Annotated in this window: 48 protein-coding genes and 1 pseudogene; 14 read left to right on the forward strand and 35 right to left on the reverse strand. The window is 69.3% G+C overall.

Annotated features, from left to right (window positions below; all coding sequences use genetic code 11):
• Positions 1-130 precede the first annotated feature (130 nt).
• Positions 131-430 (forward strand): catalase-related domain-containing protein, encoded by a 300-nt coding sequence (locus V5F48_RS01585; protein WP_394039402.1) that lies wholly within the window; start codon positions 131-133, stop codon positions 428-430.
• 221 nt (positions 431-651) lie between these two features.
• On the opposite strand, the gene V5F48_RS01590 is transcribed toward V5F48_RS01585, so the two are convergent.
• Together V5F48_RS01590 and V5F48_RS01595 are read right to left on the reverse strand one after the other, a co-directional pair.
• On the reverse strand, positions 652-1,206 hold the full coding sequence (locus V5F48_RS01590) for a GNAT family N-acetyltransferase (protein ID WP_394039404.1): 555 nt from the start codon (positions 1,204-1,206) through the stop codon (positions 652-654).
• Positions 1,207-1,482: 276 nt separating this feature from the next.
• Positions 1,483-2,613: a type III PLP-dependent enzyme gene (locus V5F48_RS01595; RefSeq protein WP_394039406.1), complete on the reverse strand. Its 1,131-nt coding sequence runs from the start codon at positions 2,611-2,613 to the stop codon at positions 1,483-1,485.
• 816 nt (positions 2,614-3,429) lie between these two features.
• Here V5F48_RS01595 and rplU point away from each other — a divergent pair.
• From rplU to V5F48_RS01620, 5 genes are all read left to right on the forward strand, one after another.
• Positions 3,430-3,804, forward strand: a complete 375-nt coding sequence (rplU, locus tag V5F48_RS01600; protein ID WP_394039408.1) for a 50S ribosomal protein L21 — start codon at positions 3,430-3,432, stop codon at positions 3,802-3,804.
• A gap of 21 nt (positions 3,805-3,825) precedes the next feature.
• Positions 3,826-4,098, forward strand: a complete 273-nt coding sequence (gene rpmA / locus V5F48_RS01605) for a 50S ribosomal protein L27 (RefSeq protein ID WP_394039410.1) — start codon at positions 3,826-3,828, stop codon at positions 4,096-4,098.
• A gap of 147 nt (positions 4,099-4,245) precedes the next feature.
• A complete protein-coding gene (locus V5F48_RS01610) occupies positions 4,246-4,875 on the forward strand; it encodes a GNAT family N-acetyltransferase (RefSeq protein WP_394039412.1) in 630 nt (209 codons plus the stop codon).
• Positions 4,876-5,080: 205 nt separating this feature from the next.
• Positions 5,081-5,599 (forward strand): RNA pyrophosphohydrolase, encoded by a 519-nt coding sequence (locus tag V5F48_RS01615; RefSeq protein WP_394039414.1) that lies wholly within the window; start codon positions 5,081-5,083, stop codon positions 5,597-5,599.
• Between the two features lie 493 nt (positions 5,600-6,092).
• Entirely contained in the window at positions 6,093-6,881 is a 789-nt protein-coding gene (locus tag V5F48_RS01620) for an outer membrane beta-barrel protein (protein WP_394039416.1), read from the forward strand.
• Between the two features lie 125 nt (positions 6,882-7,006).
• Here the strand turns inward: V5F48_RS01620 and V5F48_RS01625 are convergent, their stop codons facing one another.
• From V5F48_RS01625 to V5F48_RS01645, 5 genes are all read right to left on the reverse strand, one after another.
• Positions 7,007-7,270 (reverse strand): hypothetical protein, encoded by a 264-nt coding sequence (locus V5F48_RS01625; RefSeq protein WP_394039418.1) that lies wholly within the window; start codon positions 7,268-7,270, stop codon positions 7,007-7,009.
• 325 nt (positions 7,271-7,595) lie between these two features.
• Positions 7,596-8,210 carry a HupE/UreJ family protein gene (locus V5F48_RS01630; RefSeq protein WP_394039420.1) on the reverse strand — a complete coding sequence of 205 codons (615 nt, stop codon included), beginning with the start codon at positions 8,208-8,210 and terminating at the stop codon, positions 7,596-7,598.
• Positions 8,207-8,818 (reverse strand): HupE/UreJ family protein, encoded by a 612-nt coding sequence (locus tag V5F48_RS01635; RefSeq protein ID WP_394039422.1) that lies wholly within the window; start codon positions 8,816-8,818, stop codon positions 8,207-8,209. The genes V5F48_RS01630 and V5F48_RS01635 overlap by 4 nt, the downstream gene beginning before the upstream one ends.
• Positions 8,819-8,861: 43 nt before the next feature.
• A complete protein-coding gene (locus tag V5F48_RS01640; protein WP_394039497.1) occupies positions 8,862-9,764 on the reverse strand; it encodes a HupE/UreJ family protein in 903 nt (300 codons plus the stop codon).
• Between the two features lie 167 nt (positions 9,765-9,931).
• Positions 9,932-10,744, reverse strand: a complete 813-nt coding sequence (locus tag V5F48_RS01645) for a peptidyl-prolyl cis-trans isomerase (protein WP_394039424.1) — start codon at positions 10,742-10,744, stop codon at positions 9,932-9,934.
• A gap of 446 nt (positions 10,745-11,190) precedes the next feature.
• Here V5F48_RS01645 and V5F48_RS01650 point away from each other — a divergent pair, with 446 nt between their 5' ends.
• Complete coding sequence (locus V5F48_RS01650; protein ID WP_394039426.1) at positions 11,191-13,098, forward strand: hypothetical protein; 1,908 nt, start codon at positions 11,191-11,193, stop codon at positions 13,096-13,098.
• A 30-nt stretch (positions 13,099-13,128) separates the two neighbouring features.
• Here V5F48_RS01650 and V5F48_RS01655 read toward each other — a convergent pair whose 3' ends face one another.
• Entirely contained in the window at positions 13,129-13,440 is a 312-nt protein-coding gene (locus tag V5F48_RS01655) for a hypothetical protein (RefSeq protein ID WP_394039506.1), read from the reverse strand.
• A 31-nt stretch (positions 13,441-13,471) separates the two neighbouring features.
• Here V5F48_RS01655 and V5F48_RS01660 point away from each other — a divergent pair.
• Positions 13,472-15,256, forward strand: a pseudogene (locus V5F48_RS01660) (fused MFS/spermidine synthase); the annotation flags it as partial.
• 649 nt (positions 15,257-15,905) lie between these two features.
• Here V5F48_RS01660 and V5F48_RS01665 read toward each other — a convergent pair.
• The 12 genes from V5F48_RS01665 to V5F48_RS01720 all read right to left on the reverse strand — a co-directional run bounded on the left by V5F48_RS01665 (position 15,906) and on the right by V5F48_RS01720 (position 25,571).
• A complete protein-coding gene (locus V5F48_RS01665) occupies positions 15,906-16,391 on the reverse strand; it encodes a copper resistance CopC family protein (RefSeq protein ID WP_394039428.1) in 486 nt (161 codons plus the stop codon).
• Positions 16,392-16,425: 34 nt separating this feature from the next.
• Positions 16,426-17,046 (reverse strand): TIGR02466 family protein, encoded by a 621-nt coding sequence (locus V5F48_RS01670; RefSeq protein WP_394039430.1) that lies wholly within the window; start codon positions 17,044-17,046, stop codon positions 16,426-16,428.
• A 114-nt stretch (positions 17,047-17,160) separates the two neighbouring features.
• On the reverse strand, positions 17,161-17,880 hold the full coding sequence (locus V5F48_RS01675; RefSeq protein WP_394039432.1) for a hypothetical protein: 720 nt from the start codon (positions 17,878-17,880) through the stop codon (positions 17,161-17,163).
• 125 nt (positions 17,881-18,005) lie between these two features.
• A complete protein-coding gene (gene gspM / locus V5F48_RS01680) occupies positions 18,006-18,581 on the reverse strand; it encodes a type II secretion system protein GspM (RefSeq protein WP_394039434.1) in 576 nt (191 codons plus the stop codon).
• Positions 18,578-19,660, reverse strand: coding sequence for a PilN domain-containing protein (locus tag V5F48_RS01685; RefSeq protein ID WP_394039436.1), 1,083 nt, complete (start codon positions 19,658-19,660; stop codon positions 18,578-18,580). The genes gspM and V5F48_RS01685 overlap by 4 nt, the downstream gene beginning before the upstream one ends.
• Positions 19,657-20,601 carry a type II secretion system minor pseudopilin gene (locus V5F48_RS01690; RefSeq protein ID WP_394039438.1) on the reverse strand — a complete coding sequence of 315 codons (945 nt, stop codon included), beginning with the start codon at positions 20,599-20,601 and terminating at the stop codon, positions 19,657-19,659. The genes V5F48_RS01685 and V5F48_RS01690 overlap by 4 nt, the downstream gene beginning before the upstream one ends.
• Positions 20,598-21,302 carry a PulJ/GspJ family protein gene (locus tag V5F48_RS01695; RefSeq protein ID WP_394039440.1) on the reverse strand — a complete coding sequence of 235 codons (705 nt, stop codon included), beginning with the start codon at positions 21,300-21,302 and terminating at the stop codon, positions 20,598-20,600. Before V5F48_RS01695 ends, V5F48_RS01690 begins: the two co-directional genes overlap by 4 nt.
• Entirely contained in the window at positions 21,299-21,712 is a 414-nt protein-coding gene (locus tag V5F48_RS01700; protein WP_394039442.1) for a prepilin-type N-terminal cleavage/methylation domain-containing protein, read from the reverse strand. The genes V5F48_RS01695 and V5F48_RS01700 overlap by 4 nt, the downstream gene beginning before the upstream one ends.
• Positions 21,690-22,181 (reverse strand): prepilin-type N-terminal cleavage/methylation domain-containing protein, encoded by a 492-nt coding sequence (locus V5F48_RS01705; protein ID WP_394039444.1) that lies wholly within the window; start codon positions 22,179-22,181, stop codon positions 21,690-21,692. Before V5F48_RS01705 ends, V5F48_RS01700 begins: the two co-directional genes overlap by 23 nt.
• Positions 22,178-22,648 carry a type II secretion system major pseudopilin GspG gene (gene gspG, locus V5F48_RS01710; protein WP_394039446.1) on the reverse strand — a complete coding sequence of 157 codons (471 nt, stop codon included), beginning with the start codon at positions 22,646-22,648 and terminating at the stop codon, positions 22,178-22,180. Before gspG ends, V5F48_RS01705 begins: the two co-directional genes overlap by 4 nt.
• Positions 22,645-23,856, reverse strand: a complete 1,212-nt coding sequence (locus V5F48_RS01715) for a type II secretion system F family protein (protein ID WP_394039448.1) — start codon at positions 23,854-23,856, stop codon at positions 22,645-22,647. The genes gspG and V5F48_RS01715 overlap by 4 nt, the downstream gene beginning before the upstream one ends.
• Entirely contained in the window at positions 23,856-25,571 is a 1,716-nt protein-coding gene (locus tag V5F48_RS01720) for a GspE/PulE family protein (protein ID WP_394039499.1), read from the reverse strand. Before V5F48_RS01720 ends, V5F48_RS01715 begins: the two co-directional genes overlap by 1 nt.
• A gap of 550 nt (positions 25,572-26,121) precedes the next feature.
• On the opposite strand from V5F48_RS01720, the gene gspD reads away from it, so the two are divergent.
• From gspD to V5F48_RS01735, 3 genes are read left to right on the forward strand one after another with little or no spacing between them, the layout of a single operon-like run.
• A complete protein-coding gene (gene gspD, locus V5F48_RS01725; RefSeq protein WP_394039450.1) occupies positions 26,122-28,359 on the forward strand; it encodes a type II secretion system secretin GspD in 2,238 nt (745 codons plus the stop codon).
• A gap of 8 nt (positions 28,360-28,367) precedes the next feature.
• The gene (locus tag V5F48_RS01730) at positions 28,368-28,976 is read left to right on the forward strand and encodes a prepilin peptidase (protein ID WP_394039452.1); all 609 of its coding nucleotides are present in this window, start codon (positions 28,368-28,370) and stop codon (positions 28,974-28,976) included.
• Positions 28,977-28,996: 20 nt separating this feature from the next.
• The gene (locus V5F48_RS01735; RefSeq protein WP_394039454.1) at positions 28,997-29,530 is read left to right on the forward strand and encodes a tetratricopeptide repeat protein; all 534 of its coding nucleotides are present in this window, start codon (positions 28,997-28,999) and stop codon (positions 29,528-29,530) included.
• Between the two features lie 9 nt (positions 29,531-29,539).
• Here the strand turns inward: V5F48_RS01735 and V5F48_RS01740 are convergent, their stop codons facing one another.
• The 10 genes from V5F48_RS01740 to V5F48_RS01785 all read right to left on the reverse strand — a co-directional run bounded on the left by V5F48_RS01740 (position 29,540) and on the right by V5F48_RS01785 (position 41,553).
• The gene (locus V5F48_RS01740) at positions 29,540-30,421 is read right to left on the reverse strand and encodes an alpha/beta fold hydrolase (RefSeq protein ID WP_394039456.1); all 882 of its coding nucleotides are present in this window, start codon (positions 30,419-30,421) and stop codon (positions 29,540-29,542) included.
• An 8-nt stretch (positions 30,422-30,429) separates the two neighbouring features.
• On the reverse strand, positions 30,430-32,946 hold the full coding sequence (locus V5F48_RS01745; protein WP_394039458.1) for an alpha/beta hydrolase: 2,517 nt from the start codon (positions 32,944-32,946) through the stop codon (positions 30,430-30,432).
• Positions 32,947-33,229: 283 nt separating this feature from the next.
• Positions 33,230-33,742: an NADH-quinone oxidoreductase subunit B family protein gene (locus tag V5F48_RS01750; RefSeq protein ID WP_394039460.1), complete on the reverse strand. Its 513-nt coding sequence runs from the start codon at positions 33,740-33,742 to the stop codon at positions 33,230-33,232.
• A gap of 9 nt (positions 33,743-33,751) precedes the next feature.
• Positions 33,752-35,272, reverse strand: a complete 1,521-nt coding sequence (locus V5F48_RS01755; RefSeq protein ID WP_394039462.1) for a hydrogenase large subunit — start codon at positions 35,270-35,272, stop codon at positions 33,752-33,754.
• Positions 35,273-35,281: 9 nt separating this feature from the next.
• Entirely contained in the window at positions 35,282-36,739 is a 1,458-nt protein-coding gene (locus V5F48_RS01760; RefSeq protein WP_394039464.1) for a hydrogenase 4 subunit F, read from the reverse strand.
• Positions 36,736-37,416 (reverse strand): hydrogenase-4 component E, encoded by a 681-nt coding sequence (locus V5F48_RS01765; protein ID WP_394039466.1) that lies wholly within the window; start codon positions 37,414-37,416, stop codon positions 36,736-36,738. Before V5F48_RS01765 ends, V5F48_RS01760 begins: the two co-directional genes overlap by 4 nt.
• Positions 37,416-38,369: a respiratory chain complex I subunit 1 family protein gene (locus tag V5F48_RS01770; protein ID WP_394039468.1), complete on the reverse strand. Its 954-nt coding sequence runs from the start codon at positions 38,367-38,369 to the stop codon at positions 37,416-37,418. Before V5F48_RS01770 ends, V5F48_RS01765 begins: the two co-directional genes overlap by 1 nt.
• Positions 38,360-40,405: a hydrogenase 4 subunit B gene (gene hyfB, locus V5F48_RS01775; RefSeq protein WP_394039470.1), complete on the reverse strand. Its 2,046-nt coding sequence runs from the start codon at positions 40,403-40,405 to the stop codon at positions 38,360-38,362. Before hyfB ends, V5F48_RS01770 begins: the two co-directional genes overlap by 10 nt.
• Before the next feature lie 4 nt (positions 40,406-40,409).
• Positions 40,410-40,751, reverse strand: a complete 342-nt coding sequence (locus V5F48_RS01780; RefSeq protein ID WP_394039472.1) for a helix-turn-helix domain-containing protein — start codon at positions 40,749-40,751, stop codon at positions 40,410-40,412.
• 211 nt (positions 40,752-40,962) lie between these two features.
• A complete protein-coding gene (locus V5F48_RS01785; RefSeq protein WP_394039500.1) occupies positions 40,963-41,553 on the reverse strand; it encodes a PadR family transcriptional regulator in 591 nt (196 codons plus the stop codon).
• A gap of 223 nt (positions 41,554-41,776) precedes the next feature.
• Between V5F48_RS01785 and V5F48_RS01790 the strand changes: the two genes are divergently transcribed.
• The 3 genes from V5F48_RS01790 to V5F48_RS01800 all read left to right on the forward strand — a co-directional run bounded on the left by V5F48_RS01790 (position 41,777) and on the right by V5F48_RS01800 (position 43,613).
• On the forward strand, positions 41,777-42,763 hold the full coding sequence (locus tag V5F48_RS01790; protein WP_394039502.1) for a tyrosine recombinase XerC: 987 nt from the start codon (positions 41,777-41,779) through the stop codon (positions 42,761-42,763).
• 31 nt (positions 42,764-42,794) lie between these two features.
• Positions 42,795-43,229 carry a VOC family protein gene (locus V5F48_RS01795; protein WP_394039474.1) on the forward strand — a complete coding sequence of 145 codons (435 nt, stop codon included), beginning with the start codon at positions 42,795-42,797 and terminating at the stop codon, positions 43,227-43,229.
• 222 nt (positions 43,230-43,451) lie between these two features.
• Complete coding sequence (locus V5F48_RS01800; RefSeq protein WP_394039476.1) at positions 43,452-43,613, forward strand: hypothetical protein; 162 nt, start codon at positions 43,452-43,454, stop codon at positions 43,611-43,613.
• A gap of 77 nt (positions 43,614-43,690) precedes the next feature.
• Here the strand turns inward: V5F48_RS01800 and lpdA are convergent, their stop codons facing one another.
• From lpdA to V5F48_RS01825, 5 genes are all read right to left on the reverse strand, one after another.
• Positions 43,691-45,094 (reverse strand): dihydrolipoyl dehydrogenase, encoded by a 1,404-nt coding sequence (gene lpdA, locus V5F48_RS01805; RefSeq protein WP_394039478.1) that lies wholly within the window; start codon positions 45,092-45,094, stop codon positions 43,691-43,693.
• A 21-nt stretch (positions 45,095-45,115) separates the two neighbouring features.
• Positions 45,116-45,406, reverse strand: a complete 291-nt coding sequence (locus V5F48_RS01810; RefSeq protein WP_394039479.1) for a DUF2442 domain-containing protein — start codon at positions 45,404-45,406, stop codon at positions 45,116-45,118.
• A 217-nt stretch (positions 45,407-45,623) separates the two neighbouring features.
• Positions 45,624-46,841, reverse strand: coding sequence for a 2-oxoglutarate dehydrogenase complex dihydrolipoyllysine-residue succinyltransferase (gene odhB, locus V5F48_RS01815; protein ID WP_394039481.1), 1,218 nt, complete (start codon positions 46,839-46,841; stop codon positions 45,624-45,626).
• A gap of 27 nt (positions 46,842-46,868) precedes the next feature.
• A complete protein-coding gene (locus tag V5F48_RS01820) occupies positions 46,869-47,210 on the reverse strand; it encodes a YciI family protein (protein ID WP_394039483.1) in 342 nt (113 codons plus the stop codon).
• A gap of 9 nt (positions 47,211-47,219) precedes the next feature.
• Positions 47,220-50,174, reverse strand: a complete 2,955-nt coding sequence (locus V5F48_RS01825) for a 2-oxoglutarate dehydrogenase E1 component (protein ID WP_394039485.1) — start codon at positions 50,172-50,174, stop codon at positions 47,220-47,222.
• Between the last annotated feature and the right edge of the window lie 335 nt (positions 50,175-50,509).

Here is a 50,509-nt window from a genome sequence, read left to right on the forward strand (position 1 = left end):
GAATGCGGGGCAAAGCAAGGCAGGGCGCGCAACGGGGCCATGCGCTGCCCGGTCACGCCCTGATTGACGCCGCGTTTTGGCGCCGTGTTTCACGTCGTCAACTCACGCTCCCGGCCGGCAGGCCTTCACCATGTCCGCCAGCGATGCGGAGCGCTACAACCACCGCATCGGCAATGACGACTTCTCCCAGCCGCGGGCGCTGTTCGAGCTGTTCGACGCCGGCCAGCGCGCGCGCCTTTACGCCAACCTCGCGGCGGGCATGTACGGCATTCCGCAGGAGATCGCGGACCGGCAGATCGCGCTGTTTACGCAGGTGCACCCGGAATACGGGGCGGGCGTGCGCGCCGCGCTGGAGCATGAAACCCGCCAGAAGGCGGCGGAGACGGCGCAGCAGCAGAAGATGCCCGGAGGCCCCGTCGCCGCCGAGTGAGGCGGATGGCACCTGCCGACGCGGGCACCTGAACGAAATGGCCCGCGCGCCGGCCGAAGACCCGGGGTTTGATATCAAGAGCGGGGGAAGGCCGGGCGGTTCGCCGCCCGGCGCCCGGAAAAGGGATGGGCTTTCGGCCCATCCCTTTTTTGCTTTATGCACACCCGTGCGCCACGCGGAATCTTGAGGCACCTGCGCTCAAGCGCCGCGCGGGCTTGGCCCTACGCCGACCGGCGCATCTCCCCGGCGAGAAGCTCGGCCAGCGAGGGCCGGGCGACACGCGCGCCCATGGGGCTGATGAGGCCGTGCGCGCCATCGAGGGCGCCAGCCGCAAGTTCCACCGCCAGCAGGCGGTCGCGGGCGTAGGGGCCGGGCATCCAGAGCGCGCCGGTCTTGCGCGCGCCAAAGCCGAAGCGCTCGTAATAGGCGGCATCGCCCACCAGGATCACCGCGCCATGACCCGCCGCACGCGCCGCATCCAGCGCCGTGCGCATGAGGGTGGCGCCAAGACCATGGGCCTGAAACCACGGATGCACCGCCAGCGGGCCAAGCAGCAGCGCCGGCCTGCCGGGACCGGCGGTGATGTTCCACAGCCGCACCGTGCCGGCGAGACGGCCGTCGGGGCCGCGGGCCACAAAGGCGAGGTCCCGTGCCGGCACGCGGCCTTCGCGCAAGCGCTCGGAGGACTTGGTGAAACGCTCGGCGCCCAGGCACAGGTCCAGCAGGGCCTCGCGCGGGGCCACATCTTCCACGGTTTCCAGCACGATCTCAGTCATCAGCAGCTCCGGTGCCAACGTGAGAGGCGAAGAGATCCGTCCCGCCGCGCGGGAGGCGCGGTCGGCCATCAGCTTGCGGCTTGGGCCTTTCGGAACGGTGCGGAAGACGAGGGGGAAGCCCCCTCCTCAGTGCCACCGGCGCGGACCCTCAGGTCCGGCGCGCGGTGGGGATCGCGCAGGGTCGAGGCGCGCCGAAGGCCGGACCGCTCGGGTCCGCCACTTCAACGCGCTGTCCCCTTCGATCGCAGGCCCTGGGATCGAGCCCGGATCAGCGGCTCAGATCACGTAGGACTTCAGCGGCGGGAAGCCATTGAACGCCACCGCCGAATAGGTGGTGGTGTAGGCGCCGCAGGCCTCGATGATCACCTTGTCGCCGATGGAGAGCGACAGCGGCAGGTCCACCGGGGTCTTCTCGTACATCACGTCGGCCGAATCGCAGGTCGGGCCGGCGAGCACGCACGGCGCGGTGTCGTCACCGTCGCGCGGGGTGCGCAGCGGATAGCGGATCGCCTCGTCCATGGTCTCGGCGAGCCCGCCGAACTTGCCGATGTCCAGGTAGACCCAGCGCATGGCGTCGGCCTCGGACTTCTTCGAGATCAGCACCACCTCGGCCTCGATGAGGCCGGCATTGCCCACCATGCCGCGGCCCGGCTCCATGATGGTTTCCGGGATCTGGTTGCCGAAGTGCTTGCGCAGGGAGGAGAAGATCGCCTCGCCATACGACTGCGCGCCCGGCACGTCCTGCAGGTAGCGCGTGGGGAAGCCGCCGCCGAGATTGACCATGGAGAGCGAGATGCCCCGCTCCGCGCAGGCGCGGAAGATCTGCGCCGCCGAGGCGAGCGCGCCGTCCCAGGCGTGCACGTTCTTCTGCTGCGAGCCCACGTGGAAGGACACGCCATAGGCGGCAAGGCCCAGGCGATGGGCGTGCTCCAGCACGTCCGCGGCCATCTCCGGCTCGCAGCCGAACTTGCGCGACAGGGGCCATTCGGCGCCGGCGCCATCGCACAGGATGCGGCAGAACACCTTGGCGTGGGGCGCCACGCGGGCGATCTTCTCCGCCTCCTCGTAGCTGTCCACCGCGAACAGGCGCACACCCAGGCGGAAGGCGCGCTCGATGTCGCGCTCCTTCTTGATGGTGTTGCCGAAGGAAATACGCTCGGCACCCGCCCCGGTGGCAAGCACCATCTCGATTTCGCCCACGGAGGCGCAGTCGAAGCACGAGCCCATTTCTTCCAGCGCCTGAAGAATGGCAGCGTCGGGATTGGCCTTCACGGCATAGAACACGCGGGTGTCCGGCAGCGCGCGGGCGAAAGCCTGGTAATTGGTGCGGACCACGTCGAGGTCCACCACCACGCAGGGGCCATCCTCTCGTCGGGTACGCAGGAATTCGCGGATGCGATCGGTCATGGTGTCCTCCCAGTGACCTGAAGCCTCGTGAAGCGCGGTAAACCGCACGACGACAGGACGGACGAACCCGCACTGGGTTCGGCCGGGGCACGCGCAAGCAGCCGCCCGGCGCTGTGGACACGCCGGGTCGTCTGCGGGCCGTACCCGCTTCGCCGGGGCTTTATCCCGGCCGCATCATCGGACCGAACGGCAGCCGAAGCGCCCGCAGCGGCGAAAGCCACGCGCGGGCGAGACAACTGCGCACGATTGGAGAGGGAATCCCGCTCCGCACGGCCGGCAAGATGTAGTGCCTCTTCAGTAACGCCGCCCTTTGGAGGGGTGACCGAGACCAAAAAAGCCCTTACGTCGTTGCTTCAAGTCACGTCCCCCGCATGAGGAGCGGGGTGGGCCGGTTCCCTCCGGCTATCGGTCGTCCTGGCAGCTTTCCGGCCTCTTGTCCGGAGATCCTACCGACCGACACGCGACCACAGGCACGTGCGAATTTGGGCAAGGGGGGATTTAGGGGATAAGCTCTGCCCATGCAAGCGGTAATTTGACGTTTTTCGCAGGGCCGCAACGGGCCTGCGCCCAGCGCCCCGCCCCACCTGATCCATGGCAGGATCCATGGCATGCCGGCGCCCGCCTCCCTTCCCCGGCAAAGCATCCGGATGAGCGCGCGCGAGGGGACAGCTGCGGCGGGCAGGCCGGCGCATTGACTTTTCAGGCACCGATAGTGTATCGGACCCACTTCGCGTGGGCCCTTGTGCCCGCATTCCCAATTCCCGACCGGAAGAAGCCAGCCCTTCGAGGCTCGGCGGAACACGAAAGCGAGACAAGATGTTCGCGGTCATCAAGGCAAACGGCAAGCAGTATCGCGTTGCCGCCGCCGACGAAATTACCATCGACCGCCTCGACGCCGACGTCGGCGCGGTCTTCACCTTCCCGGTGCTGATGCTGGGCGGCGCCACCATCGCCATCGGCGCGCCCCACGTGGATGGCGCCACCGTCACCGGCGAAGTGGTCGAGCAGACCCGCGGCGACAAGGTGATCGCCTTCAAGAAGCGCCGCCGGCAGAATTCGCGCCGCAAGCGGGGCTTCCGCGCCGACCTCACCGTCGTGCGCATCACCGAGATTTCGGGCCTCGGCGAGACCGTCAAGGCCGAACCCAAATTCCAGCGCGCGCCGGCTCCCCAAGCCGCTGCCGACGCCTGATAGCGAACGAGGAGAGCAACAATGGCTCATAAAAAGGCAGGCGGCTCGTCTCGCAACGGTCGTGATTCCGATGGTCGCCGTCTTGGCGTGAAGCGCTTCGGCGGCCAGGACGTCATCGCCGGCAACATCATCGTGCGCCAGCGCGGCACCAAGTGGCATCCCGGCACGAACGTGGGCATGGGCAAGGACCATACCCTCTTCGCCCTGGTGGAAGGCAAAGTCACCTTCCAGACCAAAGCCAACGACCGCACCTTCGTATCGGTGCTTCCCGTCGCCGCCGAGGCGGCTGAATAAACGGCGAGACCTGAAAATGCAGGTTCCCGCCGGTCACGTCGATCCGGTGGGCGCCTGAGCAGGCCGAACCTCAAAGCTCAGACACGAACCGGGGAGACGGGACACCCTCTCCCCGGTTTTCGTTTGTCTGGCCTTGAGGAGCTTGCCATGACCCTGTGTGAGACGCCGCCCGGAGCCCCGCTCGCGGAGAGCTGTATCCCCGTCCTCGAAACCGACCGGCTCGTGCTCCGCGCGCCGCGCCTCGAGGACGTTGCCGCCGTCGCGGAGCTTGCCAACAATCGCAAGATCGCGGAAATGACCGCGAACCTGCCCTTCCCCTACAAGCGCTCCGACGCCCACGCCTTCGTCGAGACGCTGGCCGCCGTCCCGGACGCGGCCACCTTCGCGCTGTTCCTCAAGGGCGAGGGCGCCCTCACCTTCGCCGGCATGGTGAGCTTCGGCCGCCGCCCGCCGGAGCCCGCCCCGGAGCTTGGCTACTGGATCGGCGAGCCCTTCTGGGGCCGCGGGATCGCCACCGAGGCGGTGCGCGCCGTCATCGACTATGCGTTTTCCGAGACCGGGCTGCAGCTCCTCATCGGCTCGGCCCGCGTGGTCAATCCGGCCTCGCGCCGGGTGCTGGAGAAGTGCGGCTTCCAATGGTCGGGCGTCGGCCTCACCCGGGTGAAGGCGCTGGGTGCCTCCGTGCCCGTGGACCGCTTCCAGCTCGACCGGCGCATCTGGGCCTCGCTGCGCGCCTGGGGCTCCACCGCCCTGCCGCGCCATCGCGCGGCCCACTGAAGGACCACCGCGCCATCGCGCGGCCCACTGAGGGAAAATCGCGCCACCGCGCGGCCCAATGAAGGAATACCGCGCGCGGCCCGCTGGCGAAGGGATCGCTCCATGGTGGAGCGCACCGACGGCATCGGGCGCTTCCCGGGCTTGCGCGGCGACGCCGCGCGGGCCAATGAGGATGCAAAGCAACCCCTCCTTGCGGATCACTCTGATGTCGAATCGCCACGACAAGAAACAGGACGACCTGCCTTACCGCCCTTGCGTCGGCCTGTGCGTGTTCAACGCGGCCGGCAAGGTCTTTCTCGGCCGGCGCATCGGCGGGCCGGAGCATGTGGACGCCACCCATTCCTGGCAATTGCCCCAGGGCGGCATCGACAAGGGCGAGGCCCCGTTCGATGCCGCCTTGCGCGAGCTGTACGAGGAGACCTCCATGCGCTCGGTGACGAAGCTCGCCGAGGTGGAGGAGTGGCTGTCCTACGACCTGCCCGGCCGCATCGCCGGCGAGGCCTGGAAGGGCAAGTATCGCGGCCAGACGCAGAAGTGGTTCGCCCTGCGCTTCACCGGCCTTGATGCCGAGATCGAGATCGCCCGCCCCGGCGGCGGCGGCCACAAGCCCGAATTCATGGATTGGCGCTGGGAGAGCCTCGACAAGGTGGCGGAACTGGTCGTCCCGTTCAAGCGCAGGGTCTATGAGGAAGTTGTGAAGAGCTTCCGCCCATTCGCCGGATAGGGTTCTCCATCTCTGATCGAGCGAAATTCGTCCCGAAAACGCGTTCAAATTGCTCCGATGCGCCTTCCGATGCGCCTGGAGCCCTACCAGCAGAAGTGTGCAGCGGATTTGCGTCTGGAGTTGCGCAAATACGTTGCGCAAATACAAAGCGATAGAGCATATCCGGCGAATGCGCATTCACCGGATATGCTCTCGTCCGGGATCTTGGACACCGTGCGCACGACAGACATGGGGAACAAAAGGATGCCCGCCGTGGCCGGACCTCAATGAATAGAACGGCCGATTGGGCGGACTCCGCTCATACATGACGCCGGCACCTTAGACGGTCGCGCCAGGAGAACAGATTTTCCAATACTTTAGGTTCCGTATCAGACTATTTTGTCTGTGGTATGACAGTCCGGGCAAGGTCACCTGTTGCCCTTGGGAGACAGTCATGGGCGCTGAACTGCGCTAAGACCCTCGCATCAAGTTTCATCGGGCTCGGGGGATAGACATGCGTAAGGCGCTGCTCGCTACAACCATTCTCGCGGCGATGATCGCCGCCGGCTCCGTCCAGGCGGCGGACCTTGCCACCAAGATGCCGGTCAAGGCCGCGCCCGTCGCGCCGGCCTTCAGCTGGACCGGCTTCTACATCGGCGCCCAGGGCGGCTACGCCTGGGCGCAGAACGATTTCAGCAAGTCCTACGATCCGCTTTATCCGGCCGACATCGCCTATTATGGCGTCAATGACGCCAACTATAACCTCGACGGCGGCCTCGTCGGCGGCGTGATCGGCTACAACTACCAGATCAACAACATCGTCCTCGGTATCGAGGCCGACGCCAACTGGGCCGACATCAACGGCTCGGGCAGCTATTACAACGGCAACCCGAATTTCGCGACGACCTGCATCCAGCAGAACAACGCCTGCTCGTCGAAGATCGACGCCCTGGGCACCATCACCGCCCGCCTCGGCGTCGCCTTCGACCGCATCCTGGTTTACGCCAAGGGTGGCGCGGCCTGGGCCAACGTGGAGCACACCGCCGGCAACACCGACCTCGACGTGATCGAGGCCAACTACAGCGCCTCTCCGAGCTCCACCCGCTGGGGCTGGACCGTCGGCGCCGGCCTCGAATGGGCCTTCTTCAACAACTGGTCGGCGAAGGTCGAATACAATTACATCGACCTCGGCAGCACCGACGTGAGCTTCAATTTCACGCCGAACACCTACATCAACCCGTTCGTGTCGACTGTCGACCAGAACATCAGCCTGGTGAAGGCCGGCATCAACTATCGCTTCTGAGAACGCCGGCACCTTCGGCGGGTTTGCGCGACACGCGCCGACCCGCCAGGGTGTTCACTTGGAGAGCCCTGGCCTCTGCCGGGGCTCTTTCTTTTTGCGCGCACCCTGGCGCACGCGCCGGCCGATCAGCAGGTGGCGCGCTGGAGGTGGATGTCGGTCTTGAAATAGTCGTGCGTGGACCCGCTCCGGCACAGGTCCTCATACACAAAAGCGGGACGCGACAGGAATCGCAGGAGAACGCGCTGATCAGATTGCATCGCAATCTGATCGGGTAACGCGTTCTCTTTCCTTAAGTCTAGAGGGCGGCCTGCATCGGCAAACCACGGGACAGCCCGGATTTTCAGGTTGTGTTTGGCCTGCCATATGGCCGTAGACTTGAAATGCGGCACGGCGCTTTTCCCCTCAGCAGCCGCGATTCGGCACCGGGGGAAACAGCTTGGCCGAGCTTCCGATCATTCCAACTTTGACAGCCTTTGCCGGCAGAGGGCGGGGCCCCGGCCCGCACAGCCGGGGCGCCGGGCGCCTTCGCCGCTCTCGCTGAAGGTCAAGGCGATCCGGCGCAGACCCGGCCTCAAGCAGACCCGGCCTCAACGGGCCGCGAGCCCTCTCATTCCAAAGGCCCGGTCTTTGACCGGTGGCGCGAGGGACAAGCTCCACGCCTCGGGGTGGTCCCGAGGTGTGGCGCTTGTGCCGACAGCCGATGAGTGAAGCTCATCACCCCGCGATAGGACGCACCAGATTGAGGCCGAGCACCATGATGCCCACGGCCGCCACCCAGCTGCCGCCGGCCCTGAGGGCGATGGGCCGCCACGCCGCGCCGTGCAGGAAGGCGATGGCGCTTCCGGTGGCCAGCGTGATCACCCCATAGCCGATGGCCGTCATGCCGGAGAGGAACAGCACCCGGTCGGTGGTGGCCACCATGGCCGCGCCGTTCTGCGCGCCGTGCAGCAGCCCCATCACCACCGCGATGGCGAGCAAAGCGCCGAGCGGAAGGCGCGCCGCCATCGCCACCGCGAGCCCCGTGACCGCCACCAGCACAAGGCCGAGGAGCCCACCAAAGGGCGGCAGCGGGACATAAAGCGACGCAATCCCGCCGGCGGCGAGAGCCAGCGGGAACACCAGGATGATCCAGCGCGCCCGCTGCGCCCCCTGGAAGGCGGCGAGCACGGCCAAAGCGATCCAGGGCAGCACCTGCTGCAGATCCGTCAGGGGATGAAGCGCGCCGCTGTAGAAATCGCCGAGCCGCGTATCCACCAGATGGGCGTGGGCCGCGGTGGGCGCGAGCGCCAGCGCAGCCGCCGCCGCAAGCAGACGAAGCCAGCGTTTCATTCGATGACGCCCACGGACGCGAGCAGGAAGTAGACGCCGACGCAGCCGATGGCGGCGCCGCAGGCCCGCACCACCCGGGCGCCGGCTTCCCAGCCCACCAGCACGCCGATGAGGATGCCCGACAGGTGGAGCAGGCCGGTGGCGGCCACGAAGCCCGCCGCATAGGCCACCGCATCCGCCGCCTCGGGAAGCTCCTGGCCATGGGCATAGCCGTGGAAGATGGCGAACACGCCCACCATGACCGCGGCGACCCACAAGGGCGGCCGCACGCTGAGCGCCACCATCAGGCCCAGCGCGATGCCCGACACCGCGATCACCGGCTCCACCGCCGGCAGCGGGACGCCGAGCACGCCGAGCAGGCCGCCCACGGCCATCACCAGCGGGAAGGTCACGGGCAGCACCCAGATGGCGGGATTGCCCAGCTGCGCGCCCCACAGGCCCACCGCCACCATGGCCACCAGATGGTCGGCGCCGGACAGGGGATGCATGAAGCCGCTCAGGAGCCCGAGCGAGACGCCCGTCCCGGTGTGGGCGAAGGCGGGCGCCAGCGGGATGGCGGCGAACAGCATGGCGAACAGCGCCGTGGTGTTCGGGGTCAGGCGTTTCATCAGCGTTTTCCTCTCACAGCAGGGATGCCAGGCGGCACCGCAATCAGATCCGCAGCAGGAACCAGTAGGACGCGACCGAGCCGATCACATAGGCCGGGATGGCGGCACCCCAGCGCGGCAGCAGGGCCTGCGCCTGCCGGTGAGCCCAGAGCAGCGCCAGCACCACCGCCACGAAGGACAATTGGCCGATTTCCACGCCCACGTTGAAGAACAGCAGCGCGATGGGCAGCGTCGCCTGCGGGATGCCCAGCGCGGTGAGCGCGGTGGCAAATCCCAGCCCGTGCAGCAGGCCGAAGGCGAAGGCGACGGTCCAGGGATAGCGTGCCGTGAGGCCCACCTCCCCGCGCTGCAGCTTCACGATCTCGACGCCCACGAACACGATGGAGAGCGCGATGGCCGCGTTGAGCGGGCGTTCCGGCACCCCCACCAGGCCGAAGGTGGCGGCGGCCAGCGAGATGGAGTGGCCCACCGTGAAGGCGGTGATGGTCTTCACCAGCTTCCAGCCGCCCTTCACCAGCCAGATCAGGCCGAGCACGAACAGCAGGTGGTCGATGCCGCGCAGGATGTGATCGATGCCGAGGTTGACGTAGGTCTCGGCCAGGTCCTGCCACACGGCGAGGTCGGTTCCCGGATCGCGTGCCGCCATCACGGTGGGCTTGGCGGCGCTCACCGTATAGACCTCCATGGGTCCCTCGTGGGGGATCACCCGGATGGTGGCCACCGACTGCTTGCTGCCAAGGCCCATGAAGCTCAGCTGGCCGGTGAGACCGCGCGCGCCGCACACCAGTTCCGGCGGCTCCCACCTGCAGTGGGGCGGGAAGATGGGCTGCAGCGTCACGTCCGCCGGCGGCATGGTCCACTGGCCGATGAAGCGCCCCGGCGCGATCTCCCGCAGGGTGATCACCGCCATGGAAGCCTCATGCGCCCGCGCCGCCGACGCCGGCATCAGCAGCGCCAGCACGAGACACAGCAGGGCCGCGGCAAGGCCGCACGGAGCAGCGAAGGTCCGCCGCACGGCGGCCGCCGGCGCTGGGCGGATGTTTGCCGATGCGCTCACGGCCGATGCGCACGCGGCCGTCGCGCTCATGGTTGACGCGCTCATGGCTGACGCGCTCATGGCTCGTCGCGCCGGATCACATAGGCCTTGCCCAGGTCGCGGGTGGCGGCGATGGCGAGAATGCGCCGCCGCTCGTCCTTCCACGCCTGCCCCACCTGGCCGCCCACCTCGTCGAGGTCCACCCGGCGACCGGGCACGAAAGTGTCGAGCCGCACCACGTGCCACCCCGTCGCGGAAGGCAGCACCTGCCACTCCCCCTTGGGGCCGGCGACGATCGCGTTCACGAACTCCTTGCCGAAGGACGGCTCCAGCGTCTGCCGCGGCCGCTGCGAGAAGATGAGGGCGCGCAATTGCACCTCCTCCGGCTCGGTGCCGGCCCGGATCTGCTCCAGCACCGCACGGCTCTGGGCCTCCGCGTCGGCCCCGGTGAAGGGCACGTCGATGAAGCTGACGAGATCGGGAATGTCGTAATTGGCGCGGCGCTTCTCGTACCAGGCGCTGAGTTCATCGGGGGTGGGCTCGGCCACGTCCACGCCGTTGAAGATGAGCAGGCGCATCTTGTGGGTGATGCGATCCCGGATCATCTCGTCGCCCTTGTCGAGCCCCTGCGCCAGTGCCTCGCGGAAGGTGATCTCGTTCAGCAGCCAGAGGTCGATGAGCTTGGCGAGTTCGTCGGCGCCCGGTTCGCGGCCTTCATGGGACGACTTGAAGGCGTCGACGATGGACTGGCGCACCGCAGGCGTGACTTCGATGAGCCGTTCCTTGCTCACCGAGGGCGTGGTGGCGGCGTGCACGGCAAAGATCAGCGCGCCCAGCACCATGAACTGGAGCAGCGGCTCGCGCACCAGGCGCCGAACGAAGCCCAGCACGCCCCCGCCGCCGGCTTTCGCGCCGCCCGTTTTCACGCCGTCCGCTGTCGCACCGTTTGCCGCGGCGCCCTTTGCATCGACCGCGCCCGCGGTCGGCTCCAAACCCGATGACGTCAAATCCCGTCTCCCGCACCGACCGCGCACGGATGCCGGCAAGCGCTCCGAACGCGTCGAGAACCGGATCCGCAGCGCGGCGAAGCCGGTTCTGGCTCAACACAGAAAAGATGGTTCCGACCAGACTGCGATGCCATCGGACCGGAACGTGCTCTAGCGAACCGGTGGTGTCGCGTTGATGACAGCGCGGTGCGTTTTCCGGTGGGTGCGACAATTCAGTTATTCGGCTCTCCTTTGCACCCGTCATCAAAGCTTCAGCAGGTAGTCACAGAACGACGATAGTAGAGCGCCAGCGGATTCTGGACGTCCGTCTCATTCAAAGGGGTTGGAGAATGAAGAGCGCGGTGCTGGCGCATCAACTGATTGCGGGGGCCTCGGTCCTTGCCGTAGCCGGTGGGATGGCTTTGTCCTCCACGCCGGCTTTCGCCGACAGCTACATGGCCGGCGATTTCCATAACCACACCCCGTGCTCGGACGGCCGCTCGTCGGTCGAGACCATGGTGAAGAAGGCGGTTCAGAGCTACGGCCTCGAATGGCTCGGCGCTGCCGACCACGGCGGATCGAGCCCGCGCGACTGCCGGGTGGACGATCCCGAGGGCGACGGCTCCACCACCGGCACCGGCAAGTTCTGGGACGTGGCGCCCGTGACCGCGGTCAAGGGCGATGTGGCCATGTCGCAGGGCCACCGCTCCATGTGGCGCTGGCAGAGCGCCGAGGAGATCATCTACCCCGAGCTCGCGCGCCTCGCGAAGGAGCTCAACAAGCCCATGCTCTATGCCGGCATCGAGACCAACGTGCCCGGCCACGAGCACACCTCGATGACCGTGATCGGCAACCAGAAGCCGCAGAACTTCGGCGGCAACACCGGCGATGCCGCCGGCGTGGCCGAATTCGAATACCGCTTCGACCGCTCGGACACGGATTTCAGCCTCGGCGCGCCGAACCACAACTGGACCGGCAAGGTGGCGAACGCCTCCGGCAGCGGCTCGGGCACGACCAACCACAAGAACAAGGCCGTTCCCAGCGTGCAGTGGCTGCAGAAATACTATCCGCTGGATAGCTATTATGTGCCCGCCCACCTGGAGCGCGCCGGCGTGTTCAACCCGAACGGCAACAACGGGTTCAACATCGAGCACCTCCGCGACTTCAACAATGCGGGTCCGACGGTCGCCGTCGGCTTCGAGAGCCAGCCGGGCCACCAGGCCTCCAACAATCGCGGCGAATATCGCGCCGGCTTCTGCGGCTCGGGCTGCGATTCGGTGGGCGTGACCACCTTCGGCGGCACCGGCATCTACGCCGCCAAGGTCGGCGGCGTGTGGGACGCGCTGCTGGGCGAAGGCCGCAACTGGTTCTTCTACGCCAGCTCCGACTGGCACAATCGCGGCGCCTTCAGCATCTATGAAGCCGGCTCGACCAACGACTTCTATCCCGGCGAATACCAGAAGCTGTTCCTGCCGCGCCCGGCCTCCGGCACCACCCTGCGCCCGAACGTGATCGTGGACGGCGTGCGCTCCGGCAACTCCTACTCGGTGCAGGGCGACCTGATCACCGGCGAGCTGAGCTACACTGCCCAGGTCATCGGTTATTCGCCGGCCGGCACCGCCAAGATGGGCCAGACGCTGGTGGTTCCGCGTGGCCGCTCGGTCAAGCTCACCCTCGAGGTGAACCAGCCGACCGGCACCAACCACTCGCCCTACAGCTTCAACAACCCGTCGCTGGCCCAGATCGGCGTTCAGGAGCCCCTGAACCGGCCGACCCTGCGCCAGGTGCAGTTCATCAAGGGCAACGTCTCCGGCGTCGTGGCCGCGGACAACGCCAACTACACCAACGGGACCAACACCACGGCCGCGCGTCTCGCCACCTTCGGCCCGAGCAACTGGACCGTGAGCGGCCAGAAGCGGACCATGGTGGTGACCATCTCGAACGTGCAGAACAACATGTACGTCCGCGCCCGCGGCAGCAACCTGCCGGCCTCCGTGCCGGCCGAGACCGACGCCCAGGGCAACCCCCTGAACGACTGGGATCCCGAGAACGCCGCCCAGGGTCCGTTCGTGCCCTGCACGGACGCCGCCTGCCCCTCGCACCTCGTGGTGCGCGACAACCAGAAGATCTCGAGCTACGACGTGGCCGGCTGGTCGGACCTGTGGTTCTACACGAACCCCATCTTCATCCGCGTCGCCGACCAGCCCAAGCTGCTGGTGGAGACCAACGGCGCCCTCGCCGTCTCCCTCAAGAAGTGAGGCTGAACCGGCGCGCTTCGGCCCGCCGGTTCATACCTGCCATTCGTACCGCGTAACGCCGGGGGCCTTCAGGGCCCCCGGTTCGCTTTTTCGGCCCTTCAGGTTCCCCATGTCCCAGTTCCCCATGTCCCACACCCAGGTGTCCCACTCCCCAGTCTCCTTGCCCGGCTCCCGAGCCCGCGCGGCCTTGAGCGCCGGGATTTCCGGCTCGTCGTCCAGCGCCTCATCGCCTGCTGCGGCATCGACTGTCGAGCCTCCCGGCTCCGCTTCGCCGGAGGTCGCTTCGCCGGAGGTCGCAAGGTCCGGAGCGCGTCGCATCGGCGTCATCACCGCCGTCGCCACGCTGTCGGGCTTCGCCGGGCTGGGATACGAGATCGTCTGGGCACGGATGCTCGCGGTAGCGCTCGGCCATGAAATCGTGGCGGTGCTCGGCGTGGTCTCCGCCCTGTTCGCGGGCCTTGCCCTCGGCAGCCTGCTGCTCGGCCGCCGCATCGCGCGCAGCCCCCGGCCCGCCGCATGGTATGCCGGCCTCGAATGCGTCATCGGCCTTTGGGCCCTCGCCCTCATCGTGCTCGCGCCACTGGCGGCGGAGCAGGTGCCGGCCCTGGTGCCGGTAGACGCGGACCCGCTGCGCCAATGGGCCGTCGCCTTCGGCCTGCCCTTCGTGCTGCTGCTGCCGGCGACGCTGGCCATGGGCGCCACCTTGCCGGCGCTGGAAGCCGTGCTCGTGCCCCTGCTGGCGGCACGCGGGGCGGTAGGGCGCGTCTATGCGGCCAATACGGCGGGCGCCGTGGCCGGCACCCTCGCCACCGCCTTCCTGCTCATTCCGGCGCTGGGCCTGTCGGCGACGCTGATGGCCTGCGCCGGGCTCAATTTCGCCTGCGCCGCCCTGCTCGCCGGAGCGGGGGGGAGACACGCTGCGCCCGTCACGGCAGCAGTGCCGCAAGCGACGGCTGTTCTGCGCGACTCTACTTTTCTAAGCACCAAAACAAGCCGCGCCCGTGGCCCGCTGATCGCCCTGTTCGTCACCGGCCTGCTCGGCATCGGCTACGAAGTGCTCACGGTGCGGGTGCTGAGCCAGATCCTCGAAAACACCATCTATACCTTCGCCATCCTTTTGGCCGCCTACCTCACCGGGACGGCGCTCGGTGCCGTGGCGCGCAACGCCATCGCCGCGCGCCACCCCGGCGCGGCCCTCACCCGCCCACTCGTGGCGGCCACCGCCCTCGCCTGCCTGCTCGGCGCGGCGCTTCTCGGCGTGTCGGACACGATACTGGCGATGCTGCGGGCGGCGCTTCCCGCAACCTTCGAAGGCCGCCTTTTCGCGGAGCTGGGCATCGCCGCGCTGGCCTTCCTGCCACCGACCATCGCCATGGGCGCCCTGTTCACCGAGTTGGCCCAGCGCGCCAGCGACCAGGCCGGCGGGGTCGGACCGGCGCTTGCCATCAACACGCTGGGCGCGGCGCTGGCGCCGATCCTGTTCGGCCCGCTGCTGCTGCCGCTGCTCGGCGCCAAGCTCGCCTTCGTGCTGATCGCCCTCGGCTATCTCCTCGTGCTGCCCGATCTGCGGCGTTTGTCCCTCATGGCGGCGGGCCTCATCGGCGCGGCCACGGCGGCGTTGGTGGTGGCGCCGCTCTCCCTGCGTTTTGTGCGCATTCCGCCCGGCGGCGAACTGGTGTGGCATCGCGATGGGGTGATGGCCGCGGTCAGCGTCATCGCCAACAGCGCCGGCGACCGGCACCTTCAGGTGAACAACCATTTCCGCATGGGCGGCAGCGCCTCCATGCGCTCGGACCACCGCCAGGCCCATATCCCCCTGCTGCTGCACCCGGCGCCCGAAAGCGCCCTGTTCCTCGGCCTCGGCACCGGGGCGACCCTGTCGGCGGCGGGCGAGCATCCCGGCCTCACGGCGGACGGGGTGGAGCTGGTGCCGGAGGTGGTGGAAACCTTCCCCCTGTTCGGCGCCTCGGCCGGCGAGATCGGCCACAACCCCTTGGTGCGGGTGCATGTGGCCGATGCCCGGCGCTTCGTGCGCGCGCCGGGCGGACGCTACGACGTGATCGTGGCCGACCTCTACCACCCCTCGGTGGACGGCTCGGGCGCGCTCTATGCGCGGGAGCATTTCGCCGCGATCCGCGACCGGCTCGCCGACGGCGGGTTGTTCGCCCAGTGGCTGCCCCTGCACCAGCTGGACCTGCCCACCCTGCGCATCATCGTGCGCACCTTCCTCGACACCTTCCCGGATGCGAGCGCCTATCTGGCCCAGTTCAGCGTGGAGACGCCCCTCATCGCGCTCATAGGGCGGCGCGAGCCCAAGGCCTATCCCGCCGATTGGGCGGCGCGGCGCATCACCGAGCCGGCACTGGCCGCAAGCCTCGCCGCCCTGGACATGAGCGGCGACCTTTCCCTGTTCGGCCTTTATCTGGCGGGCCGTCCCGAGCTTGCGGCCTTCGCCGGGCCGGGGCCGGTGAACACCGACGACCACCCCCTCGTCACCACGGACGCGCCGCGCGTCGCCTATGCCGGAACGGACACCCCCGCCGACCGGCTCGTCGCCCTCCTCGCCGCGCTAAACCCCGCGCCCGAGGCGGTGCTGGACGCATCGGATCCCGACGCCCGCACCCGCCTTGCCGCTTATTGGCGGGCGCGCGACGCCTATCTGGAAACGGGCGCGCAGACCCTCGCCGCACGCGGCCCGCGCGACCTCATCGGCACGCTGGCCCCGCGGCTCATCGAGATCGTGGGCATGAGCCCGGATTTCGAGCCGGCCTATGGGCCGGTGCTCGCCATGGCGCGGCAGGTCGCGGTCAGCGACCCGGCTGCGGCGCGGCGCCTCCTAGAAGCGCTCGATAGGGCGAACCCGGCCCGACCCGATGCACGCCGCCTTCTTGCGGCGCTGCCGCCGGGGGGGAGGTCGGCGCCGCGCCCGCCGCAGCCACGGTGAAGGGGATGGAGCCGCCGTCCGCGTGATGATGGCGGCGCAGGTAGCCGTTCCAGATCACCATGTATCGGCCGGGCGGCAGGGGCTGGGTGACGCGGAACGCGGTCTGGCGCACCTGTCCTGCGGGCCGCGCCCAGTCGGTGGGCCATTCGGCATTGTCCGGCCCCAGCACCCGCACCTCATGGAGCTCGAACTCGTCGGTGAAATCGATGGTCACCGCCGGCTCGACATCGCCCAGCACGTCGTTGGCATTGGGCACCGACTGGTCGAACGCGCACTGGGCGAGCGCCGGCGCGCAGCTGCCGGCGAGAAGGCCGGCGACAAGCGCGGCAAAGGCGGAGGCGGGGTACATCTGGCCAAAGCTCCTGGAAGGGGTGCCCGCCCGCTCACGCGAAGCGGATGGCGTAGCCGAAATTGTCGAGCCGATCGGGAATGGCGTTGAAGGCGATGGAGATGCGCCGCTCCCCCCGGTTGGCGGGCACCTCGTGCAGCAGGTAGCTTGGGAACATCACGAGATCGCCGGCGCAGGTCTCCGGCATGGCCCACTTGCCGCCGTTGAAGGCATTGACGCGGGCGTTGGGATTGCTGTTGCCGAACAGGAAGCCGGTGCCGCCGATGCTCTTGTGGAACACGATGTTGGCGGAGGGGTGCGCCTGCGTCAGATAGACCACGCCGGAGATGAAGCTGTTGGCATGGGTGTGGATGGCCTGATGGCCGCCGGGCTCCAGCACGTTCACCCAGATCTCCTTGATCTGCCAGGTCAGCACCTCGCCGAACAGCACCTCGCCGAATTCCGCCACCTTGGGCAGCACCAGCGCGCCCAGCCGCGCATGGAGCGCATTGGCCTCGGTGCCCCCCACGGGGGTGTGGGAGAGCAGGTCGGAATAGGCGTTGGTGAGGCTGGTGGCGTCCACCGCCTCGGCGGCCAGCGCCGCCACCGTCTCCGGTTCGAGCAATCCCGGCACCCGCATCACGGGGGTGGGAAACAATCCGATAAGCTGGCTCACGATGGCGCCCGTCCGGTCCGACAGAAAAGGGGAGACGGGGCGCACTTTCCCCGTGGGCCATGACCTGCCGATGACGGCGGATCAGCCCGGAGCCTCGGTTGGCTGCCCGTGGCCTCAATGGCTGGAATCGATATCCGACAGCGATGGCGCGGGCCGGTTCGGGGCGATGATATGCGCCGTGGGCCGCTCGCCGCCCGGACGCCCCGGGCGCGCCACCACGGACCCGCCGGCAGGCCCGCGCGTGGCCAGCGTCGCGCCGCCGCTCCCCGCGGCCGGCAGCGCCAGCACCACGCTGTTGCGGCCGTTCTGCAGCAGCGCGTCGCGCACGCTGACGGAACGCAGCACCCAGCCCTCGTGGGTCTCTCCGGTGCGCAGCCGCAGCACGGCGCTGCTCGCCGGATCGAGGAAGATGCCATAGGCATCGGACTGGCCCACCACGGTGCCGATGAGGGTCACGCGCGGCCGCGCCGACGCGACCGGCACCGGTGCGGTGGGCGCGGGCGGCGGCGGCGCCTCAACCGCAGGGGGCGGGCGCCGGGTGGGCGAGAAGATCGGTCGCGCGCGGGTGGCGTCGAGCCGGTCGAGCGGAAGCGACCACAGGGGATTGCCCCGCGGCGCCGCGGCCTGCGATCGGGCGCCTGCGGACCCATCGCCGCTTTCGGCCGCGCGGACCTGGACCGGGCCGGGCGGCGGGATGGGCGCATCAAGGTCGGACGCGCGCGCCAGCCCGGCGGGCGCCATCAGCACCGCCGCCCCGATGGCGAGGCGCAGAGCCCACTGGCCCAGGCCCACACGGCGGCGGGGCGAAGCCCACCCGTCATCGGCCCAGGACAAAATCCATCGGACAGCTCCCACGCCGGGCGCACCCCGGCGGCGGGGCAGGCTAGGCCCGAGCAGCGACCGGGCCTTCCGGCGGAAGACCTCCGGCGCAAGGGGAAAGGGGACCCGCGCGAACCCGCTCATGGCGCGCCCCGCCATTGGCCGTAGACGGTGAAGGTCACTTTCAGTGCCATGGGCTGCTGGCCGCCCCCGTCCGCCGTCCGCGCGCCCGAGGCCGGCGCCACGCTCTGGATCGCCAGCTGGTCCACGAACAGGAAAGGCTGGCCCGCCTCGATGTCGTAGAGCAGCTTCTGGAGCGCATCCTCGCCGATATCGAGGCTCGCGGCTACGGCGATGAAGCCCGGCCCGTAGGGCGTGCCCTGAAGCTCCGGCCGGGATGAGGTGAGGCGCCCGCCCGCCCGCTCCACGGCGGCGGCGATGCGCTGCATGAGCACGGCCCCGGCCACCGTCACCGTGGCCCCCTCCAGCACCGGCGCACCGGTCCACGGCTCGGCCCCGTCGCCGGGGCGCGGCGGCTTGCGGCCCTGCAGGCGGTCCAGTGCATCGGCGGCCTCGGCCACGGCGGCGCGCTTGTCCATGAGGTCGCCGATGGCGCTCCCCGCCACCGCAAGCAGCACCAGGACGAGCGCCAGATAGCCCTGCGCCGCGAACAGCGGTAGCCGGCGGGAGGGGACGACGGACGGCAGAAGGCTCATCGCATGGCCTCCATGGGCAGCAGGATGCGCGCGGAGATGTGGAAGCGCTCGCCAGCCTCCCCCGCCGCGCGGGTGGTGGGGGCGACGAAGGTGGCCTCGGCGAACTGGCGCGACTGCTCCAGCAGGCGGACCAGCGCCGCCGCCTCCCGCGACACCCCCGCCACTTCCACCTTGTCCCCCTCCATCTGCAGTTCGGTGACATAGGTGTCGTCGGGCAGCACCTGCGACAGCGCTTCCAGCACCAGCACGGTGGCCGGCGCCTCGCGCTTGCGCCGTTCGAGCGCAGCGAGCTGGCCCCCCGCCCCGCCCTGCCCGTCACGGGCCGCCACCATGGCGCGGCGCTGGGCGGCGATGCGCTGGGTGATGTCGTCCAGTTCGGCATCGAGGCTGCCGCCGACAAGGCCAGAGACGACGAGCGCCAGCAGGGCGGCCCCCGCCGCGCCCCCGAGCACCGCGAGCAGGACCCGCCGTACCCCCGCCACCCCCGAGGCCGCGCCGGATGCCGCATGGTCGAGCACGCGGATGGGCGCGCCCATGCCGTCGGGCTGCGTGGTGACGCGGATGGCGCCCGCGCCCTGCGCCTTCAGCCGGTCGATGAGGGGCGAAATGCGTGCCCGCGCGGTCGCGGCCACGGTGAGGGCGAGGCGGTCGTCCGGCGCGTCCTCAGGCGGGGTGAAGCCATAGGCCGCCTCGGCGGCGCTCCAGGGGGTCAGGCGGTCGATCTGCGAGCGCACGATGCCGTCGAGGAATGCGGCGGCGCCGCGCGGCAGCTCCAGCGGCCGGAACAGGAAGCGGCCGGAATCCAGCGCCAGTTCCACCTCGCGCCCCTTGAGCGCGGCTGCGACCTCCGGCAGAAGCGGGGCGGCCGCATGGTCCAGCCGGAACGCGGCCGTCCCGTCGGGCAGGGCCAGCGTGAACACCCCCGCCTCCCCCTCGACGACGCGCACCGCCGCCCCACGCGTGAGCCGGCCGCGCAGGTCCGCACCGAAGCCGGCGGCAAGGTCGATGAAGGCCGAGAAGGCGTCGAGAAGCCGCGCCAGCGAAAGGGAAGTGGGAGATAGCGTCGTCATCTGGGTCATGGCCTGCGCTCCCCCTTGGGACGCGACGGTGGTCGCTCGTCAGGGGTAAAATCCGCATCCTCGCGCCAGGCGAGGACCCGGTAGGGATCATCGCCGAAGTCACGCAGCAGGATCACCGCCTCCGCCGCCCGGTGGCGCCCGGTGTCGAAATCCATGCGCACGCGCACCCGCACCGCGTCGCTCGGCTCGCCGACGGTGCTCGGCAGAACCGCGGGCGGCGCGGCTTGCGCGCCCTCGCCGTCGCCCGCATCCGGCGGCGCCGCGCCGGGCACCGAAGCGCGCACGATCGGGTCCGCATCGGCCGCGTTGATCTCGCCGCGCCCGCTGAACACGGTGAGGTGCGGCAGCGCCCGTTCCACCAGCGCGGGCGGCAGGCCCACCACGCGCCAGATCTCCTCCACATGCACGAAGGGCGCGCCGCGCGGGCCGTAATCGAGGCCGGCGTCGCGATACAGCTCCGCCTCGCGGCCGCCGTCGCCGGAAGCCGGCGCACGGAAGCCGAGGATGCGATCGGCATGGTCCGCCGCGGCCTCGGGCTGCGCGCCCAGCGCCGAGAACAGCCCGGCGAGAAGCTCCTTCGGCGCGGCGTTGAGATCGATGCGCGCGGCCTCGCCCACGAAGGTGGCGCTCACGCTGGCCTTGCCCATGCGGAAGGCCACCTCGCCGCTGGACGGCCGCTTGTCCTTCGGCACCGCTATGAGGCGCAGGGCCGCGATCTCCACCGCCGCCGTGGCGAGGCCATGGGCAAGGACGCTGTCGTCCCGCACCGAGGCGGCGGTGGCGGTGCTGGAGATGTAGACCGCATAGACCGTGGCGAGGGTGGCGAGCGCGGCGAGGATCCACAGCACCGCCACCAGGATGAAGCCGTCGCGGCGCGCGGCGGCGGCAGGCGCGGGGCTGATGCCCGCAGGCGCGAGGGGGGGCGCGCGAAAGGCCGTCACTGCGCGTCTCCCTGGGAGCCATCGCCCTGACCGGCCCCGGCCGGGCGCGGCTTGGCGCAGACCGGCCGGGTCTCGTCGGTGACGCACACCGCCGGCAGCTCGGCGCGGATCACCACCGCGCTGGAGGCATCGAGGGCACGGCCGGTGCGGGCGTCGCGGAGCACCATGCGCACGGCGCGCGGCAGCGTATCCGCGTCGATCCAGCCGTCGCGCCATACGCCGTCACGCCCGGCATAGGAGAAGGAGACCCGGTAGGCCGGGCCCAGCAGCGGAACCGGCGCCCCGAACGGCGGCAGGCCGGCATCGGCCGGGCGCGGGGCGAAGGGTGCCGTGCTGCGCCCGAGACCGCCGGTCCCGACCTCCGCCCATTGCACGATTTCGAGCCCCGGCCGCGCATTGGGGCCGAGCGCCGTGCGCACGAACACCACCGACGAGGACGAGCCCCCGAACAGCGGGCGCTTGGCTGTGAGGCTGGCGGGCACGAATTCGGCGGCGGCAAGGTCGGCGGCCATGCGATCCACGGCGAGGGCGATGAGTTCGCTCGCCTCCACGCGGGACAGGCCCCGTTGCCAGTTGGGCAGCCATTTGCTCGTCACCATGGCCAGCGCCGAGAGCATGAGCCCGGTCAGCGTCAGCGCCACCAGCACCTCGATGAGGGAGAAGCCGGCCGTGGCGGCGCGCGGGGGGAAAGTCCGGCTCATTCGGCGGCCACCGGCACGAGGCGCACGGTCTCCAGCACCACCATGGCGCCGGAGGGGGCGCGCACCCGGATCACCACGTCGCGCGGCGCCCATTTCGCGCCCTCCGGCACGCCGGCCACGTCGAGGGGGCGCACATCCATGCGCCAGCGATGGCCGGCAATGTCGCCATCGGTGCGGCCGAGGGCCAGGGCGCTGCGGGCGGGAATGCCGGCTTCCACCGCCCCCGCGGTGGAGAGCAGGCCGGCACGGGCCTCCAGCGCCCGGACGCCGCGCGCGTTGGCACCCATGAGCTGCCCGATGGCAGCCAGCACCGCCGCCGCGACGGCCAGCGCCACCAGCACCTCCAGCAGGGTGAAGCCGGCGCGCCCAGACCCGCCGGCGAGGGCATCAGGACTTGAGGCGCGGGACAATCTCCACTCCTCCCGTCAGCCAGTTCACCCGCACCTCATATCCGGCGCCGTTGCGGGTGAGGGCGACCACCCCGCCGCACGACAGGCCCGAGGGCAAAAAGCCGATGCGCCCGCCCGCCGCGCGGCCGTTGCAGACATTCGGCAGCACCGCCGTCATGCGCACGTCGCCGGGAATGCGCACCTCTCGCGCCCCCTGCCGCGCTCCGGCACCGGAGCGGATGCGCCCTGCCGGGGCGTCCACCACCGTCGTCACCGGCATGCCGCTGCGCAGGGCGGCGGCGCGGTCCGCCTTCAAGAGCGCGGCGGTCTCCACCGCATAGGCCTGGAGCCGCTGGCGCGAGGTGCCCAGCGGCAAGCGCGGCAAGGCAAGCGCCGCCAGCGCCGCGACGATGGCCAGTGCGCACACCACCTCCAGCAGGCTGAAGCCCGCCTGCCCCGCGCGGGCGGAGAGGGTGCGCGCGGGCCTCACTTGGACCAGCTCGTGATATCGGCGGCGGTGCCGGTGCCGCCCTGCTGCCCGTCCGAGCCGAGGGAGACGATGTCGTAGGCGCCGTGCTCGCCCGGCGCGCGATAGGCATAGGGCTTGCCCCAGGGGTCCGACGGCAGGGTGCCGCCCTTCAGGTACGGCCCGTTCCAGGTCGCCGCGCCGGGGGCGCGCTGGACCAAAGCGGCGAGCCCTTCCGAGGTGGAGGGATAGCGGCCGGTGTCGAGATAGAACAGGTCGAGGGCGCTGGAGAAGCCCTGGATCTGGATCTTCGCGGTCTTCACTTTGCTGTCGCCGAGATAGCCGAGCACGCGCGGCCCCACCAGGGCGACGATGAGGCCGATGATGGTGATGACCACCAGCAGCTCCACGAGGGTGTAGCCGCCCTCGGCTTCGCGGCGGCGGCGGAGGTGGGGGGCACGGGCCGGAAGAAGAATAGTCACGCGGTTCATCCGATGCTTTGGCTGACCGACAAAAGCGCGGTCATGACGGAAACGATCAGGCCGCCGACGACGACGCTGATGGTGACGATGGCGGCGGGCCCGATGATGGCGACCACCTTCGCGAGCGAGCGCTGGAGCTTTTCCTCGTAGAAATCGGCGATGCGGCCCGACAGCATGGCGAGCTGTCCGGTCTCCTCGCCGAGGCGCAGCATGCGCACCGCCATGGGCGGCAGCGCCGCGCCGGCGGCCACCGCATCCGAGAGCCGCGCGCCCTGGCGCACCTTGTCGGAGGTGGCGGCCCAGACGGAAGCGTCATCCCCTGCCGCCATCACCTCCACGATGATGCGCAGCGCCTGGGTGAGGGTGACGCCATTGCCCAGCAGGATGGAGAGGTTGCGGCAGAACACCGCCGAGCGGCGGAAGGTGAGGATGGTGCTGACCAGCGGCAGCCGCGCCAGCGTGCCCATCACGGCGGTGCGCGTCGCCGGCCGGCGCAGCACCAGCCATGCGAGGGCCACCAGGACGCACGCCCCGGCCCCCAGCGCGGCGCCGTGGGCCTGGGCGAGGTCCGACAGGTTCAGCAGCATCTCCACGGCGGGATCGAGCTTGGCGCCCATGTCGCGCAGCACGGTGGAAAATTGCGGCAGCACGAACAACAGGAAGAACACCAGCACGCCTCCCGCCGCCACCAGCACGAAGGCGGGATATTGCAGCGCCTCCATCAGCTTGCGCCGCAGCTGCTCGGCCCGCGCGCGCTCCTGGGCGAGCAGGTCGAGGATGCGGTCCATGGTGCCGGAAGCCTCCCCAACCCGCACCAGCGCCACATAGACCGGCGGGAACAGCTTGGGCTCTCCCGCCGCCGCCTCGGCGAAGCTCTGGCCGGCGAGCACATCGGCGCGCAGCTTGCGCACCACAGAGCGCATGCGGCCAAGGTCGGCGTCGCCGGACAGAAGCTCCAGCGCCTCGTCGAGCCGCGCGCCGGCCTTCAGCAGCAGGGCGAGGTCGCGGGTGAAGAGGGTGACATCCTCCGCCTTCGGCGCGCCCAGCGACAGGCCGAACCGCCCGCCCTCGCTTTTGGCCCGGGCCGGGGCGGTCTCCACCGGCATGAGGCCGAGGAATTCGATGCGCCGGCGCACCTCCGCCTCGGTGGGCGCGGTGATCTCGCCGCTGACGATCTGGCCGGCCTGGGTGAGGGCCCGATAGGTGAAGGTTGCCATCAGCGCACGGTGGTCACGCGCAGCACCTCGGCCGGCGAGGTGATGCCGGCCCGGCACTTGAGGATGCCGTCGTCGAGCATGGTGGTCATGCCGCCGGCGATGGCCGCCTTGTCCACGGCGCTGGCGCCGGCGTGGCGGTCGATCATCTCGCGGATCTCATCCGAGAGGGTCAGGATCTCGAACACCCCCACCCGCCCGCGATAGCCCGCCCCGCCGCAGCGCTCGCAACCCTTGGGCTCGTAGATGGTCTCGCCCGCCTTGAAGCCCAGCGCCGAGAAGCGCGGATCATCGGCCACATCCGTCGCGGATAGCATGCGCGGGCGCTTGCAGCGGTCGCAGAGCTGGCGCACCAGCCTTTGGGCGATCACCGCCCGCAATGTGGACTTCAAGAGGAAGCCCTCCACCCCGAGATCCAGCAGGCGCGGCACCGAGGCCGCCGCCGTGTCGGTGTGGAGGGTGGTGAGCACCAAGTGGCCGGTCAGCGCCGCGTGGACCGCGATGTGGGCGGTCTCCGGATCGCGCACCTCGCCCACCATGATCACGTCCGGGTCGTGGCGCAGGAACGAGCGCAGGGCAGCGGCGAAGGTGAGCCCGATGGAAGGCTTCACCTGCGATTGGTAGACGCCCTTGATCTCATATTCCACCGGGTCCTCGATGGTGAGGATCTTGCGCGTGGGCTCATTGAGTATGGAGAGGATGGTGGCAAGCGTCGTGGTCTTGCCCGATCCGGTGGGGCCGGTGACAACCACCATGCCGTGGGGCAGCGCCAGCAGCCGCTTGAGGATTTCGGCATCGCCCGGCGACAGGCCGAGCTTGTCCATGTTCAGGAGGCCGCGGTCGCGGGGGAGAAGGCGGATCACCGCCGCCTCGCCGTGCTGGGTGGGCATGAGCGCCACGCGCACGTCGATCTCCGAGCGGCCGAGCTTGAGGCGCGCCGCGCCGTCCTGGGGCAGGCGGCGCTCGGCGATGTCGAGGCCGGCAAGGATCTTGATGCGGGAAATCACCGCCTGGGGCAGCACGTCGGCGGGCGCGGGCACCACCCGCAGCAGGCCGTCGATGCGCATGCGCACCTCGATGGTCCCCCGGAACGGGCCGATATGGATGTCGCTGGCGCGCAACTCCATGGCCTTTTCCAAGAGGTCGTTGACGGCGCGCACCACCGGCGCGCCGGAGGCCAGATCGCGCAGGCTGTCGATATCGTCGTCGGCCCGTGCGCTGCCGGCCTCCGTGATCCCGGCTGCCGGCGCCTCATCCCCGCCGAGCCGCTCGGTGAGCACGGTGGCGATGTCCTCGAAGGAGGCGACCACCAGCGCCACCTTTTCGCCCAGCGCGATCTCGGCCGCGCGCCGCACCGCCATGTCGGTGGGATCGCCCACCGCAAGGCGAACCGCCCCATCGGCTCCGCGATAGGGCAGCGCCGTCATCTCGCGCAGGAAGCGCGGCGAGAAGTGTGACACCAGCGCAGATGCCGCCATCAGCTCGGGCAGGCTCGCGCGCGGCAGGTGATAGAAGCTGGCCACCGCGTCGGCGAAATCGCCGGCGGCAAGCTCGGTGGATTCCCACAGCTTGCGCAGGGATTTTGTGCCCTCCGACCCGGCCTGCGCGGGAGAGTGCGCGCCGGCGGGAGCCCCCTCATCCAGACGCGCGGACACGGCGTCACGCGCGGACCCGGCGTCGCCCGGCCGCAGCAGCCCGCATCGCGCCAGATAGCCCATGAAATCGCCGACGAATTCGCCCGCGCCGTCGGCCGTCATCCCCGTCCCCGTCGCCCGAACGGCGCGCCGCCCCGTCCCGGCTCACCCGTCTTGGCTCGCCCGTCGCGCCTCACCTTGATCCATGCCGCCGGCCAAGATTCCCGCCGGGCAGGATCCATGCCGCCGGGCAGGGCCTGACCAAAGCCCGCGCGCGGTGCCATGAAGGGCTCCCTGATCAGCTCCCTGATCAAGCATGACAAAGCCATCCGGCCCGAACGCGCGCTCGTCGGCGGCCGCATCATCGTGTCACCCCATGAAGGTTTCGCGGCGACTTCATGACAGTCCCGCAACAGTCCCGTCCCGCACCCCGTGCAGGGCCAGTCATTCCACAACTTTGGGTGACCCTAATATTTCTGTCATACGGCATCGATACTAGGTGTGGTCCGTCCGGAGATCGGGGCCATCCTCCTCGAACGGCAGATGGGTTCTATCGAGGCATCGGGTGGAAGTGCGGAATGATCGGCCAAACCGGTTCGGCTCCCGACCGGGCACCCTGCTTTTGGCGTGCGCGATGCTCATCGCTACGGCGCTGGCCGCGTGTTCGCTGGTGCCGGACGACGTCAAGCCACCGAGCGTGATGGACCAGGTCCGGGCCATCGATCTGCTGCCGCGCGAGACCAAGCCCGTACCCGGCCCGCAGGACATTCCCGACGACCGCAGGGCCATCGAGTATTTCGGCTCAAGCACCGCGGCGCCGGTCTCCGACCGCTCCGAGGTGGGGGTGGCCGGCCGCGGCGGCGTGAGCGGCGGCGCCGACGGCTATGACCTCAACTTCGACAACACTCCGGTGACCAGCGTCGCCAAGGTGGTGCTCGGCGATATCCTCGGCGTGGGCTACGTCATCGACCCGCGGGTGCAGGGCACGGTCACCCTCGCCTCGGCCCGGCCGGTGCCGAAAACCGAACTGCTCTACGTGCTCGAGACCGCGCTGAAGACCAACAACGTCGCCCTGGTCCGCGAGGCCTCCGGCTATCGGCTCGTGCCGCTCACCGAAGCGGCGGGCGGCGGCAATGCCGATGTGGGCACGTCGCGGCCGGAGCCGGGCTACGGCCTCTCCGTGGTGCCGCTGCGCTATGTCTCGGCCGAGGCGCTGATGCCGCTGCTCGACAGCTTCGCCACCAGGGCGGGGGCGGTGCGCGCCGATCCCGGCCGCAACCTGCTCATCATCCAGGGCACCGGGGCGGAGCGGCAGTCGGCCATCAACACCGTCCTCTCCTTTGACGCCGACTGGATGCGCGGCCAGTCCGTGGGCGTCTATCCGGTCCGCAACAGCACGCCCGAGCCGCTGATCTCCGAGCTGGAGAGCATCATGGACGCGGGCGAGAGCGGGCTCAGCCACAAGATGGTGAAGTTCCAGGCCGTCAACCGCCTCAACGCCATCATGGTGGTGGCGAAGAAGCCGGAGCTGCTGCAGACCGCCGCCACCTGGATCAGCCGCCTCGACCGCTCCGACACCACGGCGGGGGTGCGCGTCTATCGCCTGCGCTATGGCGACGCCAAGCAGATGGCCAAGGTGCTCAACGAATTGTTCGTGGGCGGATCGTCCAGCGGCCTCGACCAGGCCGCGAGCCAGATCGCGCCCGGCTCCGGCGCCTCCGTCTCCTCCGGCGGCGGGTCCGACGGCAACGGATCGGGGTCCGGCTCGGGCCTCACGGTGCAGCAGCGGCTGGGCCAGTCCCCGCCCAAGCAGGACACGGGCGGCAAGACCACCGCCGTCGACAGCGAAGGCGCGCCGCTGGGCGGGATGGGCGGCGGCGGGGGCGGAGGTGGAGGCGGCGCGCTGCTGCCCGGCATCCGCATCACCGCCGACGCGGTGAACAACTCGCTGCTGATCTTCGCCAGCCAGGAGAACTACCGCATCATCGAGCGCACGCTGATGCAGCTCGACCAGCCGCAATTGCAGGTGGCCATCGAAGCCACCGTGGCCGAGGTGACGCTGAACGACACGCTCGCCTACGGCGTGCAATTCTATCTCACCAGCAAGGACCTCGGCCTCGGCACCAATAAGGGCTCGGTGCTCAACACCCTGTCCGGCGACATCACCGACCAGGCCATCAACCGCGTGCTGCCGGGCTTCAACCTGCTCATCGGCAAGGAGAACCAGCCCCGCGCCATCCTCGATGCCCTGCACACGGTCACCGACGTGAAGGTGCTCTCCAATCCCTCCGTCGTGGTGGTGGACAACCAGAAGGCAACGCTGCAGGTGGGCGACGAGGTCCCGGTCTCCACCGGCAGCGCCACCGTGCTCTCGTCCTCCAACACGGTGGTCAACACCATCGAGTACAAGAACACCGGCATCATCCTGCATGTGGTGCCGCGGGTGAACGTGAACGGGCAGGTCCGCCTCGAGATCGAGCAGGAGATCAGCAACGTCACCCAGTCCGATCCCACCACCGGCGGGACCAGCAGCAACTCCAGCGGGCTCACGCCCACCGTCTCCCAGCGCAAGGTGAAGAGCGTCATCGCGGTGACCAGCGGGCAGACCGTGCTGCTCGCCGGCCTCATCAGCGAGCGCCACAACGGCGTGCGGCAGGGCGTGCCCATCCTCGACCAGATCCCCGGCGTGGGCGACGCCTTCGCCCACACCACCGGCACCGTGAAGCGCACCGAGCTGATCATCTTCATCCGCCCCCAGATCATCCGCGACAATGTGGATGCGCACACGGTGGCGGAGGAATTGCGCGCCAAGCTGCGCGGCACCGTCACCACCCTGCCCGGCGGCCCGCAGTCGCCGTTCGGCGCAAGGTGAGGCGGCCCATGCCCCTGTCTTCCCCCACCCGCCGGTCTTCCCCCGCCCGCCTGCGCGCCACCGGCGGCCTTGCCGGCAAGGCGGCCATGGCGGCGGCGGTGACGGCGGCCATGGCGGTGAGCGTTGCGGTGGAGCCGTCCATCGGCGGCGTGCTGGCAGCGGCGCTGGTGCCGGTGCTCGCCGCCATCGCCGTCATCGACGGGCGGCACTTCATCATCCCCGATTCCTTGAACGCGCTGGGCGCCCTCCTCGGCCTCGCCGCTGCCGCCACGATGCCGGAGCCGGTGGAGGGCCTCATCTGCGCGCTCCTCGGCGGCGCGGGGCTGGCTTTCGTGTTCCTGGCGATCCGCGTCGGCTATCGCGCGCTGCGCGGCCGCGACGGGCTGGGGCTCGGCGACGTGAAGCTCGCGGCGGTGGCCGGGGCCTGGCTCAGCGTCACGGCCATGCCGGTGGCGGTGGAGGTCGCCGCGCTTGCGGGGCTCACGGCCTATGGCGTCCATCGCCTCGCGTCCGGCGGCGCCCCGCGCGTGCGGGACCGGCTGCCGTTCGGACTGTTCTTCGCGCCGGCCATCTGGATCGGCTGGCTCTTCGACCGCTGGGCGGCCGGGCTGATGTGAGGGGGGATCGGGAGGCGCCAATGAAGCTGACGGGTCCCCTTATCCCGCGCCGGACGCTGGCCGCGCTCCTCGTCGCGGTCGCCCTCGGCCTGCCGGCGGCGCCCGCCGCCGCGGGCCCGCCATCTACCACCCACGCCTTCGCGCTCTATGGGCGGGGCGACTATGAGGCCGCCGCCGCCGAACTGACGCCGCTGGCGTGGGCCGGCGACCCCCGCGCCCAGGGCCTGCTCGGATTCCTCTATGAATACGGCAAGGGCGTGCCGCAGAATTATGTGGCGGCGGCCAGCTGGTACGCCTGCGCGGCAGAACAGGGCGAGGCCACGGCGCAATATCTGCTGGGCCTGCTCTACGACAAGGGCCACGGCGTACCGCGCGACGTGGTGCTGTCGCAGAAGTGGCTCATCCTCGCCACCGCCGGGGCATCCAGGCGCGAGCGGGATGTCTATACCCGGCTGCGCAATGCGGTGGCCACCAAGATGAGCCCGGCCCAGCTTGCGGTGGCCCAGCGCCTCGCCATCGAATGGGCGCCGGTGCCGCGCCTGCCGGCGCAGTAGGCCCACCCCCTAAAGCCCGCCGAACCACGCGCCGAAATAGCCGGCGTAAAGCTCCGGCGCCTCCAGGTTCAGCGAATGGCCGATGCCCGGCACCGCGACGAGGCGGCAGTCGGGCATCACCGCGGCCATCTCCTTCAGGTCCCGCTCGGGGATCACGCCGTCATACATGCCCCAGACCACCAGATGGGGATGGGGGATGGAGCCCATGCGCGCCTTCAGCGCGCCGCTCTCCGCCTCCTTGGTCAGCGTGTCCGGCGTGCCGAACCAGATGCCGTCGGACACCGCGAACGTCTGGTCCACGATGCGCTCGAACAGGCCGGCGCGCGCGCCCACGTCCGGCTTGAAGCGGGCGGGTCCCTGGGCGAGGCTTGCCGGCTCGAACAGGCTCATGGCGGTGGCCGCCATGACCTGCCGGGTCAGTTCCTTGCTCGCCTTCATCTGGCCGAAGAAGGCCGCCTGCTCGGGGCGGAAGGCAAGGCCCTGCGGCCCCACCGGGGAGAGGGAGAACACCCGGCCGAAGCGCTCCGGCTGCTTCAGGATCATCCGGGTGGAGATGATGCCCCCCGTGGAGTGGGTGGCCAGATGGCAGAAGGCGACACCGAGCGCGTCCAGCGCCGCCAGCATGTCGTCGGCATGCTGGGCGATGGAATAGTTGGAGAAGTCGGCCAGCGGGGCCGGCTTGTCGCTGTCCCCGCAGCCGCGCCAGTCGATGGCGATGGTGCGCACCCCGCGCGGGAAGTGGGGCGCGGCCAGCTCGATCCAGTCCTTGCTGGCGAGGTTGCCGTGGATGAAGAGGACGATTGTGTCGCCCTCCCCCCATTCGCGCCAGGCGAGGGATACCTCGCCCGCTTGAACCTTGAGAGAGACCTCGCCGGCTTTCAGCATGGGCATGGCGGGTCCTATTTGTTGAGGCCGGTGGGCGCGGCGGCGGTGGCGGCCTGCTGCGGCGTATCCGAGGGCGCGCCGTGGATCAGCCGGTCGACGCTGGCCGGCGAGGCCGTGGGCACCCGCCCGGTCTCGACGAAATCCACCACATCCTCGGCAAAGGCCACCGGCTCGTCAGTGTGGATGAAATGGGCGGTGCCGGGATAGACCTTCACCCGCACGTCCCGGCCCGCCGCATCCATGCGCCGCATGAACGGCAGGATAAGCTGGCGCGAGAGGTCGTTGAGGCCGTTGAAAGCGTAGCCGGGAATGAACGGTTCCTTGTCGCCGAAGGCGAGGAAGATGGGGATCTTGATGTCGGTGAGCCGTTTATACAGGCTGGCCGGGTCCTTTTCCTGCAGTTCCGCCACCATGGCGTAGATGTCGAAGATGAAGACATCCACCCATTGCTGCAATTCGCGCGGATCGCCCTTGATCATGCCGATGCGCTGGGCGGTGTGCAGGCGGGCATATTCGCTGTCGCGCAGGAAATAGCCCGAGCGCTGCGGCGTCACCGCGCCGGTCACCGGATTGCGGCTGCGGAAGTGGAAGAAATCGTCGATCTGCTGGGCGGTGAGATTCTTCTCGCGGTCGCGCAGGCCGGTCTTGTCCCAGGTGGCCTTCCACTTGTCGAAGTCGTGGGCGTAGGCGGGATCGAACAGGTCCAGCTTCAGGCCCGGCGCCACCGTCACCTCGCGGGGATATTCCTCAAGGCCGGCGGGAGCTTCCAGGATCAGCTTCGTCACCGCGTCGGGCCAGGTGAGGGCATAGCCGAGCACGATCTGCCCGCCCATGGAATGGCCGAGATAGGCCGCCTTTGGCACCTTGAGCTGGTTCACCACCACCTCGTGCACCACCTCCCGCATCTCCTGCATGGTGCGGGCGGGGCTCTTGTCCAGATTGCCAGGGCCGGACATGCCGTAGTGCGGCAGGTCCACCGCGATCACCCTGAGCCCGCGCTCCAGGGCGATGCGCATGATGTTGCCGTAGTGGCCGCCGAACGCGCCCTTGCCATGGATGATCACAAGCACGTCCGGATTGGGCGCGGTGCCGGCGTATTCGTCCATGTAGCCGATGTCCCAGGCGATCCCGCGACTGTCCTTGGCCGTGGTCTTCTTCACCGGGAAAGGATAGGTGACGAAGGTGTTCCAGAACGACTTGTCCGGCGTGATGTTCGCGGCCACCGAGGGGGTGCGGTAGGTCTTCGCCACCAGGTCGCGGTCGCGGGTGAGGCGCGACACGTCGGAGAGGAAGCCGGCGACGGTGGGGTCGAACTCCCGGTTCTTCAGGATGGAGAACACGCCGTAATGGGCGACCGGGCTCGTCTCATGGACGAGGTCCGCCCCCGGCACGAGGTCCACCGTCCGCTTGGCCCGGTCGAAGGTGAGCCACTGGTCGTTGTCGATGTGCATCACCAGCGTGCGGGCTGTGATGCGCTTGAGCTGGTCATTGATGTTGTAGGTCTCGCCGGCGCGATTGCGCCACAGCAGGTCCACCGCATCGAACAGCAAAGCGCGCTTGTTCACGCTGGCGCCGGCCTGGGGCGTGGGCGGGTTCCAGTAGAACACATCCGGCTGCACCTTGGCCCAGTCCTGCTGGGAGCGGAACTGGAAGTCGAAGCCGGTGAGCAGCAGCACCGACCAGCCGAAGGCGACGCCCTGGTTGGGGTGCTTGTCCTTGGGCAGGTCGTAGTAATTGCCGCCGGTGGCCCGCCATTGCGGATCGCTCTCGATGGCGGCGGACATGAGCTGGAAGGTCCAGTTGCCCACCGGGTCGCCGCCATCCGACTGGCTGGTGCCGCCGACGGGCATCAGGCCGTTCATGAAATCGGGATGCATGACGCCCCAGACATAGGTCTGCGTCGCCCCCATGGAAGCGCCGGTGACCAGCGCCGCGCGGGCGACCTTCAGGTGGTCGCGCAGCATCCGGTAATTGGCCTGCACCATGTCCTGGTAGCTGTATTGGGGAAACTTCTGCCCCAGCCCCTCGGACGGCTTGGAGGTGCCCCAAAGGCCCAGCGCGTCGAGGATGACCACGTAATACTGGTTGGTGTCGATGGCCCGGCCCGGCCCGATCACCGAGCCGCCCGACAAGGCGGTGCCCTCCACCCACTGGGCGTACATGTCGGTGGCGTCGCCCGAATAGAAGGAATTGATGACCACCGCGTTGGTGATTTCCCCCGCCCCGTTGCGGATGGGGGTGCCCAGCGCGATGTAGGCGGTCTTGAGCGGACCCGCGCCCAGGGATTCGAGGGTGGTGCCGCCCTCCCCGCCATTGGCCCATTTTCCGGGGGCGGCAAGGTCGTAGCTTCCGCCGATCCTGAAGTTGCCGATGTCGTAGAAGGTCTTGAGATGGCAGAGCCGCTCCTGCGAGCAGGTGGGCGTGATCTTGCGCGGCTCCATCGCGGCCTGGGCCGAAGGGACCTGTGCCAGAGGGACCTGCGCCAACAGCGCGAGGCCAAGGGCCAAGCCAAGGGCAAGGACGTATCTCATGGTGTCTCCCAGCGCCGGTCTTCGGTCGCCGGCTGGCGAGAGAACACCACGGCCGGGGGCACAAGGGAAGCGCCATCACCGCGTTTTCCGTGCGCCGCGTCGAACGGAAAACGCGGTCTCGATCCATGACTTCAGGGCGTGATCCACGACGACTTGCCCCTTCACTCATTCCGGCCAGATCGAGTGGCGCCCCGACAGCGCATCGATCTTCAACGGCGAAACCGCAGCATTCGCGGACGCCAGCGAGGCCCTGCGCGCCGGCAGAACGGGCCCGGCGCGAGGCTCACCCCTTGCCGGCCCGCAGCAGCGCGAGCAGGCCGGTCAGGAGCGCCAGCGGCGTCGGCGGGCAGCCGGGTATCTTAAGGTCCACCGGCACGATGGCCTGAACGCCCCCGGCGCAGGCATAGCTGCCGGCGAAGACGCCGCCGTTGATGGCGCAGTCACCCGCCGCCACCACCCATTTGGGCGACGGCGTCGCGTCATAGGTGCGCTTCAGCGCCTCGGCCATGTTCTTCGCCACCGGCCCGGTCACCAGCAGCACGTCCGCATGGCGGGGCGAGGCGACCACATGCAGGCCGAAGCGCTCCAGATCATAGAAGGCATTGCCCAGCGCATGGATTTCCAGCTCGCAGCCGTTGCACGAGCCGGCATCCACCTCGCGGATGGACAGGCTGCGCCCCAGCCGCGCGCGCGCCGCCGCATTCAGCTCGGCGGCGAGCTTTTCCACCGCCGCATCTTCCGGGGCGGCCTCCGTGAGGGGGGCTTTCAACAGCCCTTGGAGGAGAAGCTTGCGCATGGCCGAACCTTAAAGATCCACGCCCGAATAGGAGCAGTTGAAGGATTTGTTGCAGAGGGGAAAGTCGGCGACGATGTTGCCCTCGATGGCGGTTTCCAGCAGCGGCCACTGGAACCAGGACGGGTCGCGCAAGTGCGCGCGCCGCACACGTCCGTCTGCCTCCAGCGCCACGAAGGCGAGCACGTCGCCGCGGAAGCCCTCCACCACCGCCAGACCCTCTCCGGGACCCGGCGGGACTTCGGTCGCGACCGGACCGTCGGGCAGGGTGTCGATGAGGCGCACCACCAGGCCCAGGCTTTCCTCCACCTCGCGGATGCGCACCCATATCCGCGCGTTCACGTCGCCCTCGGTCCGCACCACCACCTCGAACGGCAGGCGGTCATAGGGCGGATAGGCGAGCGCCCGCCGCGCATCGAAGGGCCGGCCGGAAGCGCGGCCCACAAAGCCGCCCGCGCCGAACTGGCGGACATAGTCGGGCCGGGTGAAGCCGGTGCCCACGGTGCGGTCCTGCAGCGAGGCGGTGTTGTCGTAAAGCTCGACCAAAGCCGGGAAAGCGGCGCGCACCTCGGACACCAGCACGCGGATGGCGGAGATGCCGTCGCGCGCCAGATCCCCCGCCACCCCGCCGGGGATGACGCAATCCATCATCAGGCGATGGCCGAAGGCGCGGGCACACACCCGCAGCACCTTCTCGCGCAGCACGCCGCAATGGGCCAGCATCAGCGCGAAGGCGGCATCGTTGCAGATGGCGCCGATGTCGCCGAGATGGTTGGCCAGTCGCTCCAGTTCCGCCATCACCCCGCGCAATGCGTGGGCGCGCGCCGGCACGCTCACCCCCCGCGCCGCCTCCACCGCACGGCAGAAGGCCAGCCCATAGGCCACGGTGCTGTCGCCGGACTGGCGCCCGGCAAGCCGCGCGGCCTGCGCCACGTCCGCGCCGGCCATGAGCTGCTCGATGCCCTTGTGGACGTAGCCGAGCCGGGTCTCCAGCCGCACCACCGTCTCGCCGTAGCAGGAGAAGCGGAAATGGCCGGGTTCGATGATGCCGGCATGGACCGGGCCGACCGGGATCTGGTGCAGCCCCTCCCCTTCCGCCGCGAGGAAGGAATAGGCATCCCCCTCAGGTTCCGCCGGCAGGTTCGCCCCCAGCGGATGGCGCACCCCCCAGCGGCCATGATCGAGCCAGGGGCGATGGTCGGGAGCACCCTCGGGCACGAGGCCGAAGAGGTCGCGCACGGTGCGCTCCAGCCGCGCCGCCGGCGGGTGATGACGCGCCACCGAAGGGAAGGCGCCGCCGACGCAGGCATAGGTTGCCACGGCAAGCCGGCCGGACGCTTCGTCCAGCAGCGCCATGTGCACCGCGCCTGGATGAACCGCGCCCGCATCGCCCCATAGGCCCATGAGCACCAGTTCGCCCGTCGCCAGATGCCCGGCAAGGGCAGTCCACTGCTCCGCGCTCACTTCCGCGCGCGGGAACGGGCGGCACGGGCCGGCGCGCCCGCTTTCGAGAAGCTGTGCGAAGGCTTGCATGGCGCGCCCCTAGCCCAACAGCCCGGCCACGTGCCGGAACCACGCCACCAGCGGCGGCGGCAGATAGAGCCCGGCCGCCAGCACCAAGGCGAGATGCACCGTCATGGGCAGATGGCTCGCCTTCACCTTGTCGTTGCCGGGGCTGGGCGCGCCGAAGGCGATGCCGGAAAGCTTCACCATCAGCGCGCCGAAGGCGAGGAGCAGCCCGGCCACCAGCGGCAGGGCCAGCCACGGCCGGTGCGCGAAGGCGGAGGTCACCAGCAGGAATTCGCTCATGAACACACCGGCCGGCGGCAGGCCGGCAATGGCCGCCACCGCCACCACGAGCCCCCAGCCCAGCGCCGGGTGGGAGGTGGTGAGGCCGCGAATATCCGAAAGCTTCTGCGTGCCCTTCACCTGGCACACGTGGCCCACCGCGAAGAAGATGGCCGATTTGGTGAGGCTGTGCATGGTCATGTGCAGCAGCCCGGCGAAATTGGCGACCGGCCCGCCGAGCCCAAAGGCGAAGGCGATGAGGCCCATGTGCTCGATGGAGGAATAGGCGAACAGCCGCTTGATGTCCCGCCGCCGGTACAGCATGAAAGCGGCCAGCAGCAGCGAGGCGAGGCCCATGGCCATCATCAGCGGCCCCGGCGCCAGCGTGCCGGGATGGGCCGCGAGCAGCAGCTTGAACCGCAGCACCGCATACAGCGCCACGTTCAGCATCAGCCCGGACAGCACGGCGGAGATGGGGGTGGGGCCTTCCGAATGGGCGTCGGGCAGCCAGGCGTGGAGCGGGGCCAGGCCCACCTTGGTGCCGTAGCCCAGCAGCAGGAACACGAAGGCGACATTGAGCAGCGCCGGATCGAAATTGCGCGCGTGCTGCATCAGCACGCTCCAGACCATGCCGTCCGGCCCCTCGCCCACCACCGGCTGGGCCACCATGTAGACCAGGATGGTGCCGAACAGGGCGAGCGCGATGCCCACCGAGCCCAGCATGAAATATTTCCACGCCGCCTCGATGGCCGCCTCGGTGCGATAAAGGCCCACCATCAGCACGGTGGTGAGCGTCGCCACCTCGATGGCCACCCACATGACGCCGAGATTGTTGGAGACGAGCGCCAGGGTCATGGCCGCCAGCAGCACCTGGTACATGGCGTGGTAGAAGCGCAGGTGCAGCGGCGTGAGGCGCCCGGTCTCCAGCTCGTGGGCGATGTAGCTCGCCGAGAAGACGCTGGTGGTGAGGGCCACGAAGGTGTTCAGCACCACGAACACGATGTTGAGGTCGTCCACGATGATGAACGGCCCGGCGACGCGCGGCGCCACCAGCAGCGACAGGGCGGTGAGGAACGTGAGGGCGCAGGCGCCCACATTGACCGCGGCCGAGACGCGGTAGGACGGGATCAGCGCCAGCAGCACCGCCGCCACCGCCGGAATGGCGAGGATGACCGGCGCGGGATTGAACGGCAGCGTCGCGAGGACGGTCATGCGCGCCCTCCCCGGAAGCGGTCGAGGGCGTCCACGTCCACGGTGTCGAACCGCTCGCGGATGCGGAACAGGAAGATGCCGATGACGATGAAGGCGATGAGCACGGAGAAGGCCACCGAGATTTCCACCACCAGCGGCATGCCCTTGGCCCCCGTGGCGGCAAGGATCAAGCCATTCTCCAGCGACATGAAGCCCACCACCTGGCTCACCGCATTGCGGCGCGTCACCATCATCAGCAGGCCCAGCAGCACCACCGAGAGGGCGAAGGCGAGGTCCTCCCGCGCCAGCGCATCGGCGGCGGGGGTGGCCTTGAGCATCACCACCAGGGAGAGGGCAACGAGGGCGATGCCGGCCAGCATGGTGGGGCCGATGGACACCGCCGTCTCCACCTGCCGGTGGATGCCGAGCCGCGCCACCATGCGATGCAGCGCCACCGGGATCACCAGCGCCTTGAACACCAGGGCGATGCCCGCCGTCACGTACAGGTGCGGCGCATCCTGGGCATAGGCCTGCCACGCCACCGCGAGCGCCAGCGCCACGGCCTGCAGCGCGAAGACGTTCAGCAGCGCATAGAGCCGGTCCTGGTAGAGCATCAGGAACGAGATGAGCACCAGCGCGCCCGCGAACATGTGGGCCACGTCGAAGACGAAATTGGGGGTGATGGCGTGCTCGATCATCACAGGATCCCCGACACGAACAGCAGCAGCGTGCCCAGCAGCCCCAGCATAAGGGCGGCGCCGAGGAAGTCCGGCACGCGGAACACCCGCATCTTGGCGATGGAGGTCTCGAACACGGCGACGAGCAGCGCGCCCACGGCGAGCTTGCCGCCATAGCTCACGAGGCCCAGCGCCATCCCGGGGATACCCGCCCCCACCGGGGCGAGGCCCCACGGCACGAACACGCAGGCAACCAGGGAAAGGAACAGCAGCAGCTTCAGCTGCGCGGCCAGCTCGATCAGCGCGAGGTGGCGGCCGGAATATTCCAGCACCATGGCCTCGTGCACCATGGTCAGCTCCAGGTGGGTGGAGGGATTGTCCACCGGGATGCGCCCGTTCTCCGCCACCGCCACCATCAGCAGCGCCACCAGTGCCAGCGCCAGCGACACCCGCAGCCCCACCCCCGCCAGCATCACCGAGGCGATGGTGGAGAGCTGGGTGGACTGGGCGACCAGGGCCAGGGAGAACACGATCATGATCATGGCCGGCTCGGCCAGCGAGGAGATCATCACCTCTCGGCTCGACCCGAGGCCGCCGAAGCTGGTGCCCACATCCATGCCGGCCAGCGCCAGGAAGAAGCGCGCCGAGCCGATGAGGGCGGTGATGGCGATGAGGTCCGCCGTCCAGGAGAAGATCAGCCCGGTGGCGAAGGTGGGCACCAGCGCCGCCGCCACCCAGGTGGCCGCGAACACCAGGTAGGGCACCACGCGGAACAGCCAGGAGGCGTTCTGCGCCAGCACCACTTCCTTGCGCAGCAGCCGCGCGAGATCGCGATAGGGCTGGAACACGCTGGCACCCCGGCGGCGCGTGAGACGCGCCTTTGCCTTGCGCACCAGCCCGGTGAGGAGCGGGGCGAGGGCGAGCACGAGCAGCATCTGCGTGCCCTGCACCAGGATGTGCGCCATCAGGTCCATAGGGCGAGCACCAGAAGCAGCAGCACCAGGGCCGAGAAGACGAGGCCCAGATACTGGCGGATGGTGAGGTATTGCAGCGTGTTCGCCCGCTCGGCCACGTATCCCACCGCCGCCGTCAGCGGCAGGAACAGGAAGGTCCACGCCGGGTCCCGCGTGCTGGACGAGAAGCGGGCGGGGGTGAGGGCACCGGGGGGCGGCATCTCCACGGTCTCGCGGGCCGCGAACAGGCCACGCGCGAACACCCGGCGGATGGGCTGGGCGAAGGAGGCGGCGGAATACTGGCTCAGCGGGCTGGCATTGGGGAAGCCGCAATCCCACGGCGGCGCCCGCCGCACCGCCCGCGAGGCGAAGCGGTGGATGGCGAAGGCCGCCAAAAGCGCCGACAGCGCGGTGAAGGCAAACACCAGCAGCCCGTTATAGGAACTACGGCTCTCCGCCACCGGGATGATGGAGAGCCACGCCACGGAACCCTGCGCCGGCATGGTCTCGCCGATCAGTTCGGCCACCGCCGGCTGGAGCGCGTCGATGACGAAGCCGGGCAGCAGGCCGGCGAGCACGCAGGTGGCTGCAAGCGCGATCATGGCGGCGCGGGAGAAGGCATCCACCTCGTGGGCCTCGGCAGCCTTGGGGCCGCGCGGCCGGCCGAGGAAGGCGATGCCGTAGAGCCGCACGAAGCAGGCGGCCGCGAGCGCTGCGGCGAGCGCCATCAGGGCGCCCACGGCCGGCACCATCAGCTTCAGCCCCCAGGCCGGCAGGTCCGGACTCAGCAGCACGGCCTGGAACACCAGCCACTCGGAGGCAAAGCCGTTGAGCGGCGGCAGGGCCGAGATGGCGGCGCAGCCGATCAGCATCACCACGCTGGTGGTGGGCATGCGATGGATGAGGCCGCCCAGGTCCTCCATCTGCCGGGTGCCGGTGGCGGTGAGCACCGCGCCCGCGCCGAAGAACAACAGGCTCTTCATGGCCGCGTGGTTGAGCACATGGAACAGGGCCGCGGTGAACGCCAGCGCGGCGGCGGCGGAAAAGCCGTTGGCCGAGAAGGCGAGCGCCAGCCCGAGGCCGACGAAGATGAGGCCGATATTCTCGATGGTCGAGTAGGCCAGCACCCGCTTGATATCGCCCTGCAACAGCGCCTGCAGCACGCCGATGACCGCGGCAATCCCGCCCGCCGCCAGGACGGGAATGCCCCACCACCAGTCGGGCGGCCCCGAAAGGTCGAACACGATGCGGATGAAGCCGTAGACCGCCACCTTGGTCATCACCCCGCTCATGAGGGCGGAGACGTGGCTGGGCGCAGCAGGATGGGCCAAAGGCAGCCAGACGTGCAGCGGCACGAGGCCGGCCTTGGAGCCGGCGCCCAGCATGGCGAGGGCCAGCACCAGCGCGGCGAAGGCGCCCACGGGCGGTGCCTCGCGCATGGCGTCGAAGGCGTAGCCGCCCCCGGAGCCGGCGGCGAGCAGGCCGAAGGCCAGCATCAGCGCCAGCGTGCCGAACGAGGCCATGAGGATATAGACGAGGCCGGCGCGCACATTGCCCGCCTCCTTGTCGTGGGCCACCACCAGCGCCCAGGACGCCAGCGACATGAATTCCCACGCCAGCAGGAAGCTGTAGGCATCATCCGCCAGCAGCACCATGTTCATGCCGGCAAGGAAGGCCGGGAAGAAGGGCAGCACGCGCTCGGGCGCATGGTCGTGCCGGCCATAGCCCAGGCCGTAGAGGCTCGCGGCGGCGCCGCCGAGATTGATGACGGCGAGGAAGACCGCCGACAGCGCATCAAGCCGCAGGTGCGCGCCGATCCAGGGAATGCCCAGGGGCAGCACGATCCCGGCCGCCGGCGCCGCAATGGCCGTGAGCGCGGAGAGGCCGGCCACCAGCGTCACCACCAGCGCACCACCATAGACCAGGGGCCGGCCCAGCGGACGACGCGCCGTCGCCACGCCGAGCACGCCGAGAGCGAGCAACGCCACCACCGCGCCGAGGGCGACGAGGAGGTGTCCGCTCACGGGAAGTTGCGCGACGAAAGCCGCCTCGGGCATGGCCCTACTCCTCCTCCGCCGGGGGCCGGCTGGCAACGGGCGCCGGAGTGGGCGCCGGAGAAGAGGGCACCGGAGAAGAGGGCACCGGAGAAGAGGGCACTTGGACCCGCAGCCGGACGCCCCGCCCTCCGGCCTCGCTGACGGCCGCTTCGCCGATGAGTTCGATGCCCGCCGCCTCCAGCCCGCCCACGAGCTTCATGAGGGAATCCACGTTGCCGCGGATGACCCCGTCGCTGGCTTCCATGCGCTGAATGGTGGGCAGGGAGAGGCCACTCAGGGCCGCGAGGGCGCGCTGGTCGAGGCCGAGAAGGGCACGGGCGGCGCGAAGCTGGGCGGCTGTGATCATGACGGCCGAGGGGGACGCGTGTGACAGGATTTGTCCTGCTTACGCCGCCCCCATTCATCGTTCAAGCATCATTTATGATGTTCAGAACATCATAAAGTCGCAGCCTCAGCCCCGGCGAAGGGGATGCCGCAGCCCGCACAGGGAGCGCTGCGGTCCGGTTTGCGCGGGCATGTTCGCGGCTCGACGCACCGCGAACATGCGGTCGCGGGGATCACGCCTCGCGGATGTCGTTGGCCACGCGGGCGAGAATCTCGACGATGCGCGTCTCGGCGCCGCGATTGGCCTCCAGCTTCTGCTGGGCCACGTCCCGCAGGTTTTCAAGCGCGGCTTCCACCAGACGGGGGAGTTCGGCGCCCTGGCTCGGGCCGTTCTCGCTCCAACCCATCCATTTACGCACCCGGCCCATCTTGAGGCCGATCTCCGACAGGCGCCCGATGATGGCGTCGGCGAAGGCGCGGTTTTCGGCGAGATAGGCGCGGCCGTCCTCGGTGATGGCGTAGCGCTTCTTCGCGCCGTCGGGCTCGGAGGTCACATAGCCCGCCTCTTCCAGGAAGGTGAGGGTGGGGTAGACCACGCCGGGGCTCGGCGAATACCAGCCAGCGGTCTTCTCCTCGATCACCTTGATGATCTCGTAGCCGTGCCGCGGCTGCTCGGCGATGAGCGACAGGGCCAGCAGCTTCAGGTCGCCCTGCGCCAGCATCCGGCCGATGCGGAACATGTCGCCGCCACCCCGTCCGCCGCGCCCGCCCCCGCGATGGCCGCCAAACTCGCCGCCGCGGCCGGGACCCCCGGCATGGCGCATCTCGTCCAGGTCCCCCCGGTGGCTGCGATCGCCGCCATGGTGTCCGTCACGTCTGCATCCAAACATGATAAGTCTCCTAAGATATGTCGTAAGATACAACGACACAATTTATATCGTTCGATATATCTAAAACGCAAGGGGTCCTTGGCGGTTCCCGTTCAGGGTTTTTTGAAGGGGGCGCGTCCATAGCTGGAGGCACCCTCTCCGGAGTGCTCCCATGGCCATGAGCGATGAGCAGAAAGCCGCCCGCGCCGCCCACGGCCTGCTCAGCGCCGTGACGGCGGATTTGGGCGCGGCCATCGAGGCCTGGCTCGCGCGCCTCGCCCACGAGCGGCGCCTGTCGCCCAAGACGCTGGAAGCCTATGCCCGCGACCTCTCGGTGGTCCTGCTGCGCCTCACCGACCATCTCGGCGCCCGCCCGGGCCTGAGCGATCTTTCGGCCCTCACCCCCGCCGACGTGCGCGCGGTGCTCGCCGACCGCCGGGCCGACGGGGTGGCGCCGCGCACCCTGGTGCGCCTGCTTGCCGCCGCGCGCTCCTTCGGCCGGCATCTGGAGCGGGAGGGGCTGGGCAAGGTGGGGGCGCTCACCGCCGTGCGCGCCCCCAAGGTGCCGCGCAGCCTGCCGAAGCCGGTTTCCATCGCCGCCGCCCGCGCCCTGTCCGATCCCGCCACCCGCGCCGGGGAGGATCGCGAGGCCTGGGTGCTGGCGCGCGACGCGGCCGTCCTCGCCCTACTCTACGGGGCGGGGCTGCGCATTTCGGAAGCCCTGAGCCTCACCCCCCGCGACGTGCCGCCGGACGCCGAATCCATCACCGTCACCGGCAAGGGACGCAAGACGCGCATGGTGCCGCTGATCGCGCCGGTGCGCCGGTCCATCGCCGAATACCGGGTCCTCTGCCCCCATGCCCTTGGGCCGGACGCGCCGCTGTTTCGCGGCACGCGGGGCGGGCCGCTCTCGCCACGCATCGTGCAATTGGCGGTGGAGCGCATGCGCGGCGCCCTCGGCCTGCCGCAGAGCGCCACGCCCCACGCCCTGCGCCACGCCTTCGCCACGCACCTTTTGTCCCGGGGCGGGGAAATCCGCGCCATCCAGGAGCTATTGGGCCACGCCTCGCTCTCCACCACGCAGATCTATACCGAGGTGGACGCCACCGCGCTCATGGCCGCCTGGCGCTCCGCCCATCCGCGCTCCGGCGCGTCGGACACGTGACGACGCTTGCAACGGCCCGACAGGAGACCCCATGACCTTCCCACCCGTCCGCCCGGTCATCGAGCATCTGTCCATCACCACCGTGGACCTGCCGCGCGCGGTGCGCTTCTACGATGCGGTGCTGGCGCCGCTGGGCCTGATGCGGGTGGCCGATTATGACGAGCCGGAGGGCGCGTCCGCCTGCTGGGGACCGGCCGGCACCATCCCCGCCCCGGAAGGCGCCATCGGCGCGGCGCCCTTCTGGGTGCAACTGCGCGACGGGCCGGTTTCCCCGCCGCCGGGCACCCACATCGCCTTCTGCGCGCTGGATCGGGCCGCCGTCGCCGCCTTCCATGCGGCGGGCGTTGCGACCGGCGGAACCGATTACGGCGCGCCGGGCCTGCGGCCCCAGTATGGGCCGGGCTATTACGCTGCCTTCCTGAAGGACCCGGACGGCTGGCGCATCGAGGCGGTGACGTTCGTCTGACGGATGCGGGGCTCCGCGCGGGAGCGGCGCGGTGGGGTCGAAGGACTCCATGGAGCGCATGTCCGACGGTGCATGTCCGACGGCGCGAGCAGCGGGACGCACAACAGCGACGCTCAAGGGTGCGCGAAATCGTGATCGCATCCTGATCGACCAAGGGTTCGCGCCAAGGCCGCTGCGTGGCTTAATCGGCACGTACCCCCCGACCGAGGCCAGGAGAAGAAGATGAAGCAGATTGCTTTCACCTTATGTGCCCTGACCGTTCTTGCCGGCACCGCGCCCGCTTTCGCCGGCGGCGCGGGATGTGCCGGCATGACCAACGCGTCGTCGCAAACCGACGCCCCGACCACGACGGCAAGCACGTCGACCACCCAGAAGGGCGGCTGACGCACTCGACGGATCTTCAAGGGACCTCCATGACCCTCCGGCCCAAGGCCGGAGGGCTTTTTTCTGGAAGTCACCCGTCACATGTGGATGGCGCGCTTCTCCACCGCCATGGCCGCTTCCTTCACCGCTTCCGAGCGGGTGGGGTGGGCGTGGCAGGTGCGGGCGAGGTCTTCCGACGAGCCGCCGAACTCCATCAGCACCGCGCATTCGTGGATCATCTCGCCGGCCTCGGGGCCGATGATGTGGGCGCCCAGCACCTTGTCGGTGGCGGCGTCCGCAATGATCTTCACGAAGCCGTCCGTGGTGTTGTTCACCTTGGTGCGGCCGTTGGCGGTGAAGGGGAACTTGCCCACCTTGTAGGCCACGCCCGCCGCCTTCAGGTCGTCCTCGGACTTGCCGACCGACGCCACTTCCGGGAAGGTGTAGACCACGCCGGGGATCACGTCGTAGTTCACGTGCCCGGCCTTGCCCGCCAGCAGCTCCGCCAGCGCCACGCCTTCATCCTCGGCCTTGTGGGCGAGCATGGGGCCGACGATCACGTCGCCGATGGCATAGATGCCCGGCACGTTGGTGGCGAAGTGGTGGTCCGTGACCACGCGGCCGCGGGCATCCTTGGCGACGCCCGCCTCGTCGAGGCCGAGGCCCGCGGTGTAGGGAATGCGGCCGATGGCCACCAGCACCACGTCCGCCTCGATCACTTCGGCCGCGCCGCCGGCCGCCGGCTCCACCGACACCTTCAGGGTCTCGCCCGAGGTATCCACGCCGGTGACCTTGGTGCCGAGCTTGAAGGCGAAGCCCTGCTTGTCGAGGATGCGCTGGAAGCTCCTGGCCACGTCGCTGTCCATGCCGGGCAGGATGCGGTCGAGGAACTCCACCACGGTCACCTGCGCGCCGAGGCGACGCCACACCGAGCCGAGTTCCAGGCCGATGACGCCGGCGCCCACCACCAGCAGCTTGCCCGGCACCTTCGGCAGCGCCAGCGCGCCGGTGGAGGAGACGATGCGCTGCTCGTCGATGGTCACGCCCGGCAAAGGCGCCACGTCCGAGCCGGTGGCGATGACGATGTTCCTGGTCTCCAGGACCTCGACCTTGCCGTCGGCGTTCAGCGTCACCTCAACCTTGCCGGTGCCGAGGATCTTGGCCGAGCCCATGTAGACGTCGACCTTGTTCTTCTTCAGCAGGAACTCAACGCCCTTGACGTTGCCGTCCACGCCCTTGTCCTTGAAGGCGAGCATGGTCGGAAGGTCGAGCGTGGGGGCCGGGACGCCGATGCCCATCTCGCCGAACTTGTGGCCGGCTTCCTCGAACAGCTCGGAGGCGTAGAGCAGCGCCTTGGAGGGGATGCAGCCCACATTGAGGCAGGTGCCGCCATGGGTGCCGCGCTTCTCCACCACGGCCACCTTGAGGCCGAGCTGGGCCGCGCGAATGGCACACACATAGCCGCCAGGGCCGGTACCGATGATGGTGATATCGTAGGACATGCGGATGTTGTGCTCCGTTGATCAGCTGGCCGCGAGCAGGTGAAGCTGCGCCTGCTTCTCGCAGTCCTTGCGCAGCTGGTCGGCACCGAAATCGATCTCGTTGCCGTTCTCGTCGACCCAGAAAATGTGATGGCCGTATTCTTCCAGCTGCAGGCGGGCGAAATGCTCGGGCGTCTGCAGGTAAGTGAAGATCTGGCCGCGCGCTATGATCGGCCGCAAATCGACCACGCCCTCATAGCCGTCGGTGAAGACGAGCTTCACCACGCCGGGAATGACCGGTTCCGCGAGAGTGATGCGCAGCGCAGGCGTCATGGGATCCTCATCGTGGGAAGGCCGGAGGTGGCGTTGGTCCACTGGAGAAATTCGTCACCTCCCCATCCGCCCCGATGGATCGCCTGCTGATCGAAAGGCCCGCCGTACCACCCGCTGAGCGCCGCGCAGACCACGCCCGCACAGGCGATCGGCCCGCACAGGCGATCAGAAGGATGGCCAGGCGCTTCCAGTGCCTGGCCATCCTCTCATCCTACCCTCACAGATCCAGCACGAGCCGCGCGGGATCTTCCAGGGTCTCCTTGACGCGCACCAGGAAGGTCACGGCCTCGCGGCCATCGACGATGCGGTGGTCGTAGGAGAGGGCGAGATACATCATGGGGCGGATCACCACCTGGCCCTTGATGGCCACCGGGCGCTCCTCGATGCGGTGCATGCCGAGGATGCCCGACTGCGGCGCATTGAGGATCGGGGTGGACATCAGCGAGCCGTAGATGCCGCCGTTGGTGATGGTGAAGGTGCCGCCCTGCATGTCCTCGATGCCGAGCTTGCCGTCACGCGCCTTGCGGCCATAGCCGGCGATGGCCTTCTCGATCTCCGCCACGGAGAGCAGGTCGGCGTCGCGCACCACCGGAACCACGAGGCCCTTCTCGGTGCCCACCGCGATACCGATATTGTAGTAGTTCTTGTAGACGAGGTCCTGGCCGTCGATCTCGGCATTCACCGCCGGCAGGTCCTTCAGGGCGGCGATGACCGCCTTGGTGAAGAAGCCCATGAAGCCGAGCTTGGTGCCGTGCTTCTTCTCGAACGCATCCTTGAACTGGGCGCGCAGGCTCATCACCGCGCTCATGTCCACGTCGTTGAACGTGGTGAGCATGGCGGCGGTGTTCTGCGCATCCTTCAGGCGCCGCGCGATGGTCTGGCGCAGCTTGGTCATCTTGACCCGCTCCTCGCGCACCGCATCGGTGGGCACGGAGGGAGCGCGGACCGCCACCGGGGCGGGAGCCGCAGCGGCACCGGCGGCGATGGCGGCCAGCATGTCGCCCTTGGTGACGCGGCCATCCTTGCCGGAGCCGGCGACGCCGGACGGATCCACACCGCTCTCGGCGGCGATGCGGCCCACGGCCGGGCCGTTGGCGCCGGACGCGGCAGCGGCGGCAGGCGCCGCAGCGGGAGCCGGCGCAGCGGCGACGGGCGCAGGAGCGGCGGCGGCAGCGGGGGCCACGGCAGCAGCGCCGGAACCGGCGCCGATGGAGCCGAGCAGGGCTCCGACGCCCACCGTGTCACCGTCCTTGGCGACGATCTCGGCCAGCACGCCGGCGGCGGGCGCAGGCACTTCGACCGTGACCTTGTCGGTCTCCAGTTCCACCAGCGGCTCGTCGGCGGCGACGGTATCGCCGGGCTTCTTGAACCACTTGCCGATGGTCGCCTCGGTAACGGACTCGCCCAGGGTCGGTACGCGGATCTCGGTGGTCATTGCGTTCGCCCCAGTGCGGGGCCTCCCTCAACTATCGGCAGGTGAAGATGGGACAGGCACCGGGCCAGCCACCCGGCGCTGTATGAGCGACAGGATGGGCATCACCTCATAGGCGAAGCCCAGCCCTGCCACGATGACGGGGTCCTGCGCGGCGAGCAGGTTCGCCGCGTCCTGATCTTGAGCTTCCACCAGCGCCATGCCCCAGATGCCCGAGGGGTCCGCCACCGGCCCCACGGCAAGGGCGAGGCCACGATCGGCCTCGCGCTGCCAGAAGGCGCCGTGGGCGGCCATGGCATCCATCTCGGCCACGGTCGCGTCCGCCGGGAAGGTGGGACGCGGCGGGGAGAGGCGCAGGAGGAAGTGGGCCATGTCGCCGGCTCAGCCGAGGGCTTCGTCGAGGAAGGCCTTGAGCTGGGCCAGATGCTTGGACATGAGGCCCGTGGCCGTCGCCGCCGAGGCGGGACGACCGGCATAGCGCGGACGCTTGTCCGCACCGCCCACCTGTTCCAGCACCCATTCCAGGTAGGGCTGCACGAAGGCCCACGCACCCTGGTTCTTGGGCTCTTCCTGGCACCAGGACACCTCGGCATTCTTGAAGCGCGAGAGTTCCTGCACCAGGGTCTTGAGCGGGAACGGGTAGAGCTGCTCCACCCGCATCAGGTAGACGTCCGACACGCCGCGCTTCTCGCGCTCCTCCAGCAGGTCGTAATAGACCTTGCCGGTGCACAGCACGACGCGACGGATCTTGTCGTCCGCCACCAGCTTGATGGCGTTCTCCTCCGGATGGGACTGGGCGTCATCCCAGAGCACCCGGTGGAAGGAGGTGCCGGCCACCATGTCGCTCAGCGAAGACACCGCCCGCTTGTGGCGCAGCAGCGACTTCGGCGTCATCAGGATCAGCGGCTTGCGGAACTCGCGCTTCATCTGGCGGCGCAGGATGTGGAAGTAGTTGGCCGGGGTGGAGCAGTTCGCCACCTGCATGTTGTCCTCGGCGCACATCTGCAGATAGCGCTCGAGGCGGGCGGAGGAATGCTCCGGACCCTGGCCTTCATAGCCGTGCGGCAGCAGGCAGACGAGGCCGGACATGCGCAGCCACTTGCGCTCGCCCGAGGAGATGAACTGGTCGAACACCACCTGCGCGCCGTTGGCGAAATCGCCGAACTGCGCTTCCCAGAGCACCAGGGTGTTGGGCTCGGAGAGGGTGTAGCCGTACTCGAAGCCGAGCACCGCCTCTTCCGAGAGCATCGAGTTGATGACCTCGTACTTGGCCTGGGTCTCGGAGAGATGGTTGAAGGGCTTGAAGCGGGCCTCGGTCTCCTGGTCGGTCAGCACCGAATGGCGCTGGGAGAAGGTGCCGCGCTCCACGTCCTGGCCGGAGAAGCGCACGGGATTGCCTTCCAGCAGCAGGGACGAGAGGGCCAGCGCCTCGCCGGTGGCCCAGTCGATGCCCTTGCCGTCCTCGATGGACTTGCGGCGGTTGTCGAGGAAGCGCTGGATGGTGCGGTGGAGCTGGAAGCCCTCCGGCACCTTGGTGATCTTCTCGCCGATGGCCTTCAGCGTGTCCTCGGCGACACCGGTGTTGCCGCGCCGCGGATCGTCATCCTCATGGGTGGCCTTGAAGCCGGCCCAGCGGCCGTCGAGCCAGTCGGCCTTGTTGGGCTTATAGGCCTGGCCCGCCTCGTGCTCGGCCTCCAGGCGCTCGCGCCACGCCGCGCGCATGGTGTCCACCTCGCCGGCAGTCACCACGCCCTCGGCCTCGAGCTTCTTGGTGTACAGCTCCAGCACGCTCGGGTGCTGGCGGATCACCTTGTACATCTTCGGCTGGGTGAACGCCGGCTCGTCGCCCTCGTTGTGGCCGAAGCGGCGGTAGCAGAACATGTCGATGACGACAGGCTTGTGGAAGCGCTGGCGGAACTCGGTGGCCACCTTGGCGCAGAACACCACCGATTCCGGATCGTCGCCATTGCAGTGGAAGATCGGCGCCTCGATCATCTTCGCCACGTCGGAGGGATAGGGCGAGGAGCGCGAATAGCGCGGATTGGTGGTGAAGCCGATCTGATTGTTGATGATGACGTGGATCGACCCGCCGGTGCGGTGGCCCTTCAGGCCGGAGAGGCCGAGGCATTCGGCCACCACGCCCTGGCCGGCGAAGGCGGCATCGCCGTGCAGCAGCAGCGGCAGCACCTGCACCCGCTCGACATCCTGCATCTGGTCCTGCTTGGCGCGGGCCTTGCCGAGCACCACCGGATCCACGATCTCGAGATGCGACGGGTTGGCGGTCAGCGACAGATGGACCTTGTTGTTGTCGAACTCGCGGTCGGACGAGGCACCGAGGTGGTACTTCACGTCGCCCGAGCCTTCCACGTCGTCGGGCGCCCAGGAGCCGCCCTTGAACTCGTGGAACAGGGCGCGGTGGGGCTTGCCCATGACCTGGGTGAGCACGTTCAGGCGGCCGCGATGGGCCATGCCGAACACGATGTCCTTCACCCCCAGGTTACCGCCGCGCTTGATGATCTGCTCCAGCGCCGGGATCAGGCTCTCGCCGCCGTCGAGGCCGAAGCGCTTGGTGCCGGTGAACTTCACGTCGAGGAACTTCTCGAAGCCCTCGGCTTCCACCAGCTTGTTCAGGATGGCGCGCTTGCCCTCGCGGGTGAAGGTCACCTCCTTGTCGGGACCTTCGATGCGCTCCTGGATCCAGGCCTTCTCCTCGGGCGAGGAGATGTGCATGAACTCCACGCCGATGCTGGAGCAATAGGTGCGGCGCAGGATCGCCACCATCTGCCGGACCGAGGCGAACTCGAGGCCCAGCACGTGGTCGATGAAGATCTTGCGGTCGAGATCGGCCTCGTAAAAGCCGTAGGAGGCGGGATCCAGCTCCGGCGCCTCGCGCGGGGGGGTCAGGCCGAGCGGGTCGAGATTGGCATGCAGGTGGCCGCGCATGCGATAGGCGCGGATCATCATCAGCGCCTTGACGCTGTCGCGGGTGGCCTGCTGCACCTCGGTGGCGGAGAATTCGACGCCCGCCTTCTGCGCCTTGGCCTTCACCTTGTCGGAGAGGGCCTTTTCCACCTCGATCCACTGGCCGTCCATGGCCGAGACCAGTTCGCCATTGGCATGCACCGGCCAGTGCGGCTTCTTCCAGGATGCACCGCGGGCGTTCTGGATCACCGCGTTCGGATCATCCTTCAGCGCCGCAAAGAAGCTCTGCCAGTCGGGGCTGACCGAATTCGGGTCGGCTTCGTAGCGGGCGTAGAGATCCTCGATCCAGGCGGCGTTGGCGCCATCCAGGAAGGAGGTGGAGAGGAAAACGTCGTTCTGTTCCGCGCGCGACATGGGCTTGTTCCCGGATGGTCGATGGCGCCTCACATTCCTTCAGCGCATTTTACGCTGAAAATGAAGCCCCAAAGACCGTTCGTCTGCCACAAATCCGGCGTCCGGCTCACGCCGGGCGCCCTTTCACCCCTGCGAGGCTCGTGGCGGCCTTCAGCAGCGGTGCTCGACAACCTTTAGATGGGATGCGCCGCGACCGGCCGAAAGACCGTCGCGGCACACCCCCTAAAACCGCGCTCGCCAGTCGCCGAATTTCATGGCGATCGCGCGGCGTAATCGGCTTCGCGGCAGGCTGCCCTCTTCCCTCTACGGAAGAGGGCGCCCGATCGCTCAGCCCA

Source organism: Xanthobacter autotrophicus ATCC 700552, assembly GCF_043194565.1.
GTDB lineage: Bacteria > Pseudomonadota > Alphaproteobacteria > Rhizobiales > Xanthobacteraceae > Xanthobacter > Xanthobacter autotrophicus_F.

Coding starts and splice junctions, on each gene's coding strand:
- gspD (WP_394039450.1), top strand. CDS start 26,122: ATGCTCATCGCTACGGCGCTGGCCGCGTGTTCGCTGGTGCCGGACGAC.
- rplU (WP_394039408.1), top strand. CDS start 3,430: ATGTTCGCGGTCATCAAGGCAAACGGCAAGCAGTATCGCGTTGCCGCC.
- V5F48_RS01640 (WP_394039497.1), bottom strand. CDS start 9,764: ATGCCGGCGTCGGCGGCGCGGGCGCATGAGGCTTCCATGGCGGTGATC.
- hyfB (WP_394039470.1), bottom strand. CDS start 40,405: ATGCCCGAGGCGGCTTTCGTCGCGCAACTTCCCGTGAGCGGACACCTC.
- V5F48_RS01630 (WP_394039420.1), bottom strand. CDS start 8,210: ATGAAACGCTGGCTTCGTCTGCTTGCGGCGGCGGCTGCGCTGGCGCTC.
- V5F48_RS01740 (WP_394039456.1), bottom strand. CDS start 30,421: ATGCCCATGCTGAAAGCCGGCGAGGTCTCTCTCAAGGTTCAAGCGGGC.
- V5F48_RS01800 (WP_394039476.1), top strand. CDS start 43,452: ATGAAGCAGATTGCTTTCACCTTATGTGCCCTGACCGTTCTTGCCGGC.
- V5F48_RS01615 (WP_394039414.1), top strand. CDS start 5,081: ATGTCGAATCGCCACGACAAGAAACAGGACGACCTGCCTTACCGCCCT.
- V5F48_RS01665 (WP_394039428.1), bottom strand. CDS start 16,391: ATGTACCCCGCCTCCGCCTTTGCCGCGCTTGTCGCCGGCCTTCTCGCC.
- V5F48_RS01620 (WP_394039416.1), top strand. CDS start 6,093: ATGCGTAAGGCGCTGCTCGCTACAACCATTCTCGCGGCGATGATCGCC.
- V5F48_RS01785 (WP_394039500.1), bottom strand. CDS start 41,553: ATGCGCCATGCCGGGGGTCCCGGCCGCGGCGGCGAGTTTGGCGGCCAT.
- V5F48_RS01765 (WP_394039466.1), bottom strand. CDS start 37,416: ATGATCGAGCACGCCATCACCCCCAATTTCGTCTTCGACGTGGCCCAC.
- V5F48_RS01730 (WP_394039452.1), top strand. CDS start 28,368: ATGCCCCTGTCTTCCCCCACCCGCCGGTCTTCCCCCGCCCGCCTGCGC.
- V5F48_RS01755 (WP_394039462.1), bottom strand. CDS start 35,272: ATGCAAGCCTTCGCACAGCTTCTCGAAAGCGGGCGCGCCGGCCCGTGC.
- V5F48_RS01760 (WP_394039464.1), bottom strand. CDS start 36,739: ATGACCGTCCTCGCGACGCTGCCGTTCAATCCCGCGCCGGTCATCCTC.
- V5F48_RS01750 (WP_394039460.1), bottom strand. CDS start 33,742: ATGCGCAAGCTTCTCCTCCAAGGGCTGTTGAAAGCCCCCCTCACGGAG.
- V5F48_RS01595 (WP_394039406.1), bottom strand. CDS start 2,613: ATGACCGATCGCATCCGCGAATTCCTGCGTACCCGACGAGAGGATGGC.
- V5F48_RS01770 (WP_394039468.1), bottom strand. CDS start 38,369: ATGGACCTGATGGCGCACATCCTGGTGCAGGGCACGCAGATGCTGCTC.
- gspG (WP_394039446.1), bottom strand. CDS start 22,648: ATGAACCGCGTGACTATTCTTCTTCCGGCCCGTGCCCCCCACCTCCGC.
- V5F48_RS01820 (WP_394039483.1), bottom strand. CDS start 47,210: ATGGCCCACTTCCTCCTGCGCCTCTCCCCGCCGCGTCCCACCTTCCCG.
- V5F48_RS01795 (WP_394039474.1), top strand. CDS start 42,795: ATGACCTTCCCACCCGTCCGCCCGGTCATCGAGCATCTGTCCATCACC.
- V5F48_RS01715 (WP_394039448.1), bottom strand. CDS start 23,856: ATGGCAACCTTCACCTATCGGGCCCTCACCCAGGCCGGCCAGATCGTC.
- V5F48_RS01790 (WP_394039502.1), top strand. CDS start 41,777: ATGAGCGATGAGCAGAAAGCCGCCCGCGCCGCCCACGGCCTGCTCAGC.
- V5F48_RS01635 (WP_394039422.1), bottom strand. CDS start 8,818: ATGAAACGCCTGACCCCGAACACCACGGCGCTGTTCGCCATGCTGTTC.
- V5F48_RS01590 (WP_394039404.1), bottom strand. CDS start 1,206: ATGACTGAGATCGTGCTGGAAACCGTGGAAGATGTGGCCCCGCGCGAG.
- gspM (WP_394039434.1), bottom strand. CDS start 18,581: ATGAGCCTTCTGCCGTCCGTCGTCCCCTCCCGCCGGCTACCGCTGTTC.
- V5F48_RS01610 (WP_394039412.1), top strand. CDS start 4,246: ATGACCCTGTGTGAGACGCCGCCCGGAGCCCCGCTCGCGGAGAGCTGT.
- rpmA (WP_394039410.1), top strand. CDS start 3,826: ATGGCTCATAAAAAGGCAGGCGGCTCGTCTCGCAACGGTCGTGATTCC.
- V5F48_RS01825 (WP_394039485.1), bottom strand. CDS start 50,174: ATGTCGCGCGCGGAACAGAACGACGTTTTCCTCTCCACCTCCTTCCTG.
- V5F48_RS01685 (WP_394039436.1), bottom strand. CDS start 19,660: ATGACCCAGATGACGACGCTATCTCCCACTTCCCTTTCGCTGGCGCGG.
- lpdA (WP_394039478.1), bottom strand. CDS start 45,094: ATGTCCTACGATATCACCATCATCGGTACCGGCCCTGGCGGCTATGTG.
- V5F48_RS01780 (WP_394039472.1), bottom strand. CDS start 40,751: ATGATCACAGCCGCCCAGCTTCGCGCCGCCCGTGCCCTTCTCGGCCTC.
- V5F48_RS01720 (WP_394039499.1), bottom strand. CDS start 25,571: ATGGGCTATCTGGCGCGATGCGGGCTGCTGCGGCCGGGCGACGCCGGG.
- V5F48_RS01735 (WP_394039454.1), top strand. CDS start 28,997: ATGAAGCTGACGGGTCCCCTTATCCCGCGCCGGACGCTGGCCGCGCTC.
- V5F48_RS01650 (WP_394039426.1), top strand. CDS start 11,191: ATGAAGAGCGCGGTGCTGGCGCATCAACTGATTGCGGGGGCCTCGGTC.
- V5F48_RS01745 (WP_394039458.1), bottom strand. CDS start 32,946: ATGAGATACGTCCTTGCCCTTGGCTTGGCCCTTGGCCTCGCGCTGTTG.
- V5F48_RS01695 (WP_394039440.1), bottom strand. CDS start 21,302: ATGAGCCGGACTTTCCCCCCGCGCGCCGCCACGGCCGGCTTCTCCCTC.
- V5F48_RS01810 (WP_394039479.1), bottom strand. CDS start 45,406: ATGACGCCTGCGCTGCGCATCACTCTCGCGGAACCGGTCATTCCCGGC.
- odhB (WP_394039481.1), bottom strand. CDS start 46,841: ATGACCACCGAGATCCGCGTACCGACCCTGGGCGAGTCCGTTACCGAG.
- V5F48_RS01585 (WP_394039402.1), top strand. CDS start 131: ATGTCCGCCAGCGATGCGGAGCGCTACAACCACCGCATCGGCAATGAC.